General features: G+C 47.9%; 51 protein-coding genes, 1 tRNA gene and 3 CRISPR repeat arrays (1 of these 55 running past the window's edge). Of the genes, 41 read left to right on the forward strand and 11 right to left on the reverse strand.

The features are described 5' to 3' along the window. The first annotated feature begins 270 nt into the window (after positions 1 to 270). The 12 genes from PEPTYR26121_RS04360 (at position 271) to PEPTYR26121_RS04415 (ending at position 15,282) form a co-directional block, all read left to right on the forward strand. Positions 271 to 1,026, forward strand: a complete 756-nt coding sequence (locus PEPTYR26121_RS04360) for an MgtC/SapB family protein (protein WP_180499623.1) — start codon at positions 271 to 273, stop codon at positions 1,024 to 1,026. Positions 1,027 to 1,119: 93 nt separating this feature from the next. Further along, on the forward strand, positions 1,120 to 2,973 hold the full coding sequence (locus tag PEPTYR26121_RS04365) for an LTA synthase family protein (protein WP_180499625.1): 1,854 nt from the start codon (positions 1,120 to 1,122) through the stop codon (positions 2,971 to 2,973). Positions 2,974 to 3,017: 44 nt separating this feature from the next. Continuing rightward, positions 3,018 to 3,527 carry a macro domain-containing protein gene (locus PEPTYR26121_RS04370; RefSeq protein ID WP_180499627.1) on the forward strand — a complete coding sequence of 170 codons (510 nt, stop codon included), beginning with the start codon at positions 3,018 to 3,020 and terminating at the stop codon, positions 3,525 to 3,527. Between the two features lie 26 nt (positions 3,528 to 3,553). Further along, positions 3,554 to 6,301, forward strand: coding sequence for a CRISPR-associated helicase Cas3' (gene cas3, locus PEPTYR26121_RS04375; protein ID WP_180499629.1), 2,748 nt, complete (start codon positions 3,554 to 3,556; stop codon positions 6,299 to 6,301). Between the two features lie 3 nt (positions 6,302 to 6,304). After that, positions 6,305 to 8,023, forward strand: coding sequence for a type I-E CRISPR-associated protein Cse1/CasA (locus PEPTYR26121_RS04380; RefSeq protein ID WP_180499631.1), 1,719 nt, complete (start codon positions 6,305 to 6,307; stop codon positions 8,021 to 8,023). A 1-nt stretch (position 8,024) separates the two neighbouring features. Next, positions 8,025 to 8,624: a type I-E CRISPR-associated protein Cse2/CasB gene (casB, locus tag PEPTYR26121_RS04385; protein ID WP_180499632.1), complete on the forward strand. Its 600-nt coding sequence runs from the start codon at positions 8,025 to 8,027 to the stop codon at positions 8,622 to 8,624. Further along, positions 8,617 to 9,693: a type I-E CRISPR-associated protein Cas7/Cse4/CasC gene (gene cas7e, locus PEPTYR26121_RS04390; protein WP_180499634.1), complete on the forward strand. Its 1,077-nt coding sequence runs from the start codon at positions 8,617 to 8,619 to the stop codon at positions 9,691 to 9,693. The genes casB and cas7e overlap by 8 nt, the downstream gene beginning before the upstream one ends. 10 nt (positions 9,694 to 9,703) lie before the next feature. Then, complete coding sequence (cas5e, locus tag PEPTYR26121_RS04395) at positions 9,704 to 10,384, forward strand: type I-E CRISPR-associated protein Cas5/CasD (RefSeq protein WP_246285895.1); 681 nt, start codon at positions 9,704 to 9,706, stop codon at positions 10,382 to 10,384. 9 nt (positions 10,385 to 10,393) lie between these two features. Then, positions 10,394 to 11,038 carry a type I-E CRISPR-associated protein Cas6/Cse3/CasE gene (gene cas6e / locus PEPTYR26121_RS04400; RefSeq protein WP_180499636.1) on the forward strand — a complete coding sequence of 215 codons (645 nt, stop codon included), beginning with the start codon at positions 10,394 to 10,396 and terminating at the stop codon, positions 11,036 to 11,038. After that, a complete protein-coding gene (cas1e, locus tag PEPTYR26121_RS04405) occupies positions 11,035 to 11,988 on the forward strand; it encodes a type I-E CRISPR-associated endonuclease Cas1e (RefSeq protein ID WP_343045214.1) in 954 nt (317 codons plus the stop codon). Before cas6e ends, cas1e begins: the two co-directional genes overlap by 4 nt. 7 nt (positions 11,989 to 11,995) lie before the next feature. After that, positions 11,996 to 12,904 carry a type I-E CRISPR-associated endoribonuclease Cas2e gene (gene cas2e / locus PEPTYR26121_RS04410; RefSeq protein ID WP_281359984.1) on the forward strand — a complete coding sequence of 303 codons (909 nt, stop codon included), beginning with the start codon at positions 11,996 to 11,998 and terminating at the stop codon, positions 12,902 to 12,904. Between the two features lie 13 nt (positions 12,905 to 12,917). Then, a CRISPR array of direct repeats spans positions 12,918 to 13,191; the repeat unit is 29 nt; unit sequence AACCTACCCGCACACGCGGGGGTGATCCT. A gap of 91 nt (positions 13,192 to 13,282) precedes the next feature. Next, positions 13,283 to 14,046: a CRISPR direct-repeat array (repeat unit 29 nt; unit sequence AACCTACCCGCACACGCGGGGGTGATCCT). A 91-nt stretch (positions 14,047 to 14,137) separates the two neighbouring features. After that, positions 14,138 to 14,960: direct repeats of the CRISPR family, unit length 29 nt; unit sequence AACCTACCCGCACACGCGGGGGTGATCCT. Positions 14,961 to 15,033: 73 nt separating this feature from the next. Beyond that, on the forward strand, positions 15,034 to 15,282 hold the full coding sequence (locus tag PEPTYR26121_RS04415) for a hypothetical protein (RefSeq protein ID WP_180499640.1): 249 nt from the start codon (positions 15,034 to 15,036) through the stop codon (positions 15,280 to 15,282). A 101-nt stretch (positions 15,283 to 15,383) separates the two neighbouring features. Here PEPTYR26121_RS04415 and PEPTYR26121_RS04420 read toward each other — a convergent pair whose 3' ends face one another. Beyond that, on the reverse strand, positions 15,384 to 16,235 hold the full coding sequence (locus tag PEPTYR26121_RS04420) for a pirin family protein (protein ID WP_180499642.1): 852 nt from the start codon (positions 16,233 to 16,235) through the stop codon (positions 15,384 to 15,386). Positions 16,236 to 16,382: 147 nt separating this feature from the next. Here PEPTYR26121_RS04420 and PEPTYR26121_RS04425 point away from each other — a divergent pair, with 147 nt between their 5' ends. The 7 genes from PEPTYR26121_RS04425 to PEPTYR26121_RS04455 all read left to right on the forward strand — a co-directional run bounded on the left by PEPTYR26121_RS04425 (position 16,383) and on the right by PEPTYR26121_RS04455 (position 27,753). Further along, entirely contained in the window at positions 16,383 to 16,823 is a 441-nt protein-coding gene (locus PEPTYR26121_RS04425; protein ID WP_180499645.1) for a universal stress protein, read from the forward strand. An 82-nt stretch (positions 16,824 to 16,905) separates the two neighbouring features. Further along, positions 16,906 to 17,901, forward strand: a complete 996-nt coding sequence (locus PEPTYR26121_RS04430; protein WP_180499647.1) for an ornithine cyclodeaminase family protein — start codon at positions 16,906 to 16,908, stop codon at positions 17,899 to 17,901. Positions 17,902 to 18,013: 112 nt separating this feature from the next. Next, complete coding sequence (cysK, locus tag PEPTYR26121_RS04435) at positions 18,014 to 18,934, forward strand: cysteine synthase A (RefSeq protein ID WP_281359983.1); 921 nt, start codon at positions 18,014 to 18,016, stop codon at positions 18,932 to 18,934. A 2-nt stretch (positions 18,935 to 18,936) separates the two neighbouring features. Beyond that, the gene (gene cysE, locus PEPTYR26121_RS04440; RefSeq protein ID WP_180499649.1) at positions 18,937 to 19,455 is read left to right on the forward strand and encodes a serine O-acetyltransferase; all 519 of its coding nucleotides are present in this window, start codon (positions 18,937 to 18,939) and stop codon (positions 19,453 to 19,455) included. 114 nt (positions 19,456 to 19,569) lie between these two features. Beyond that, entirely contained in the window at positions 19,570 to 21,018 is a 1,449-nt protein-coding gene (locus PEPTYR26121_RS04445) for a carbon starvation CstA family protein (RefSeq protein ID WP_180499651.1), read from the forward strand. 145 nt (positions 21,019 to 21,163) lie between these two features. Beyond that, positions 21,164 to 22,195, forward strand: coding sequence for a zinc-ribbon domain-containing protein (locus tag PEPTYR26121_RS04450; RefSeq protein ID WP_180499653.1), 1,032 nt, complete (start codon positions 21,164 to 21,166; stop codon positions 22,193 to 22,195). Between the two features lie 164 nt (positions 22,196 to 22,359). Next, the gene (locus tag PEPTYR26121_RS04455; protein ID WP_180499655.1) at positions 22,360 to 27,753 is read left to right on the forward strand and encodes a hypothetical protein; all 5,394 of its coding nucleotides are present in this window, start codon (positions 22,360 to 22,362) and stop codon (positions 27,751 to 27,753) included. A gap of 233 nt (positions 27,754 to 27,986) precedes the next feature. Here the strand turns inward: PEPTYR26121_RS04455 and PEPTYR26121_RS04460 are convergent, their stop codons facing one another. The 4 genes from PEPTYR26121_RS04460 to PEPTYR26121_RS04475 all read right to left on the reverse strand — a co-directional run bounded on the left by PEPTYR26121_RS04460 (position 27,987) and on the right by PEPTYR26121_RS04475 (position 33,350). Next, positions 27,987 to 29,060, reverse strand: a complete 1,074-nt coding sequence (locus PEPTYR26121_RS04460) for an iron-containing alcohol dehydrogenase family protein (RefSeq protein ID WP_180499657.1) — start codon at positions 29,058 to 29,060, stop codon at positions 27,987 to 27,989. Positions 29,061 to 29,184: 124 nt separating this feature from the next. Further along, positions 29,185 to 31,023 (reverse strand): acyltransferase family protein, encoded by a 1,839-nt coding sequence (locus tag PEPTYR26121_RS04465; protein WP_180499659.1) that lies wholly within the window; start codon positions 31,021 to 31,023, stop codon positions 29,185 to 29,187. A gap of 96 nt (positions 31,024 to 31,119) precedes the next feature. Beyond that, a complete protein-coding gene (locus tag PEPTYR26121_RS04470) occupies positions 31,120 to 32,298 on the reverse strand; it encodes a YkvI family membrane protein (protein WP_180499662.1) in 1,179 nt (392 codons plus the stop codon). A 101-nt stretch (positions 32,299 to 32,399) separates the two neighbouring features. Beyond that, a complete protein-coding gene (locus PEPTYR26121_RS04475) occupies positions 32,400 to 33,350 on the reverse strand; it encodes a magnesium transporter CorA family protein (protein ID WP_180499664.1) in 951 nt (316 codons plus the stop codon). A gap of 116 nt (positions 33,351 to 33,466) precedes the next feature. On the opposite strand from PEPTYR26121_RS04475, the gene PEPTYR26121_RS04480 reads away from it, so the two are divergent. Further along, a complete protein-coding gene (locus PEPTYR26121_RS04480; RefSeq protein ID WP_180499666.1) occupies positions 33,467 to 34,708 on the forward strand; it encodes a dicarboxylate/amino acid:cation symporter in 1,242 nt (413 codons plus the stop codon). A gap of 73 nt (positions 34,709 to 34,781) precedes the next feature. Here PEPTYR26121_RS04480 and rbr read toward each other — a convergent pair whose 3' ends face one another. After that, a complete protein-coding gene (rbr, locus tag PEPTYR26121_RS04485) occupies positions 34,782 to 35,363 on the reverse strand; it encodes a rubrerythrin (protein WP_180499668.1) in 582 nt (193 codons plus the stop codon). A gap of 148 nt (positions 35,364 to 35,511) precedes the next feature. Between rbr and PEPTYR26121_RS04490 the strand changes: the two genes are divergently transcribed. From PEPTYR26121_RS04490 to PEPTYR26121_RS04535, 10 genes are all read left to right on the forward strand, one after another. Then, complete coding sequence (locus PEPTYR26121_RS04490; RefSeq protein ID WP_180499670.1) at positions 35,512 to 36,627, forward strand: pyridoxal-phosphate-dependent aminotransferase family protein; 1,116 nt, start codon at positions 35,512 to 35,514, stop codon at positions 36,625 to 36,627. A 49-nt stretch (positions 36,628 to 36,676) separates the two neighbouring features. Beyond that, positions 36,677 to 37,297, forward strand: a complete 621-nt coding sequence (gene tmk / locus PEPTYR26121_RS04495; protein ID WP_180499672.1) for a dTMP kinase — start codon at positions 36,677 to 36,679, stop codon at positions 37,295 to 37,297. Next, positions 37,294 to 37,596, forward strand: coding sequence for a cyclic-di-AMP receptor (locus PEPTYR26121_RS04500; RefSeq protein WP_180499674.1), 303 nt, complete (start codon positions 37,294 to 37,296; stop codon positions 37,594 to 37,596). The genes tmk and PEPTYR26121_RS04500 overlap by 4 nt, the downstream gene beginning before the upstream one ends. Positions 37,597 to 37,606: 10 nt before the next feature. Next, the gene (locus PEPTYR26121_RS04505) at positions 37,607 to 37,894 is read left to right on the forward strand and encodes a cyclic-di-AMP receptor (protein WP_180499676.1); all 288 of its coding nucleotides are present in this window, start codon (positions 37,607 to 37,609) and stop codon (positions 37,892 to 37,894) included. Further along, a complete protein-coding gene (locus tag PEPTYR26121_RS04510; protein WP_180499678.1) occupies positions 37,891 to 38,748 on the forward strand; it encodes a DNA polymerase III subunit in 858 nt (285 codons plus the stop codon). The genes PEPTYR26121_RS04505 and PEPTYR26121_RS04510 overlap by 4 nt, the downstream gene beginning before the upstream one ends. Next, positions 38,735 to 39,607, forward strand: coding sequence for a PSP1 domain-containing protein (locus tag PEPTYR26121_RS04515; protein WP_246285898.1), 873 nt, complete (start codon positions 38,735 to 38,737; stop codon positions 39,605 to 39,607). The genes PEPTYR26121_RS04510 and PEPTYR26121_RS04515 overlap by 14 nt, the downstream gene beginning before the upstream one ends. Further along, a complete protein-coding gene (locus PEPTYR26121_RS04520) occupies positions 39,576 to 41,528 on the forward strand; it encodes an alpha/beta hydrolase (RefSeq protein ID WP_180499680.1) in 1,953 nt (650 codons plus the stop codon). The genes PEPTYR26121_RS04515 and PEPTYR26121_RS04520 overlap by 32 nt, the downstream gene beginning before the upstream one ends. Before the next feature lie 57 nt (positions 41,529 to 41,585). Then, positions 41,586 to 41,849, forward strand: coding sequence for a hypothetical protein (locus tag PEPTYR26121_RS04525; protein ID WP_180499682.1), 264 nt, complete (start codon positions 41,586 to 41,588; stop codon positions 41,847 to 41,849). Between the two features lie 23 nt (positions 41,850 to 41,872). Then, positions 41,873 to 42,349 (forward strand): ferritin, encoded by a 477-nt coding sequence (locus PEPTYR26121_RS04530; protein ID WP_180499684.1) that lies wholly within the window; start codon positions 41,873 to 41,875, stop codon positions 42,347 to 42,349. A gap of 136 nt (positions 42,350 to 42,485) precedes the next feature. Beyond that, positions 42,486 to 43,667: an L-lactate MFS transporter gene (locus PEPTYR26121_RS04535; protein ID WP_180499686.1), complete on the forward strand. Its 1,182-nt coding sequence runs from the start codon at positions 42,486 to 42,488 to the stop codon at positions 43,665 to 43,667. Between the two features lie 32 nt (positions 43,668 to 43,699). Here PEPTYR26121_RS04535 and PEPTYR26121_RS04540 read toward each other — a convergent pair whose 3' ends face one another. Continuing rightward, the gene (locus tag PEPTYR26121_RS04540) at positions 43,700 to 45,625 is read right to left on the reverse strand and encodes a fructose-bisphosphatase class III (RefSeq protein WP_180499688.1); all 1,926 of its coding nucleotides are present in this window, start codon (positions 45,623 to 45,625) and stop codon (positions 43,700 to 43,702) included. A gap of 67 nt (positions 45,626 to 45,692) precedes the next feature. Here PEPTYR26121_RS04540 and PEPTYR26121_RS04545 point away from each other — a divergent pair, with 67 nt between their 5' ends. Further along, positions 45,693 to 46,208, forward strand: a complete 516-nt coding sequence (locus tag PEPTYR26121_RS04545) for an adenine phosphoribosyltransferase (RefSeq protein WP_180499690.1) — start codon at positions 45,693 to 45,695, stop codon at positions 46,206 to 46,208. 23 nt (positions 46,209 to 46,231) lie between these two features. On the opposite strand, the gene PEPTYR26121_RS04550 is transcribed toward PEPTYR26121_RS04545, so the two are convergent. Beyond that, positions 46,232 to 46,305: transfer RNA gene (locus tag PEPTYR26121_RS04550), tRNA-Gly, on the reverse strand. A 232-nt stretch (positions 46,306 to 46,537) separates the two neighbouring features. On the opposite strand from PEPTYR26121_RS04550, the gene PEPTYR26121_RS04555 reads away from it, so the two are divergent. The 4 genes from PEPTYR26121_RS04555 to PEPTYR26121_RS04570 all read left to right on the forward strand — a co-directional run bounded on the left by PEPTYR26121_RS04555 (position 46,538) and on the right by PEPTYR26121_RS04570 (position 50,079). Then, positions 46,538 to 47,719 carry an acetyl-CoA C-acetyltransferase gene (locus tag PEPTYR26121_RS04555; RefSeq protein ID WP_180499692.1) on the forward strand — a complete coding sequence of 394 codons (1,182 nt, stop codon included), beginning with the start codon at positions 46,538 to 46,540 and terminating at the stop codon, positions 47,717 to 47,719. A 20-nt stretch (positions 47,720 to 47,739) separates the two neighbouring features. After that, complete coding sequence (locus tag PEPTYR26121_RS04560) at positions 47,740 to 48,519, forward strand: enoyl-CoA hydratase-related protein (protein WP_180499694.1); 780 nt, start codon at positions 47,740 to 47,742, stop codon at positions 48,517 to 48,519. Positions 48,520 to 48,543: 24 nt separating this feature from the next. Further along, positions 48,544 to 49,386 (forward strand): 3-hydroxybutyryl-CoA dehydrogenase, encoded by an 843-nt coding sequence (locus PEPTYR26121_RS04565; protein WP_180499696.1) that lies wholly within the window; start codon positions 48,544 to 48,546, stop codon positions 49,384 to 49,386. Positions 49,387 to 49,491: 105 nt separating this feature from the next. Next, positions 49,492 to 50,079: a xanthine phosphoribosyltransferase gene (locus PEPTYR26121_RS04570; protein WP_180499698.1), complete on the forward strand. Its 588-nt coding sequence runs from the start codon at positions 49,492 to 49,494 to the stop codon at positions 50,077 to 50,079. Positions 50,080 to 50,111: 32 nt separating this feature from the next. Here PEPTYR26121_RS04570 and PEPTYR26121_RS04575 read toward each other — a convergent pair whose 3' ends face one another. Next, positions 50,112 to 50,636: a nitroreductase family protein gene (locus PEPTYR26121_RS04575; RefSeq protein WP_180499700.1), complete on the reverse strand. Its 525-nt coding sequence runs from the start codon at positions 50,634 to 50,636 to the stop codon at positions 50,112 to 50,114. Positions 50,637 to 50,800: 164 nt separating this feature from the next. Between PEPTYR26121_RS04575 and PEPTYR26121_RS04580 the strand changes: the two genes are divergently transcribed. Next, a complete protein-coding gene (locus PEPTYR26121_RS04580) occupies positions 50,801 to 51,997 on the forward strand; it encodes a S1C family serine protease (RefSeq protein WP_180499702.1) in 1,197 nt (398 codons plus the stop codon). A gap of 29 nt (positions 51,998 to 52,026) precedes the next feature. On the opposite strand, the gene PEPTYR26121_RS04585 is transcribed toward PEPTYR26121_RS04580, so the two are convergent. After that, on the reverse strand, positions 52,027 to 52,398 hold the full coding sequence (locus tag PEPTYR26121_RS04585) for a VOC family protein (protein ID WP_180499704.1): 372 nt from the start codon (positions 52,396 to 52,398) through the stop codon (positions 52,027 to 52,029). 99 nt (positions 52,399 to 52,497) lie between these two features. On the opposite strand from PEPTYR26121_RS04585, the gene tsaE reads away from it, so the two are divergent. From tsaE to tsaD, 4 genes are read left to right on the forward strand one after another with little or no spacing between them, the layout of a single operon-like run. Continuing rightward, positions 52,498 to 52,962 (forward strand): tRNA (adenosine(37)-N6)-threonylcarbamoyltransferase complex ATPase subunit type 1 TsaE, encoded by a 465-nt coding sequence (tsaE, locus tag PEPTYR26121_RS04590; RefSeq protein WP_180499706.1) that lies wholly within the window; start codon positions 52,498 to 52,500, stop codon positions 52,960 to 52,962. Next, positions 52,943 to 53,644 (forward strand): tRNA (adenosine(37)-N6)-threonylcarbamoyltransferase complex dimerization subunit type 1 TsaB, encoded by a 702-nt coding sequence (gene tsaB, locus PEPTYR26121_RS04595; protein WP_180499708.1) that lies wholly within the window; start codon positions 52,943 to 52,945, stop codon positions 53,642 to 53,644. Before tsaE ends, tsaB begins: the two co-directional genes overlap by 20 nt. After that, positions 53,622 to 54,065: a ribosomal protein S18-alanine N-acetyltransferase gene (gene rimI / locus PEPTYR26121_RS04600; RefSeq protein WP_180499710.1), complete on the forward strand. Its 444-nt coding sequence runs from the start codon at positions 53,622 to 53,624 to the stop codon at positions 54,063 to 54,065. The genes tsaB and rimI overlap by 23 nt, the downstream gene beginning before the upstream one ends. A gap of 1 nt (position 54,066) precedes the next feature. After that, entirely contained in the window at positions 54,067 to 55,062 is a 996-nt protein-coding gene (gene tsaD, locus PEPTYR26121_RS04605) for a tRNA (adenosine(37)-N6)-threonylcarbamoyltransferase complex transferase subunit TsaD (protein WP_180499712.1), read from the forward strand. A 479-nt stretch (positions 55,063 to 55,541) separates the two neighbouring features. On the opposite strand, the gene PEPTYR26121_RS04610 is transcribed toward tsaD, so the two are convergent. After that, positions 55,542 to 57,443: an ABC-F family ATP-binding cassette domain-containing protein gene (locus PEPTYR26121_RS04610; RefSeq protein WP_180499714.1), complete on the reverse strand. Its 1,902-nt coding sequence runs from the start codon at positions 57,441 to 57,443 to the stop codon at positions 55,542 to 55,544. A gap of 179 nt (positions 57,444 to 57,622) precedes the next feature. Here PEPTYR26121_RS04610 and PEPTYR26121_RS04615 point away from each other — a divergent pair, with 179 nt between their 5' ends. Continuing rightward, positions 57,623 to 57,671, forward strand: the 5' end (the start) of a protein-coding gene (locus tag PEPTYR26121_RS04615) for a redox-sensing transcriptional repressor Rex (protein ID WP_180499716.1). Its footprint extends 593 nt past the window's final position; the window shows 49 of its 642 coding nt (coding positions 1–49); it begins with the start codon at positions 57,623 to 57,625; its stop codon lies off the right edge, out of view.

A 57,671-nucleotide genomic window follows, 5' to 3' on the forward strand; every position in this document is an offset into this window, starting at 1 on the left:
TCGCTATACCGGCCCTGCGATCGCCATCGTGACCTTCGGAGGGGTGATCGACGATCTTTCCCTCGTACCTGAAAGCTTATAAATTTATAATTCATGAAAAGGGCCGGCGGACGTCGGCTTTTTTATTGGGGAAGATGTCGCCGAAAATGAAGGCGAAAGATGAGAGGGAAGCAGTGCCCGAGTGGTTGACAAATTTAAGACGATCAGGTAATGTAAAATCCATATTACAAATGTAAAATCTATATTACATAAGAAAGGTACGTCGTTACTATGTTATCTACATTTGAAGTTTTCTTACGTCTTTTCGCCGCCACAGTGGCAGGTGGGGTTATCGGCATCGAGCGGGAGCGCCACAGTCAGCCGGCGGGCTTTCGCACCCATATTCTCGTTACCCTGGGTGCGGCGCTTATTATGATTATTTCCACTACAAAATATGCGCCGGGAACCGTTCGAAACGATCCCATGCGGTTGGCAAGTCAGGTGGTCAGCGGTATCGGTTTTCTGGGCGCAGGCACCATTTTAAAAGAGGGCCCCACCATTCGCGGCCTTACATCGGCGACGGGGCTATGGGTTTGCGCCGCCATCGGCTTGGCCTTCGGCGCGGGAATGTATCGAGAAGGGGTGCTCACGGCGGGCTTCGCCTTTTTAACCCTGACGGTCTTAATTCGTTGGGAGCGCAAGCTTTTTAAAGAAAAGTTCAAAAAACAAGATCTCATTAAAGTGGGTACGGCATCGGAAGAAAGTTATTTGGAACTTTACATTGTGCGAGATCTTTCCAAGGGACTTGTGGAAGACATTGAAGATGCCCTTCGAGATCACCAAATGCTCGTCGCTCGCGTTCATATTAATCGCGGTACGCCGCCGAAAGAAGTAGACATAGGCGATCGAGGGATTTTAGAATTTACTATCCTTCCCGAAGCCTATCAGGCCCGTGAACGAATGGATGGTTGCCTCCGAAAGCTCCAATCCCTTCCCGGTGTGGAATCGGTAGGCGTCAGCGTCGCCGATTTAAGGGGAAATGTATAAGGTCCGAAAGGGCCTTTTTTATATTTTCGGGAGAGTGCAAATTTATTAAGCTATGGTAAAATACTAGTAATATAGAAAGAGGGGCGACGGACCGTGGCAAAACAAAAAAAGAATAAGGCAATGCCATTTGTTATTTTATTCATACTCAGCGCGATCATTATGATCATGACCTTTATCTTCGGATCGGGGGAAGGGGAATTACAGAGCGCGCTATTGAGCAGCTATTTCCGCGATCCTCTGCTCCTCGCTATGAACCTGATCCCTATTGTCGTCGTATTCTTACTTATTTATAGCTTGAGCGGCAGATTGTATCTGGGATTTTTTATTACATCGGTTATCTTTTTCGCCATTTCCATCGTGCAGAAATTCAAGATGATCTATCGAGACGAGCCCTTTATGATTCCCGAAATCGTCCTCTTCAGGGAATCGGTCATGATGAAGGGAAATTACAATATTTCCATCTTTACGTCAAACCCGGCGGCGGTGGTCTCTCTTTTGTCCATTCTCGCCATCAGCTTTATTCTCTTTAAGCTCTATCCCAAACCCTGGTGCGGAAAAACTCGTCGAAGAACTCTTATTGCCACAGTGGCAGGAGCGGTAGTACTGTTCCAAGGTTTTACCGGCCCCTACTTTAATCCTGAAGTTTATACGAAGGTCGGAGACGACGAGATCATCAATATTTATAACGGCGGAGAAGTGTATCAATCCAAGGGCTTAGCCTATCCCTTTTTATTTACTGGGCGTATGCTCCTCGGCAATCGGCCGCCGGATTACGATAAAAAACTGGCCGCTATGCTTTGGGAAGAATACAACGATCCCGCCATACCGGAAGATAAAAAAGTGCACGTCGTATCGGTAATGTTGGAATCTTTCGCCGATTTCAGTATTTACGACGGAGCGCCCATCGCCCCCGATGTCTACGAAAACTTTCATCGCATTCAGAAAGAAGGTCTTAGCGGCCGCCTTGTAGACGATATTTTCGGCGGCGGCACAGTGAATACGGAGCGGGGCTTTTTAACCGGCTACTCCGGAGCCAATCATTACGGATCGGTTCATTACTTAAAAGACACCCACTCCCATGTCCGTCATATGAAAAACAACGGCTATATAACAGAAGCCCTCCACCCGATAAAAGGTTGGTTTTACAGCCGTTCCAACATTAATCCCCGCCTGGGATTCGACGATTACCTCTGCTACGAAAATTACTTTAAACCCATCGAAGAGGAATTCGATCGGGATTACGGCTATACGCGAGACGATCACTTCTTCCCCGAAGTGGAAAAAAGATTGAACAAAGCGGCGGAAGAGGGGAATTACTACTTCAGCTACGCCCTGACCTATCAAGGTCACGGTCCTTACGCCGATTACGGAGAGAGCGACAGAGATTATATCGAGCCCTTAAACGGCGAGCGAGGAAAAGACTGGAGCATTATCAACCATTACCTTTCGGATATTGCCGCCACAGATAAAGCCCTGGGTGCCTTTGTAGAAAGCCTGCGAAACAATCCCGAGCCCATCGTCCTCGTCTTTTTCGGCGATCATAAACCCTGGCTCGGAGAGGGGGAAAGCGGCTACCATACCCTTGGAATCAATATCGATCAATCCACCCTCGAAGGCATGCTGAACTATTACACAACCCCCTATGTTATCTGGGCGAACCCGGCGGCCAAGGCGAAACTCGGAAAAGAATTTGAAGGACAAGGACCAGACCTCAGTCCCTTCCTCTTAATGAATTATCTCTATACCACCATGGGCTGGCCGAAAGACGCCATGATGCAAATGCAAGACCATTACCTGAAAGGCGTTACCGTCTATCACGATCCCTTCGTAAGGCGAGACGGAGCCTATTTGAACCTGAACGACGATGGGAAACTAATGGAAAACATTCGAGACTATCGCGCCATGGAATATTACCGGGCGAGCAAACGAATCAAAGACAAAAACTAAGCCCTTACATATGTAAGGGCTTTCTTTAAAGAAAGGAGAAGATTATGGGAACGATCAAAACAGTAAAAGGCGACATCACCACTCAAAGAGTGGACGCCATCGTCAACGCCGCCAATGAAAGGCTGATGCGAGGGGGCGGCGTTTGCGGCGCCATCTTCGCCGCGGCAGGAGCTGCAAAACTGCAAAAAGCCTGCGACGCCATCGGTTATTGTGCCACGGGAGATGCGGTGATCACCGAAGGCTTCGATCTCCCCGCAAGCTATATCATCCACACCGCCGGCCCCGTGTGGCACGGCGGAGAGGCGGGAGAAGAAGCAAAACTCGCCTCCTGCTACACGCACTCCCTGGAAGTGGCGGAAACGAAAGGCTTAAAAACCGTGGCCTTCCCCTCCATTTCCACGGGCATCTTCGGATATCCCACAGAAAAAGCCGCCAAAACCGCTGTCAAGGCAGTGAAGGACTATGTAAAAGATAAAGACATGGAGGTCCTCTGGGTGCTCTTCGATGAGGAAACGAAAAAAGTGTACGACGAGGTGTTGGGAGAAGAGGAATAGATAAAAAAGTCGGATAGGAGAGGTAAATGGAAGCAAGAGAAGCCTTGTGGGCAAAAAAAGATGAGGTTTCCGGTGAACTTAAGTGGTTGCCATTAATGCAGCATTTGGAAGATACGGTAGGCATCGCTATCCAACTTTGGAATCATTGGCTTTCGGAGGGCACTAGGCAAACTATTTGCAATGGAGCCTCTATAAGTGATGATCAGGCAGTCAACCTGGTAGCGTTTTTAGCCGCAAGTCACGATATCGGGAAAGCGACACCTGTTTTCCAGACGATGAAAAGCTATCAAAACTCGACGAGTCTCGATGATATATTAATAGAGCGGCTTGAAAAGGTTGGCTTTATGGATCTATCAAATTTAGTGCTGGCGACCAAGTCGGCAGTGCACCATACGGTAGCAGGTGAAAAAATCTTACGTGATTTCGGCGTCGCTCCGGGCATCGCCTCTATTGTTGGTGGACACCATGGAAAACCCTTAGACAATAGTGTGATCCTGGATGAGCAGATAGCCTATGAAGCGTATTATTATCAAAAGAGTGATCCGTCGAGCGAAAGTCATTTATTATGGAAAAAAGTTCAGCGCGAAATTTTCGAATACGCAATGGATGAGGGGAGGTACCGATCGGTAGAAGAGATTCCCATCGTCCCTCAGGCTTATCTTGTTTTACTGTCCGGTTTGATCATTATGGCTGACTGGATTGCAAGCAATGCATATTACTTTCCGCTCATCGGTATTGAAGAGGAAAAAGTGGAAGATGCAGAGAAACGGAAAGAAAGAGGATGGGATTTTTGGGAACAAAGCGATCTGTGGCAGCCCGAGTTAAATGTAGAGATTGACGAACTTTACTTTAATCGCTTCGATTTTTATCCGAGAGTGGAGCAGGAAATCTTTTCTGAAGTGATTTCAGAAGCGGATGAACCGGGCCTCTTTATATTTGAAGCCCCTATGGGAAAGGGAAAGACAGAAGCGGCCCTTATCGGAGCGGAGCAGCTGGCAGCAAAAACAGGAAGGAGCGGATTGTTTTTCGGACTCCCCACTCAAGCCACATCGAATAGTATGTTTACGAGAATTGAAGATTGGTTGGAGCGTACAGTGCAAGGCACGGCTTCAATACAACTAGCCCACGGAAAAGCATCATTAAACAATGCGTACTCGAAATTAGAGGGGAAGGGTCGATCCATCGATGTGGATAGCGATGAAAACGGAGCGGTTATCGCCAATGCGTGGTTTCGTGGTAAAAAAACAACGGCATTGGATGATTTTGTCGTCGGAACGGTGGACCAGTTTTTGCTGGCTTCATTAAAGCAAAAGCACCTTGCATTGCGCCATTTGGGATTCAGCAAAAAAGTAGTAGTAATCGATGAAGTTCACGCCTACGATGCGTATATGAGCGAATACTTACTCGAGTCTATTGCCTGGATGGGAGCCTACGATGTGCCCGTGATTATTCTTTCGGCGACATTGCCGGCCAAAAAGCGGGAGGCTATGGTGAAGGCTTACCTAAAAGGAAAAGGCTTTAAATGGAGAGAGGACAAACTTCCGGAAGGAGGATTAAAAGGAGAAGAATATCCTTTGATTACCTATACTGACGGAAAAGATATATGTCAATTTAGAGATTTTCCCGCTTCGGAGAATAGGAGGATTTCCCTAACTCCCCTGAAAGAAGAAGAAATTTACAATGTAATCGACGAATTGGTCGCACCCGGTGGTGTATTGGGCATTGTCGTCAATACTGTCGGTCGGGCGCAAAAAATCGGTAGGGAACTGATAGAACGTTATGGCGAGGAGGCTGTAAGCATACTGCATTCGTCTTTTACGGCTGCGGATCGGGTAAAAAAAGAAAATGAGCTGATTGAAAGCATAGGAAAAGAAGGTACTAAACAAGGCGTGCGGCCGCGGCAAAAAATCATTGTCGGTACTCAGGTCATCGAGCAGTCTTTGGATATCGATTTCGATGCTATGATCTCCGATTTGGCACCTATGGACCTATTAATTCAAAGAATGGGGAGATTACATCGCCATCAAGAGACGGTTCGTCCCGAGCATATCTGCGACGCGAAGCTATATATTATGGGCATGTCGGAAGATGACTATGAACCGGGATCGAAATACATTTACGGGGAGTACTTGCTTAGAGAAACAAAAAGCAATTTACCCGATGTATTCATGCTCCCCGAGGATATTTCGCCTCTTGTACAAAAAGTGTATGGAGGGCTCGAGAACGTGTCGGAATTAGAGACCGATGATCTTAAGCTGCAATTTCTTCATGAAATAAATCAAAAGAAGGACAATGCCGGTGTATTTAGACTCTCGTCGCCGAAGCGAATAATCAGAAGGAAAAGAGACGGAACGCTGACAGGGTGGTTGAAAAATGACTTAAAAGGTGCTACGGAGGAGGGCGCATATGGTCGCGTGCGGGATATCGACGAGTCTTTGGAAGTGATACTTTTAAAGAAGAAGGAAAACGATTACGGTTTTTTTGAAGACGATCGAGATGTATCGAATGCAGTGGGAGATCCCGCCGTCGCCATGGCCGTCGCTTCTCATACTATTCAACTGCCAAAAAAAGTTGTCGGATACGGTGGAAAGGCCATGGATAAGACCATTGACTTTTTGGAGAAACATACCCTACAATATTTTATAGATTGGCAAGAGGACCCTTGGTTAAAAGGATCTCTGGCTATCCTTTTCAATGAAGACAAAACGTTTTCACTCAATGGATATCTTTTGCGCTACGATACGCTTTACGGGCTGACCTATGAAGGGATGTGAGGAATGGCACGATTTAATTTAATCGATGAACCTTGGATTCGTGTTGTTACGGATTTAAATGGAGAAACGGAAGAAGTTTCACTAAGAGAACTATTTCAAAATGCGCATCTTTATGTCGGATTAGCCGGGGACATGAAGACTCAAGACTTTGCCCTACTACGCTTATTGTTAGCGATTCTTCATACGGTGTTTTCTCGCGTCGATGCATGGGGCGAAGTTTATGAATGGATTAAACTTGATAATAACTTTCGCCAATTGAATGAAGTCAATGAAGATTATATGGAAGGTTATGCCGGTGCACTTTACAAATCGTGGAACGATCTTTGGAATATCGGGCAATTTCCAAAGGTGGTCGTAGATTATTTGGAGGCCTGGTACGATCGCTTTTACTTATTTGATGAAGAGTATCCATTTTATCAAGTAAACATAAAAGTTCTTTCTGAGAATAAACTTAATCAAAAATCTCCCACCTTAATTGACGGGAAAAATATTAATCGAAGAATCTCGGAAAGCGGAAATAAAAAAGTATTATTTTCTCCGAAAAATCGTTACGAAGAATATAGTGATCTGCTTTCGGAGCCTGAACTTGCGAGATGGCTCATAGCATATCAAAACTACTCTAATAAATCTGATAAAGCTGTTTTTGGGAAAGGATATGATGTAGGAGTTTCCAAAGGGTGGGCTTTTGAACTAGGAGGAATATATCTTAAGGGAGATAATTTATTTGAATCTCTTCTGCTCAATTTAACTCTCGTTAGACAAGATCAAGAAGAAAGCCTCTATTCTCAAAAGCCATGTTGGGAATTTGATCCCGAGAATCTCATTGAAAGATACCTTCGAGGGAGTTCGGATCCCCGAGCTGTTGACAATTTGGCAGAACTTTACACTGTATGGAGTCGCGCGATCTACATTAACCCGTCAATAGATATGAGTAAAAAATTTCAATTTGAAGTTGTAAAGCTTCCGAATATTCAGATCATGGATTATTTTATTGAACCGATGACCTTATGGAAACTAAATAAGACGGGGACTGATCGCGGTCACACAACACCATATGTTCACAAAGAGGAAAGGTCTCTTTGGCGATCTTTCGGCTTGCTCAGCGGAGATAATGATGAGAGAACGCCCGGTATTATACAATGGGTGAGGAATGAGGAGATCAAGGATGCGCTTGACTTAAAACAAGTATGTGTAGTAGCTGTAAGCATGATTTGGGGCGGAAACCCAACTTCTCAAATTCCCGTAAATGAAGTGGTGGATACTTTGTTGCTACACGAAAGATTACTTACAGATCTATCGGAAAATGGATGGGAACAACGCATTAGAGATGTTGTCGACCTTACCAATCAAATTGTTCACAGTACTTATGGTCATTTTCTTTACGATATAGAAGATATTCGAAATTTAAAAAACAGCGGATTCGCCTCTAAAGAACTGGCGCGGTTCTATTATGCCATCGATCATCCTTTTAGAGAGTGGATTGCCTCCATTGAACCTGATGAAGATCGGGAAGTACAGTTGAACGAGTGGAAAAAGAGACTTAAGAGGTTGGTTAAGCGCGAGGCCGATCGTCTCGTCGCGCAGATGGGTCCAAGGGATTTTACAGGACGAATGTGTGAAGGAGGTGGCGCAGAAAGCGAAGGTCATTATAAAAACATCGCCATTTCATACAACACGTTTATCTATTTTTTAAAGAAACAGTTAGATATTAAGGAGGGGTGATATGGGATCAAAAATAAACAAAGGAATGCAGGTTCAAATGGTCGTAGATAATATGATTGCCGTGTTGGAACAATCTCTGGGCACATCTGCAGGACGCGCCAATCTGGCGAATCTTCGAAATTCGATCGGTAAACCGTTGTCGCAGTCCGTTGAGGTTTGGCCTTTAGTTTACGGCTTTATGCCGGATCATTTTTTGGGAGACGGAACAAAAATTACCTTTCAGGAGCGGGCCGTTTTTACGAGCTTAGGGTTATATGCCCTCCATCAGCAAGGAAAGAGTCAAACAGTTGCATTACGAGAAGAAAACAGGCGAAGTATCGGACAATCTTTTAAACAGATGCGTACAGAAGAAGACTCCAAAGCTGTGGATCGGCGCTTCAATGCCCTGGTTACGTCCCAAACTTATGAAGAATTGGTTCATTATTTACGTCAAATGATCGGTCTTTTAAAGGCAAAGACGGAAACTCAAATAGATTACGGTAGATTGGCACAGGATCTCTATTGGTTCCAAAGAGGATATGGGGAGAAATTGCGCCTTTCCTGGGCGAGAGCTTATTATTGTGTAGAAGGAAATAAAAAAGGAGCTGAAGACGATGAATAACCAACGATTATTTGTAGATGTGCACGCCATTCAAACGGTGCCCCCTTCCAATATGAACCGCGATGATACGGGGAGTCCGAAGACCGCCCTTTATGGAGGAGTACGTCGTGCGCGAGTAAGTTCTCAAGCGTGGAAAAGAGCTATTCGGCAATATTTTAATGAACAAGGTGAGAGTTCCAATGTAGGGGTTCGTACAAAACAAGTAGTCGATTACGTCGCCAAGAAAAGGATAGACTTAGATCCTGAAAAAAGTGAGGAAGAAGCAGTCGAGTTAGCGGCAAAAACCTTTGAGAGGTTGGATATAAAAACAAGCCTAGTTGATGAAAGAATGAAAACACAGGTTCTTATTTTTCTAGGAGATGCACAGGCAGAAGCTCTGGCAGAAGCAGCTCTCTCAGGGGTGAAAGATAAAAAGCAATTGCAGGCTATTTTCAAGAAAAATCCCGCTGTGGACATTGCCCTTTTTGGTCGAATGGTAGCCAAAGCTCCCTCTTTAAAGGAAGAAGCATCATGCCAGATAGCCCATGCCATCTCTACTCACGGTGTCCAAACGGAATTCGATTTTTTTACAGCCGTCGACGATATGGCGTCGGAGGATAATGCAGGGGCGGGCATGCTCGGTACAGTGGAGTACAACTCCTCTACCCTTTACCGATATGGAAACATAGCGGCCCATGAGCTCCTCAAAAAACTCGGCGATAAAGAGCAGACGATCCGGTCGATTTGCCTTTTTATAGAATCTTTCGTCAATGCCATGCCTACGGGGAAAATCAATACATTTGCCAATCAAACCCTGCCGCAAGCCCTCGTCGTTGCTCTGAGAAAAGATCGTCCGGTGAATCTTGTAAGTGCATATGAAGAGCCCGTGCGCTCCTCTTCCGGTTATGCTAAACACTCAATCGATAAGCTTTTCGACGAAATGAACAAAGCGGAAACTTTTGTGCAGCCCGCCGGAGAAGTACTTTATTTGAATACTCTTAGTAATCAAGGACCGGAAACGGGAAAGAAAGACAATCTGCATGATCTTCTAGAAAGTTTAGCGACGAGCTTGGAACAGGCGATAGATTAGAGGTGAAAAAGTGAAGACGATCCTGCTAAAATTAGCCGGGCCGATGCAATCCTACGGCACGTCGTCGCATTTTGAAACGAGAGAAACCGATCCCCATCCATCGAAAAGTGCGATTATCGGCATGGTAGCAGCAGCCCTAGGTTACCGGCGTAGCGAAACCGAAAAGATTCGGGCATTAAATCGACTGAAATTTGCTGTACGGGTCGACCGAGTAGGTGAACTCTTAAAAGACTATCACATTGTTGAAAGATATAAACCAACTGGGAAGATAGACACAACACATGTGACGTATCGTTACTATCTCGAAGATGCAATCTTCGTTGTGGCTCTGGGCAGTGACGACGGGGCACTGATCGAGCAGATCGAACGAGCGATCGAATCCCCCTATTTTCAGATTTATTTAGGAAGACGAAGCTTGCCGCCGACTTACGATTTTTATCTGGAGACGGTTAAAAGCGATCCTATCGAAGCTCTTAGAAACTATCCGCTACAAGACCGCCGCTCTAAAAATAAAGAAGAAACCGTCACCCTTTACGGTGACCTCGATCTGATGCCGTCTCGAGCGTCGAGATTGAGAAATGATCATGTCCTATCCTTTGATCCGAGAGGGAGAACATTCGGTTTTCGTGGAGAGGGATCGATGGAAATAAAGCTTAACACTAAAGAGCACGACGCATTTGGCGCAGTATAGGAGGATGTCATGTATTTGACGAGAGTCATGCTCGATGTTGAAAACGGAAGAAAAATGAAACATGCATCCCATATTGGAGCTATTCACAGTATTATTGAAAATAGTTTTCCCGACGAAAAACAAAGAGAAATCCGTACAAGGAAATTATGGCGCATCGATCATTTGAATGGTAAGCGCTATATCCTGATTGCAAGTGAGAAAGCGCCTAATCCCGAAGCCTTAGAAGCCATAGGAGTAGCGGGAAGCATTCAAACAAAAGACTATGAACCATTTTTAAACAGCCTGGAAAATGGAATGAAAGCGCGCTTTCGAGTAAAGCTTAACCCCGTCTGGTCGTCCAGAGAGGGAAAAGCCACAGGAGAGCGGGGGCGAGTGGTTCCCGTTCCCGACGGCGAGCAAAAACAATACCTATACGACCGAGCCGAAAAAAACGGCTTTTCCCTAGAAGAGACAGACTACGAGATCGTAGAGCGCGGCGTCGAACTTTATCGAAAAAAAGGGCAGCGAGATATTTATCTTAAAAAAGCTATTTATGAAGGCACACTGACCATTACCGATAAAAAGAAAATAGAGCGAGTGCTACGGGAGGGCATAGGCAAGAAAAAAGCATACGGCTTCGGGCTGATGACCCTTATCCCCATGGACAGATCATGATTGAAAAAACCTTCGGCGCACAAAAGGCCGAACTTAAAGAATTGCCGAGAATAGGCGATAGAGTAAGCTTTCTTTATATTGAGCATGCTGTCATTAATCGAAAAGACAGCGCCCTTTCAGTGACCGATCGCCGAGGCATTGTCTACGTACCTGTCGCTATGATCGGCGTACTGTTACTGGGGCCGGGTACCGACATTACTCATCGTGCCATGGAGATACTCGGCGATGTAGGCACGAGCGTATTGTGGGTGGGCGAACGAGGCGTGAGACAATACGCTCACGGCCGTGCCCTTGCTCGTTCAACACGGATGCTGGAAAAACAGGCAGCCCTTGTTACCAATCGCAGAAAAAGATTGGAGGTTGCGCGTAAAATGTATCAAATGCGCTTTTCCGGAGAAGAGACCGATGACCTTACCATGCAGCAACTAAGAGGACGAGAAGGGGCGAGAGTGCGAAGTACCTACCGCAAGTATTCAAAGAAATATGATGTCGCCTGGGATAAGAGAACCTATGATCCTGACAACTTCCACGACGGAAATGCGGTAAATCAGGCCCTTTCTTCTGCCAATGTAGCCCTTTACGGGATCGTCCACAGTGTGGTGGCGGCCCTTGGAATGTCACCCGGGCTGGGCTTTGTGCACACGGGTCACGACCTTTCCTTTGTATATGACATTGCAGATCTATATAAAGCGGATCTTACTATACCCCTGGCCTTTAAAATCGCTTCGGAGCATGACGAAGAGGACGATATCGGCGCCATTGCCCGAAGGGCGGTGCGCGATGCCGTAAACGATGGGAAGCTTATGGAGAAAATCGTAAAGGATCTGCAAAAACTCATGGAGGTCGACACGGAAGACCGGTGGGATGCCGAAACCATCAGCTTATGGGATGATAAAGAGCATTTAGTAGCCTATGGCGTGAGCTACAAAGAACACGATAAGGACATGTAGTATGCCGATGACAGTCATTACACTAACTAAAGTGTCTCCGTCGCTTCGAGGAGATCTGACTAAATGGATGCAGGAAATCGCTACAGGTGTTTACGTAGGAAACTTTAACTCGGCTATTCGTGAAAAACTTTGGCAGCGAGTGAAGGACAATTTAAAGACGGGAGAAGCTACCCTAAGTTATAGTTGCCGCAACGAAATAGGATACGATTTCGAGATCGGGCATAGCGGTCGAGAGCGAATCGACTACGACGGAATACCGTTGGTTTTTATAAAGAAAGAGACCTGCGAACCTTCAAAATCCGAAACAAAAAAGAGCTTTAGCCGGGCTGCCAACTTCAGAAAAGCCAAACGCTACGCTGCAGCGGGTAATGTAGAACAATCGAACCATTTTCCCTACATTGTCCTGGACCTGGAGACTGATGGGTTGGATGAAAAAAAGAATAAAATTATAGAAATAGGGATGATAAAAGTAAAGAGCGACGAGAAAGAAACCTTTCATGCTCTTATCGAAAGAGAAGTTACGCTACCGAGAGAAATCATCGGCCTTACGGGTATATCAGATGAACTTCTGAGCAGAGAAGGCATTCCGTTAGAAGAAGCGCTCAGAACCGGGCTCGAGTTTATAGGAGATTATCCCATAGTGGGATATAATGTGGCATTTGATATAGGCTTTATTAATCGAGCCCTTATTGAGATAGGGGAAGATACACTGAAAAATAAGACAATCGACTTAAAACAACTCGTTAAAAAAGAAAAAAGATTTCTTAGGAACTATCAATTGCAAACAGTCATAAAAGACTATAATATGGATCAGAAAGTACCGCATCGCGCCTTGGAAGATGCCGAACTGATAGCGGAGCTTGCCACGAAAGTGAATGAATTTTCAAAAATTCAAAAAGGAGATGGCTTAAAATAAGGGATCCTTAACTAACCTACCCGCACACGCGGGGGTGATCCTGCTACAATTACACGCTAAGAAAGTAACATTCCAACCTACCCGCACACGCGGGGGTGATCCTTTTTCGCCGTTCCTCGACGCTCGCACCGTTTGAACCTACCCGCACACGCGGGGGTGATCCTAAGGAAAGGCGAAAGCCGAGAAACAAAAAGGAAACCTACCCGCACACGCGGGGGTGATCCTCATAATTTACGCCTTTATAAAATAGATTTTATAACCTACCCGCACACGCGGGGGTGATCCTACGGACTGGTTGGCTGGCTTGGCGATAAAGAAAACCTACCCGCACACGCGGGGTGATCCTATAACGGAGTTGAGGCACGATAGGGACCGCTTAACCTACCCGCACACGCGGGGGTGATCCTAATAATTGCCGCGATCTTTCGCCGTTCCCGATAACCTACCCGCACACGCGGGGGTGATCCTTGATATGAAACGGCGGGTAATTTTCCCCTTCTAACCTACCCGCACACGCGGGGGTGATCCCACAAAGGAGACATGATATGAAAACATTAGGAGAACCTACCCGCACACGCGGGGGTGATCCTTGCCTCGCTAGAGGGTATGCAGTTTACTCGCTAACCTACCCGCACACGCGGGGGTGATCCTTATAGATTTCATCTATCATATTAATCGTTGCAAACCTACCCGCACACGCGGGGGTGATCCCTCGGGGTGTATCAACTTCAATACGATCGACAAAAACCTACCCGCACACGCGGGGGTGATCCTTACGATAGTCAGCTTGGCCAAATAGAGGGATAAACCTACCCGCACACGCGGGGGTGATCCTTTGGGACCGGAAAAAGAATTAGAGCTGGTTATTAACCTACCCGCACACGCGGGGGTGATCCTAAAAGCCGTCGCCCATTTTGCGATAGTGTCAAAACCTACCCGCACACGCGGGGGTGATCCTATTTTAACAACAAAAAAGGCGGAAGCCTGAAAAACCTACCCGCACACGCGGGGGTGATCCTAAATATATGGACTATAAGTTACTGATTTGAATAACCTACCCGCACACGCGGGGGTGATCCTGAATTTGGTAGTATTAGGCGGCAATGTTTGCGAACCTACCCGCACACGCGGGGGTGATCCCAATACCCCTCTTTTTTAGTTAGCGAAAAAATAAACCTACCCGCACACGCGGGGTGATCCTATAACGGAGTTGAGGCACGATAGGGACCGCTTAACCTACCCGCACACGCGGGGGTGATCCTCGGACCTACCCGCAATTAAACGGCAAGATTTTAACCTACCCGCACACGCGGGGGTGATCCTAATTTACTAGACGACTTCCCCGAGGGCGTGCAAACCTACCCGCACACGCGGGGGTGATCCTAGTCTTCTATCGCTCTAAATTGAGCGTCAATGAACCTACCCGCACACGCGGGGGTGATCCTGCCTAAAATATCTTGCTTTGTAAGCGGTTTATTAACCTACCCGCACACGCGGGGGTGATCCTCAACTCTCCAATTGCCGCTTCCTTCTCTTTGAGACCTACCCGCACACGCGGGGGTGATCCCTGGGCGTATCCAAAGAGCATCTCGTCGACTTTAACCTACCCGCACACGCGGGGGTGATCCTATGTTCCAGCGATTTCTGCCGGTCCTCGATGGAACCTACCCGCACACGCGGGGGTGATCCCGGTTTATGGATCAATTATCGGAGCTCATCGAGAACCTACCCGCACACGCGGGGGTGATCCTCGGACCTACCCGCAATTAAACGGCAAGATTTTAACCTACCCGCACACGCGGGGGTGATCCTATCGTCGGCTTGTCGAGAGTGTTGGGGATCTCAACCTACCCGCACACGCGGGGATGATCCTAATAAGCTTTTACTCTGCTCCGCGATCAAGGGAACCTACCCGCACAAGCGGGGATGATCCTGCCATTGTACTGACAAGCGCGACACTCGGTTTAACCTACCTGCACACGCGGGGGTGATCCTACTAAATAGTGAGTGATGTTATTTCAATAAGAAACCTACCCGCACACGCGGAGGAAAGTCTAGCATGGGTATCATAGGTCAAAGAATATAAACGGACATCAGAGATTTCTACTAGGAGGATATACGGTGGACAAATGCTAAATATGAAAAATGTAAGGAAAGAAAGTAATTACATTTTTACAGATTATTATCCTGAGGACTGGGGAGAGTTTGGAACAGTATCTGTTAATTGTAATGACTTAGATGATTATGAAATCAGCCTTAGTCCGAAGGATAATAGGGAGTATAGTGGCTATCCTTATGCGGTTAACGCACTGAATGCTCTTAGGGATATGGCTAAAGGGGGAAGAGAAATTGAAGATTGCCTCGTTATGTGGTATTAGTTCAATTTTTAAGTTTTATTCCACTTAATCTATCGACACAATAAAAGACCCCGAGGGTTCGATTTTATATCCAACGCTTGGGGTCTTTGTATTATTCGAATTTATTTATTCATATGAATGGCATCTTTTATAAAGGTGCCTTTTTTTATTTCATCGTATGCCCGGTCCAGTTCTTCTTCCGTGTTCATGACGATGGGGCCGGGACGCCAGGCGATCGGTTCTTTAATCGGATCCGATATAAAGACGAGGACGGCGATTTCTTCCCCGGTCTTGTTGTCGATGGCAAGGGTGTCGCCCGAGTTTAAGATGGCGGCGCGGAAGTTTTCGATTCTCTCTCCCTCCACTTCCGCTTCGCCGATAAGGGTGAAGAGGGTAATGGAGCGGTCTTCATCTACTGCCATTTCAAATTTTTTACCGGGATCAATGTGCACATCGTAATAATCTACGGGTTGGTATTTTGAAATATAGCCTTTGTTGTCTTCGTAGCGGCCGGCGAGGAGGCGGAGTGTGCCGCCGTCGAAGGGGATTTCTTTAATCTCTTCGGAGCGGATAGGCGTGTAGGCGGGTTCCGCCATTTTGTCTTCCGCCTTCATATTGAGCCAAAGCTGTACGCCGAAAAGACGCTCCACCGGCGGAAGTTTTTCTTCGTGGAGTATACCGCTTCCCGAGGTCATCCATTGGACGCCGCCGTCTGAAATGGCGTCTTCGTTTCCGAGGGAGTCTCTGTGGACCATGGTGCCTTTATAAACATAGGAAATGGTCTCGATTCCTCTGTGGGGGTGCATGGGAAAGCCCGCCGTGTATTTCTCAGGATCGGTAGCATCGAAGGCATCGAGGAGCAGAAGGGGATCGCTGTCGTGCATAGTGTGGCGACTTAAAACATGAGTTAAGTGGACGCCGGCGCCGTCGACGCCGGGTTCGCCTGCCACGATTCGTTTCACAGTTCTGTTCATTCTATATTCCTTTCTTTTTGTTTTACATCTTATATAAGATATATACTCCGGGGCTTAGAATTTAAACATGGGGAAATAACGGCTCTTCTTCAAATTATCGTTTTATCTTACTAAATTCGTGGTATACTACATACAAGGAGGGGTAGTATGTATAATAAAATTTTAGTACCTATTGACGGATCGAGAGATTCCTATTGTGCATTAAAGGAAGCTGAACTTTTAGCGCAAGCTTTTAATTCGAAACTTATCATCCTCACAGTTTTAACTGATACCAATATTATCGAGCATTATCCCGGCGATTTCCTTACCACGGACTTTAAAAAGGCGCAAGCGGTTCGCGGGGAAAATATTTTAGAAAAAGCGAAAGAACAGATTCAATACGATGGCGACGTGGAAACCTGCTACCGCGTAGGGCGCGCATCGGAAGAGATTATCGCCTGTGCGGAAGAAAACGAGGTGAATTTAATCGTAATGGGCAGTCGCGGTTTAGGCGGTTTTTCCAGAACCCTTCTGGGCTCTGTATCCGACAGGGTTTTAAATGCCGCCAAGGTGCCGGTATTGATCAATAAAGAAACTTGCCGTATTTAACAGAGGCCCCGCTTCCACGTGGGGCTTTTGTTTTGCGGCTTTTTTTGATTATAATAAATTAGTTTATTTTTGGAGGTGACCTGTGAAGGTTTTAGTATTGACGGCAGAAGAAGTTTCCCGATCCATGTCGGTGAGGGATGTTATTGAAGCGGATAAATCCGCCATGGGCTATTATTCGTCGAAGAAGACGTATATTCCCCTGCGCACGAATTTAGATGTAAAAAAATCCGAAGGTCAGGCGCTTTTTATGCCCGGTTTAATCGAAGGGGAAGATGCCTTGGGCGTGAAGATCATCGCCGTGTACCCGAAGAATGCGGAAAAGGACATGCCCTCCGTACCGGCGACCATGGTTATGATGGATGCTGAAACGGGCTTTGTAAAGGCAATTATGGACGGAACGGAGCTTACCCGCATGCGCACCGGCGGGCTGAGCGGCGCGGCTACCGATCTCCTCGCGAGAGAGGATGCGGAGGTTTTCGTCTTAATCGGCACCGGTGGCCAAGCCAAGAGCCAACTGGAATCGGTTCTCGCCGTGCGCCCCATTAAAAAGGCCTATGTTTTCAATCGCAAGCAAGAAAAAGCGGAGGCTTTCGTGGAATCGGTAAAAGAAGACATGAAGGCATACGGCGCGGAACTTATCGGCATTTCCGATCTCGCGCCGGTGATTCCGGAGGCGGATATTATTACGGCGGTCACTACGGCTACCTCTCCCGTTTTCGACGGCGAACTCGTGAAGCCCGGTTGCCATATTAACGGCGTCGGCGCCTACACTCCCGAGATGGTCGAGTTGCCACCTGAAATCGTCGCCCGGGCGGACAAGGTGTATTTAGATACTATCGACGGCGTCATGCACGAGGCGGGAGATTTAATGAAGCCTGTGGAAGACGGGCTCGTCTCACGGGAAAAGGTGGAACACGAAATCGGCGAAGTGGTCCTCGGCAATTTGAAGGGCCGTGAAAGTGACGATGAGATCACCCTCTTTAAATCTACGGGATCCGCCGTCTTCGATATTGTCGTCGGCGAAAAAGTTTACCAAATGGCGAAGGAAAAGGGCATCGGCCGGGAGATCCAATTATAATAAAAGCGCTTCGGCGCTTTTTTTATGCTTCATATTGTAAAAATGGCGTATTTTGTAATTGAATTATGTATAAAAAGTGTCGTTACGGTTTACAGCCTGAAGGATAAGCGTTATGATGATTAGGCAATTCGAAGTAGAAAGGTTGGATATGATCATGAATATAATCGAAACTATCGGAAACACTCCTCTCGTACAACTTAAAATGGGTGACGGACGCATTTACGCCAAGCTTGAAAAGAACAATCCGGCGGCGAGTATTAAAGACCGCATCGCCTACGCCATGGTAAAAGATGCCATCGATCGCGGCGAATTGAAGCCCGGCATGAAGATCGTCGAGCCCACGAGCGGCAACACGGGTATCGCTCTTTCTTTGATCGGAAAGCAATTAGGCTATGATGTGACCATCGTCATGCCCGCTTCCATGAGCGACGAGCGCAAGGCGTTGATTCGTTCCTTCGGCGCAGAGCTTCTCTTGGTGGAAGAAGGGGGTATGCAGGCAGCGGTAGACAAGGCGAAGGAACTGGCCGCTACGGGAGAATATTACATGCCCGATCAATTCTCCAATCCCTCCAATCCTAAAATGCATGAAGAAACAACGGGCCCGGAAATTTTAAAAGCCTTGGATTCCGTGGACGTATTTGTAGCGGGTATCGGCACCGGCGGCACGGTCACCGGCGTGGGACGGGCGCTGAAGGCGAAGAATAAAGATACTTTCGTCGTAGGCATCGAGCCGGCGGAAAGCCCTCTTCTGACGGAAGGTAAGGCGGGTGGCCACAAAATTCAAGGGATCGGCGCCAACTTTATTCCCGGAAACTACGATCCCGAAGTGGTCGATGAGGTCATGACCGTCACGGGCGAAGAGGCTCTCGACATGGCACGCCGTTTAAGCGCGGAAGAAGGTTTGAGCGTGGGCATTTCCGCAGGGAGCAATGTGGCGGCCGCCCTTAAACTCGCCGAGCGCTATGAAGGCAACATCGTCACCGTTTTACCCGATGCGGCGGAACGTTATATGTCCACCGATCTTTTTAAATAGACATGCTGTTTAGAAGGCGGAGAAAAATCGCGGAGGTCATCTTACAGAAAGACCCCGCGTGTCGAAACCTCTTCGAGGCTATGTTTCTTTACCCGGTGGTGCCCGCTCTTTTAAGCCACGAGCGGGCCCATCGCCTCTACTTAAAAGGCCACACCACCTTGGCCCGCTGGCTTTCCCATAGAAGCCGCAAAAAAACCGGCATCGAGATTCATCCGGGGGCTCAAATCGGCGAGAGGCTCTTTATCGACCACGGCATGGGTGTGGTGATCGGCGAGACGGCGGTCATCGGCGACGATGTCACCATTTATCACGGTGTCACCTTAGGCGGCCGGGGAAAGAGCAAGACCAAGCGCCACCCTACCATCGGCGATCGAGCGCTCCTCGGGGCGGGATCCACCATACTCGGTCCCATTGTCGTCGGCGACGATGCGAAAGTAGGTGCCGGCGCCGTAGTCTTAGATCCCGTGCCGGCTCACGCTACGGTGGTGGGGATCCCCGGCGAGGTGGCCCGTCAGCGCTAAAAAACCATCCTGTGTTTGATACGATGGTTTTCTTTACGATTTTCGGTTGCTATCGATTTGTTTTTCACATACAATAGATCGAGTAGTCATAAATAACAGTAATTAGGAGGAACTATGTCATTATTTTTAATCGGCCTGGTCATCCTCGCAGTCGGCGGTTTTTTCTACGGACGCTTCGTGGAAAAAATCTTCGGTCCCGACGACCGAAAAACGCCTGCCACGCGTATGGCGGACGGCGTCGACTATGTGGAAATGTCTAAAGGCAGAAATTCGTTAATTGAACTTTTAAACATTGCGGGAACGGGCCCCATTTTAGGCCCGATCCAAGGGATTCTCTTCGGACCGGTGGCCTTTTTAACCATCCCCATCGTCTGCGTTATCGCAGGGGCGGTACACGACTATTTCATCGGCATGATTTCCATTCGAAACAATGGTTATCAAGTACCCCGCCTCATCGATCGCTACATGGGTAAAAAAGTAAACCGCGTCTACATTGTGGTTATCTGCATCTTAATGCTCTTAACCGGCGTCGTCTTTATTTACACCCCCGGAGATTTAATCGTGAACGACCTTCTCGGGATGGACGTCAACGGCAGTGCCATTTGGTTTGCCTATGCAGGTATTTTGGGGTACTACATTATTGCCACTCTTTTCCCCATCGATAAAATCATCGGGAAAGTCTATCCGATCTTCGGCGCGATCTTAATTCTATCCGCCATCGGTATCTTCTTTGGTGTGATCACCACAGGCGGTGCGGACATGCACACCCTTACGGAGGGTGCGCTCATCGCCAAACATCCCATGGGTCAGCGCTTTATTCCCATCTTCTTTATTACCGTCGCATGCGGTATTTTATCGGGCTTCCACGGTTCTCAGGCGACACTGATTTCCCGTACGACGAAATCCGAATTTGAAGGCCGGGGCATTTTCTACAACTCCATGCTCATCGAAGGCTTTATCGCCATGGTATGGGCCGCCGGCGCCATGATCGTCTTTAACCGCGGCGTGGCATTGGATACCAATGCTACGTTGATGGTAGGTAATATTTCCCGTGAATTTATGGGTAAGATCGGCGGACTCTTCGCCGTTGCCGGCGTTATCGTCCTTCCCATTACATCGGGCGACACGGCCTTCCGCTCTCTGCGCCTCATGGTAGCGGAACAAATCAACTTCGATCAGTCCACGGCGAAAAACCGCGTGATCCTATCCTTGATTCTCTTTATTCCCGCGGTTCTGATTTTGTTCTTCGCAAAATCCAATGCCGAGGGCTTCCAAGTTCTCTGGCGCTACTTCGGCTTCACCAATCAATTGGTCGCCGTCTTCGCCTTAGCCCTCATTACAGTTTATTTGCGCATGCATAAAAAACCCTATATCATCACCCTTATTCCGGGCATGTTCTACGCCTTTATCGTCTCCAGCTACATTGCCAGTGCCGATATCGGGCTGCGCCTTCCCATGAACATTGCCTATGTGGTCGGCGTCGTCGTGGCGATTCTCTTCGCCGTCGGCGTATTAAAACTCGCCGATAAACGGGCGCCGGAAGTGATGAAGACAGAACAATAATGAAAACACCCGCAAGGGTGTTTTTTTATTGCTCTTTTATATTGAAGTTTTTTACAAAACACTATACTATAATCTTATACTGTAAACGTTTTACACAAATCCGTTACATAGTTTCGGTTTTATAAAAGATTTAAAGGAGGCCCTTATGAACTGCTCCCATTGCGGTATGGAAAATGCAGCCGATGCGAAATTTTGTAAATCCTGCGGAACGCCTTTGGCGCCGTCTGAAGAGGAAAAGACGCAGACCATGCCGGCGGTAGATGCCGTGGAGGCTGCCGATTCCATTGCGAGAGAAAACATTGCTCCCGAAGAAGAAGCCTTCGACGACGAGGGCCGGCCGAAAGAAAACAAAAAGAAGATTATCATCGGCGTGGTGGCTGTCTTGGCCGCCATCGCCTTGATCGCCCTCTGTGTCGTGGCCTTTAAATCCACCCAGCGCACCCGGATTCGCAAAGCCGCTGAAAGCGCCATGGAAGATGAAAACTACGATAAGGCTTACGAAGAATATCGCAAGCTTTACGACATCACCCAGAAAGAAAGCGATAAAGAAGACGCCGCCGCAGCCAAGCAATTGGCAAAAGACAAAGCCTCTTTAGAAGCGGCGGACGATGCCTTAAACGACCTCGCCCTCGCCGATGCTTTAGAGCGCTATGTGGCCGTTAAAAAGCACGACAATGAACTGAAGGAAAAGGCGGAAGATGGGATCAGCGCCGTGGTAACGGCGGCGGAAGGTAAGATACGCGCTTTAAACGGAGCCGATGAATTCGACAAAGCATCGGAACTTTTATCCGGCCTACTCGCCGTGGCGCCGGAAAACGGGCGCCTCGTGGCCCTGAAAGAAGAGACGGGTCTCGGAAAGGATAAAAAAGAAGCGGAAGAGACGGCTAAAAAAGTACAGGCCGCCAATGCCGAGGCCAGCGCCTCCAAGGCGAAGGCCAACGCCGCCAAATCGGAAAAACGCGCCTCCGAAGCGAGCCGCATCCTCTACACCACTCAGCGGGTAACGGCGGCTCACGCCAATGTGCGCTCGGGCCCGGGGAAAGGCTATCCCACACTCTATGTACTGGACCGAGGGGCGTCCGTCTACGTTATCGACACCCAGTCCGATTCCGTAAGGACCTGGTGTAATATCGGCGACGGTTGGATTTCCTACCGTACTCTTAATGGCGAATTTTGATAAAGGCACCCGAAGGGGTGCTTTTTTAGTGAAAAGCAATAGTAGTCAGTTTATTTAAACTGAAAAATACAAAGCAGACAGAAAGATTTACAAGAAGGAGAAATTAATGTAAAATGTACTTGTTTTATCTTATATAAATTAGAGTTGAAAGGTGTTGGACAAGAATGAAAAACGATGTAGCAAAATATCTCTTGGTACCGGGGGCTTTGGGCTTAGCTCTCGCATGTCCTACGCAAGGGATTTTTGCGCAAGAAGCTCAAGATCTAAAAGGTCCGGTGTCTAATATAATGGTTTCTCAGCCTCATGAAGAACCTAAATTAGAGGTTAGACTCTCATCCGAAAATCCGGCTCCCGAGCCTGTTCAAAAGGAAGACACCACGGCAGAGAATGATTCTGCAACTGGCGAAAAGATTACATTAACGGTGGGGGAAGACCATGTACCGGCGGATGGTAGTGCACTTACCTTTGATGAACTCATGGGAGATAAAGATAAGGGCGAGAAAACGCCCAACACTACCGGTTCAATAGAGAATAAAAAATCTGAAGAGCAAGATGATAAGGAGATGGAAGAAGAGGATAAATTAAAAAATGATCGATATCCTCATTCCATCGATCACAAATATGAAGATTCTAACTATAATAAAAACTTTCAAGATCATTCCATAGAAGCGGAAAATGATGGTACTTATAAGTTCAAAAAAGGTGAAGAACTCACAGAAGAAGAAATTAAAAAAGAATTTGAAAAATATAGAAAAAATGCCTCTTCTTTTGTAAAAGTTCAAGAATGGCTACCAAAGCTTAAAAAGATGGATCTCCTGGGCTTAGCAGAGAATGAAACGTCTCAATTTTATAAAGTGACTCTTAAAGATGGACGATCTATTTATTCAGCCAAGGGTTTTAAATCTTATATAGACAAATATGGAAATGCCTATGTACACGATCTGACTGATGATAAAGTCTATAAATTAGACGATGGATACCAATACTCTGCAAATGGATTTTATGCTCCGGAGGTTAAAAATATTTATGGAGCATCATCGGATGATATTAAAAACACATGGGATGATATAGATAATCCTCTATATCCTAAAATAGGATACAATTCCAAGGTATATAAAACAAATCAGAGTAATGGCGCCTACGTTAAAGCACTTGTAGATAAAAATGGCAAGACTTATTATGAGTTCTATGAAGGATTTCAAGACCAATCCGCAGCCGAACAAGCCCAAAATGCAGATATAGAAAAAATTAAAGAAATCATGAAAGAGACCCCAAGTGAGTTGATGAACCAGTGGGGAAAAAACCATGAGAAGGAAATCTTAGATAGAGCCTATAAAGCTGCTCTTGTTAACTCCTACCTTGTAGAGCATGAACCGACCATGTCCGAAGAGCTTCGAAAGGATATTATAGATTACGTTTACCGTTTTGGATTAAATTTTGAATCCGATGAATCCATGGTCTCTAAATCTGAAGATAATGGCTATGTGAATGTATCGCCACTTGGCTATGCAACTAAAAATCCGGACGGCTCTTATAAGTACCGCTATCAGGTATCTTTTAACTCCGTCACATCCAACGACAAATATTCTTCCACAAAACTCGATGTCTATGCCCCGACAATGGCGAATAATATTAAATTTATTTTAAATGGAATTCAAGAATATATAGAAAACTCAAACGGAACTTACTCTTATAAAAATAAAGACGTCAATGTTGAATTGGGTATTGTAAAGACTAATGATAATGCGATTAAAAAGTTATTGGAAACAGATAAAAAGAAAGTAGAATCTCAAAAAGAATCCGAATGGAATAATGAAAACCACAAACATGAAGAAAACACTTTCTCTATCCCATACTACAATGATCTAGGAAATAGAACAAAATTGGACAATAAAGTGGTTGAGTTTGATCGCCAGGTCATTTTTAATGGTGATGAGGCTCTGATTGGTCCTGCCGAGGGTGAGGATGAGATACAATATGATTCTAACTATCAAGTAGTGAGACCTGAAACTCACTATAGACACTTTAGATTGGTTAACCCCCAACAAGGTGGCCCGGTGAGCTTTATCGTCGAATTTGATATTGATGCGGACCAAGTCGAAAAATCACCAAATATCGGTCTAGGTGCAAGAATTTTAGGAAATCTCCATTTCAGTGATCCAACGGCCTTTCACTTTAATAGTAGGGGTGATCAATTTGATCACTCCTCGGGTAGACCGCAAGTGGATAACACCGGATTTAATGACGCCAACACCGATAATCAGAAGGTAAACCAACTGATTAATAAGACGATCTTAGACAAGAGGTCTGAACTATTGGCCACTATATACAATCATCCGGAACTTATAAAACCGGGCACCTTTGATATAAATGGTTTCTATGGCAATCTGGGCGGCGCACCAAGTGAATACACAGGAGATAAATACCGGATTGGTTTAAAAACAGGTAAAAACCTATACAATTATGGTGAATTTATTGAGTCTGGATTAGTAAAATCAATCCATCCTTTTAAATCGGAAGACGGAAAGCTCTTCAACAATACCATTAAAATGAAGATGAGAACTTATGGAGCCTCTTCTTTTGATATTGGTGTACAAATTGCCAACGGCTATGGCCGATATGGCGATTACCGAGTTAATACTCGAATTAATGAAGATAGGTTTATTGAAAACCTGATGAAAGTTACAGATGTAAAGCTCGAGAAGTCAGATAATCTCGTCTCCAAAGATTTAGCCAGCGTATATAGAGAATATAATTATATTGATAATACGGAACGATTTATAAAAAAAGATCCAAATCCTTATAAACCGGGTGTAGACGATCCGGTTCCCGGAAAAGAGGACAACAAAAAAGTCGACATGCGTTATGAAAACCTCACTCGACCGGAGGTGGATTTCTGGGATCCAAAATCTGAACCGGGTAATGGCGCTAAAGACTTATTGTCGGATAATGTTCACTTTGGGCCTGCGGGAATGGGCCTATTCATTCAAGGTATAGCAAATGCGAATAGCCCACGTGGCGGGGTGGATGTAACGCCCATCCGTTGTGCTAAACAAAAAGATGGCACCTGGAAATATGAGTATCAAATCAGCCTTCGTGGCCTACATTCATCAGATCATGGCATGACCGCCGGGGACTATAATATCGTCATGCCAAACTTTGTAAAAAATGTAGAATTTAGTTTAATCGGAAATAATAACGACAATTCAGGCTCTTACGCTTATCATAAAATTGGATATTTATTTGAAGAAGGCAAAGCATATGATTATGACGATTATAAGGATTTCTTAAGTGAATATGAGCAAGAAGTTTTTAAGAATATTTTCAAAAACTTAAAAGAGGCAGGCGTCTCCAGCAAACTCTCTAAAAGAGATATTGAACAAATACTGTTGAGCGTGGAACTCAATATTATCTATCATAAAAATGAAAAATTAGGCATCCTTGACTGGAATCCAAATACCGGGAAATATATCAGCGGATTTGAGGAATTAAAGACACAATATGAGAAGGACTTGGCATTTTTAAGGAGTATCGGCCACGATAACTTCACCAGATTTGGCAAAAGTTTATTTGGTGCTGAATGGGAGCTTGAGCAAGCGTATGAGAATGCACGTAAAAACATCCAAAAACAAGTGGATGAGGGAAAAAAATTCTTAACTGAAGAAGAGAAAGCACAGTTTATCTCTCCGGAAGATGTGAAAAAATTTAGAGAAAAATACGTCTATAGTGAATACAAAGGATATGACTTTAATAAGACATTTGGAGATTATGGAAAATATACTGATTCTAAGGGAATTAGGAATTTTGTAGACTGGAAATACAAAGACAAAGACAAAACAGATCCGGCTTATAAGAAAGAGTTAAAAGAGCAGTTGCTCAATGGATATACAAATTCAATAAAAATGAAGCTTTCACTAGATAGCTGGACCGGAAACGGCAATCTTTACCATGAAAGCAATATGGGAGACTATAAAGATGTCGCCGGCAATCCATTGAATTTGATTACAAAACTTGGTTATAACTACGGAAAGCTTGGTATTGAAGACAAAGTCAATTTATCTAAAGTCGATATCTATAACTTCAATTCCAGAGGTAGTAGCGGGGTCGTGGGCCTACGTGTGACCTTTGATGTAGACGAAGATCAAGTTGTGAAAACCCCCTATATCCCTGTCGATGTTCGGAATGCCTGGAAAGCTCCCAGAGAAGATGGTGGACCGGCAGTATTTTGGAATGAATTCTCTGAAGATATTTTGCATCACAATAATATGGCCGACCGCATCGTCCATAAAGAAACGGGCAAAGAAATCTCTCAAGCTGAATATAAGGCACTATCAGATGGAGAAAAAGCAAATTACTATGAAACCAATTATTATTATGTAGAGCACCCTGAATATATTACGCGAGAGATGTTTGACATTCATGGGCTCCATACCGAACCGAGTGTGGATGTAACCACCTACACAGGTAAGTGGCAAAATATCGGGGAGGATATTTCTCCTTGGGAAGATAATTTGCGCAAAAAAACCTTTGATTATGCTGAAGCCTATAAACTTAGAGAAAATCACTCGGTAACCTATAGCTTAGCTATGAACGAAGACTTCCGTGACATTGCCGTTGTAGGACCATGTGCCACTAGAGAGAAAAAAGAAATTATTATTAAGAAAGAATGGCTCAACTTTGATAAAAATAAGGAAGTCCCAGAAGAAATCACCGTGGTTCTCTCCAATGGAAAGGATGAGCAAAGGGTTAAGCTGAATAAGAAAAACGGCTATAAGCTAGTCTTAGATGTAGATGACCCTCTCTATGACTATAGGGTAAAAGAACTTGAAGTTCCCGGTTATAAAAACAAAAAGACTGATGTCAACTACCGCTTTGTTTTTAAAGATCGTAAGGCAGGAAACATCGCCGATGTTATCTATCAATTTAAAGATAAGAGCCTTGATAGAGCGAAGATACCTAGTTTTGAAGACTTGGTGAAAGCCAGCAAGGAAATAGCAAAAGAGGACGGAGAAAAGATTCGTGTAGGCGAAAGTTATGTTGAAGAAAATGCGGTACTAGGCAAGACCATAGGAGATCTTATTAAGAATGGCTACAAGCTTGGCCTTCCATTAAAAGCAGATGAAAATAATGTAGTTGTCATAGAAAATGGCTATATCCGTGTACCTCGAAACTTAGCATTGACGACCATCATGGATGTCGAGCTCACCAATGAAAGCATACCGGAAACACCACCGGAAGAGCCTGAAACTCCTCCGGAAACGCCGCCGGAAGAGCCCGAGACTCCTCCGGAAACACCGCCGGAAGAACCTGAAACACCTCCGGAAACGCCACCGGAAGAACCGGAGACACCGCCGGAAACGCCACCTGAGGAACCGGAAACTCCGCCGGAAGAGCCCGAGACTCCGCCGGAAACCCCACCGGTCACGCCTCCGGAAGTGCCTAAAACTCCGCCGAAAGCGCCGCAGACGGGTGTCGAAGGCATCGGAAGTATGATGGCACTCATGGCAAGTTCCGTGGCAGGTTTGTTTGTATCAAGGAAAAAACGAAAAAATCAATAAAATATTATAATGAAAATAAAAAAGCATCCGATGAACTCCCTTGCGGAAGAGTCCGGATGCTTTTTGTGTTGAAATAAAACGGAAGATCGGATCTCAAAAAGATAGCCGAAATTACGATTATCTTTTTGAGATGAAAGTAGTTTAATTTTAAAACCGATTTGATTTTTGATCACATCTCCTAAAGGATCTTCCGTAAGCTATTTAAAAGTTGCCGTTATAGATCCATGAGATATTTATGAGAGACTTTGTCCAAAACGGTCGGCTTTTAATGCCGCTTCTTTTAAGCGTTTAATGGAAATAACTTGCGGGGAGCGTTTGTATTCGATGGTCTCCGGCACGATGTCCATCATGGCGTCTAAATCTTTTTCCTCGAGACCGATGTCGGCGAGGGTTACGGGAAGGCCAATGGATTTGTTGAATTTGGCGATTTTTTCAAGCTCTTCGTCATTGCCGGTGTAGGCGTGTAATACGAGGACGCCGAAGGAGACCACTTCGCCGTGAAGGTATTCGCCCTCTCTTTGAATGGCGCAGGAGGTGTCGAAGAAGACGTGGGCCAGGGAGGAATTGTAGTAAAAGTCGTCGCGGTTGGTAAGGTTTGAAACATAACCTGTGGAAACGAGGATAGTAAGGGCCACTTCTTCCACGGCACGGCTTACGCGATTATTCTTAACATCCTCGAGCCCTTCCTTTCCGTAGCGAAGGAGAGGTTCCTGACAGGTCTTGGCAATGCCGACGCCCAGGCGAGCCATATGACTTAAGTCTTCGCCTTCAGATGCAAAGAGGACCTCCGGTTGCTTGCTCAAGCCGTCGCCGACGCCCGCCCAGAAATAAACATCCGGCGCTTCGGCGATAATGGAGAGATCGATGAAAATATCCGAGGGTGCGTGGGGGAAGGCGTAGCGGAGGACGCTGCCGTCTTTGTTATATACCACGGCGATGGCGGTCATGGCCGCGCAGTTGGAGCAGATGGTGGGAAGGGAAATGGCGGGCTTATCGATTTCAAGAGCCACGACCTTTGTCGTGTCGAGGGCCTTACCGCCGCCGATTCCGAGAAGCACATCGGCATCCAGCACGTCTTCATCTGTGGCTAGACGCTGAATATTCGCCTCCGTACACTCCACACCGTAGATTTTTTCCCCGGTAATGACGATACCCTCGTCTTTAAGTGCACGTTCCACCTTGGGCGCTGCGGCGTGCAAGGCCCGCTTGCCCCCGATCAAGACTACTTTTTCGTAGCCTTTTTCTTTGAGTACCCGGGCGAGATCGGGATAGCCGTCGTTCGATACGTAATAATTTGGCATTAACATATAATTCCTCCTCTATTGCATATGGATTCCATAGAATGTTCTACCCGTTACTATACTAAAATGAGTTTCTGCGGACAAGGCGTGGAGGGATTTTTTTCAATTTTCTAAAAATAAAAAGCAGGGCTTAACCCTGCTCTTCACCGGCTTGTCGAGGCTCGCCCTTTTTTTGAAAGAGAGCTTTCAGTCCTCGCTTTTTTTCTTCTTGTTTCGGCGCCGGTTTCTTTACTTCTTTTTTCGGCGGAAGCATATGCTTAGCCACGGTTTGAGCGAACAGATCCATGCCCAGTCCCTTCGGGTGGGTGTGGTCTTTTATAAAGAGCTCTTCGTGTTCTTTGGCGATGCTGTACCAATCGATAATGTGAACATTGCTGCGACTTTTCGCCTCTTCTTTAAACTTGTCGTTGACGCTGGCTTCCCAGGGATCGGGAATGGCCGTGGTCATCAGAAAGACCGGGTGATCACCGCAATCGTCCAGGAGCTCGTCTAAAACTTTTTGATTGAAGTCGGAATTAGTGCCCAGCTGGATGACGATGGGGGCATCGGCGGAAAGGCTCGATAAATCGTAAGAATCCAGAAGCTCTTTGGCGTGGACCATTTGGCGGTTTTTCTTGCCGCTGACGGTGAAGTTCGGGAGCAGATTCTCGATATTGACCGCCGTCATTTCCGTAATGCTGTCGCCGATCATAATGCCGTCCCGGTTTTCCAGTGTTTTTAAATCTTTGGCGGTGAGTTTCAGTTCGGGCCATTTTTCGTTGATTTCGCGAATGGGTTCGCTGAGCTCGGCGTTTTTCGCCTCGGCTTTTTGCCTTTCCTCTTCCCTTTTTTGAGCGGCCAGGGCTTCGAGGCGGGCTCGCTCCATTTCATTTTCTTTGGGGGTAGGAATGAGGATACCGCCGATAATTCCCAAGAGGAGGAAGAGGGCGAGGGAGATCCGGGTAATCTGTTTTTTTCGAGGGGTGCCGAAGAGGCGATAGGTTCCCTCTCCCAAGGCGAAGAGCACGGGCATTTGCAAGAGCACCACCAGGTGATAAGAAAGGGCGGCGTGGGAGAAAAGCTGTTGGAACACGAGCATGACAGGATATTGCCAGAGATAGAGCTCGTAACTTCTCGTGCCGAAATAGCGGAGCACGGGGTTATCCAGCGCTTTGGCCGCGCGATTGTCGTCCCGTGCTGTAATGAGGAGAAGAAGGCACATGGCGAGGGTAAAGAGGAGCATGCCGCCGAAGTAGAGGAAGCTTCCCTCTTTAAAGACTAAAAAGCAAAGGAGCATGACGGCGATTAAAAGGGCCGCCAAATTGCTCTTGTTTTTTTGAGGCTTGTTAAAGCTCCCCTTGCAGCCCATCATGCCGGCCAGGGCGCCGACGGCAAAGGAGAAAAAACGCGTGTCCGTGCCGTAATAAATGCGAGTGGCATCGTCCATAAAGGGCTTCATTCCCGTCATAAGGAAGAGGGACAAAATGCCCGTAACGGCCAGGGAAAGGGCGAATTTTTCGCGATGATCGCCGAAGAATTTCCTCAAAATTGCCCAGATGAGATAAAACTGAATTTGAGCGGAAAGTGCCCAGAAATGGGTAAAGGGCAAAAATTTTCCGTGGAGATCGAAATAGGAAAGCCCTCTGAAGATCTGCTGCCAGTTGTTGACGCCGAGAACGGCCGCAATGCCGGAGTAGAGGACGTCGTGGAAATCTTCTCTAAAGAATAGGGCGGCGAAGATGAGGGTAATGGTCACCACGAATAATAAGGGCGGCGTTAATTTTATGTATTGTTTTTTAAACTTTTGAAGAGGGTCGCCTTTTGAGCCTGTCAAATGTTGCACCATTAAAAGGTAGCCGGAGAGCACAAAAAAGATGACTACGCCGAGGTAGCCGCCGCGAATAATATGCGGGTAAAGATGGTATAAGATCACACCCCAAAGGGCCAGGGCGCGAAGGCCGGTAAATGAACGAATTTCTCGCGATTGCATAAGATCAACTCCCAATAAAAAGAATGGTCTTTCGACCATTCTAAGTATAACATATTGTTAATAAAAGCACGTCCCTATAAGTTGTTTCGGTAAAATTTATCGAGCGAGTTGATCCCTTTTGTGGATGTTTTTATATCCTAAGATCCAGAGGGGCAGAATAATAAGTGCCCAGTTGAAAATGCCCAAGTATTTGTACGCATTTTGAACGATCCACATCAGGCCGAGAGTGGAAACCAAATAGCAGACGATCAGGGATACGACGGCGATAATGGCTTTCTTTTTGACGTGATTGGTTTCGTTTTTCATAACGTGAGGTTCGACGCGGGTCACGATGCCGAAGATAAAGCCGACGGCGGTGGTGATCAGTGCGAGGAACAGAAGGATGGGATACAAAACTTGTAAGACGGAGATGTTCAATTGATTGACCACGGCGATGGTGGGAAGGGCGCGAGTAGCTTCATCCAGATAAATATCCGGCATTTGAGAGAAGATCAAGAGGCAAATGCCCACGAGCATGATGATGTTCATGATGCAGCCGATGATCATGGCGCCTTTGGATTCTTCTTTATACTTGCCGCCTCTAAAGGATGCGGTAATGCCGCCGATGGCACTGATTTGGAAACCGGCATAGGTCAGCGCCCATAAGAGGGAGTTGAAAAAATTGCCGTGAACCGTTTCATCGGAAGTGGAGATGCCCCATTTCGTTGCCTTGGGATTCACATAACCTTCTTTGAAGAGACGGGCGATGTCGGGGCCGAATTTAATCAGACCGGCGACGATTACGATAGACATAATAGCTAAGATTAAAATCGTCATAATGGTAGCATTTTTTCTGACGAGCTCTTCACCGAAGATAACGAGTAAGGTGACGATGGCGAGCATAATGACCGATCCCAGGAGAACGGGAATGCCCAGGTATTGATTGGCTAAAAGACCTCCCGATGCGAGGGTGGCGGCGGAGGCGGCGATGGTGGTAATAATAACGCTCACATCCATTGCGGGAGTAAGCACCTTGGAATACTTTCCGTAGGCTTCTTTAGACCATGCGTCGTAGCCCCATTTGTCTGTTTGACGTGCGGTTTCCAAACCGACGTAGTAAGTAATGGCGATCAAAATAAAAGTAAGGATCGGCATCAAGGCACCGAACCAACCGTGGTTGGCGAAGAATTGGAGTTCTTGCGTACCGGAAGCAAAGCCGGCTCCGCAGTGGGTAGAAAACCAAACGGTGGCGACGCCGAAACTGATGGAAGTAATGTACTTATTATCGTTTTTCACGATGAGCCTCCAATCTCGGAACGAACTTTGTATTTAATGTATCACACTAAAGAGCTATTTAAAAGTACCGCATAGAAAATAATTTTTAAATAATAAAAATCCTAGAGATAATCCTTTCTCTTTAAATAAAAATACATCAGGACGATAACCGCCGTGGTCAAACCCAAAAGCCACCAAAAGGCGTAGGGACCTTCGGAAAGGGGAAGGGATGTGTTCATGCCCCAGAAGCCGCCGATAATGGTAGGGACGGTAAGGAGGATGGTAATGGAGGTGAGGGTCTTCATGACGTCGTTTAAATTATTTCCCACGAGGCTCGAATAGAGATCGGAGAGTTTTTCTACCGTTACCGACGCTTCCTTCACCATAACCTGGGCCTGGGTGCTTTCGATCTTTAAATCGTTGAGCAGTTGATTGCGGGCCGGGGAGCTGTTCAAAACCTCCAGGTCGAAGAGGGCGTGGAGGACTGGCTCGTTGTTTTCCGTGGCCATGGAGAAGCGGATCAGGCTTCTGGAAAGACTGATGATTTCGCGAATGGTTTCGCTCTTGGTGGAGCGGGCGATGTCCTTTTCCAAGCGTTCAATGCGGGCGTTAATGCTCTTCGTATGATCGATATAGGATTTACAAATATGGTAGGCTAAATCCACGAGAATTTTTTCCTTGGGAAAGCTTTCGTCTTCGATCAGGCGATGGCCCTTTCCCTTTAAGAAATCGGCAAAGCTTTGATCGTTATAGTATTTTACCGTGATGATCAATTCCTCGGTATTGATCATGGCGATGGGTCGGGTTTCGTAAACTCCCTCCTCCACCTCCACGGGATAGCGCAAAATAAACAAATCATATTCGGAACGGTAGCGGCCCTCGCTTCTCGCCACTTCGCTCGGGTCGGCGACGGAGGAGAGAATGGCCTCGGGAACATTATATTCCCCCGATAAGAAGCGAATCTCCTCTTCCGTGGGATTGATCAGATGAATCCAACGACAATCCTCTTTCTTCGAGGCATGCTCGCCGGATAAATAATATTTTTGGTCGCGATGATGAACATAATATTTCATAGAAATTCCTCCGGAATATAAAGTGACGATGTATTTATGGAATTAGACTCTCTTTTTTAGATCGATTTGGTATAATAGATCCAAGATATTTTACTTTACCCTATTAGGAGGTTATCATGACAAACAAAAAGGCCTTTACCCTCGGTCTGATCCCTAAACTTATTATAGCGATCATCCTGGGTACTGTCGTCGGTTTATATTGCCCTGAAGTGGTGACCAAGATTGCCGTCACCTTCTCCGGTATTTTCGGGAAGTTTTTAAACTTCGTCATCCCCCTTATGATCATCGCCTTTGTCGCCAAAGGTATCGCCGATTTATCGGAAGGGGCGGGAAAACTTCTCCTCGTTACCGTAGGCATTGCCTATGCGTCCACTCTCATCGCGGGGAGCCTTTCCTACGGAATGGCCCATTCCATTTTCCCTCGCTTTATTTCTGCGGACATGGTGCAAAAAATTCAGCAAGCATCTGAAAAAACCCTGGAGCCCTTCTTCGAGCTCCCCTTAAATCCCGCCATCGAAGTAACGGGCGCCCTCGTTCTCGCCTTTATGGTCGGCCTTTGCGTCTCCCTTATGCGCACAAAGAAAAGCGGCGAGTATTTCTACGGCCTGATTAACGAATTTAACGAAATGATCAATATGGTATTGGCAAAAGCTATTATTCCTTTACTTCCCTTCTTTATTTTCGGAAACTTCGCCAATATGGCCTACTCCGGCAGTGTATTTGCCATTTTATCTATTTTCATTCGCATCTTCGGTTGCATTCTCGTCCTGCACATTCTTTACGTCTTTACGATGTTTGTCGTAGCGGGAGGCTTAACCGGTCGCAATCCGGCGAAGACCTTCGTAAAAATGATTCCCGCATACCTTACGGCAGTGGGTACCCAATCCTCTGCGGCCACCATTCCCGTAAACGTGGAATGTAACCGCCAAATGGGCGTTACCCGTCAAATTCGTGAATTCGTCATCCCCTTATCGGCGACGGTTCACTTGCCGGGTTCCATGATTACGCTCACGGCTTGCGTCTACACCCTGCTCTTTATGTACGACATGCCCCATAGCTACGGATTGATTATTCAATTTATCGCTATTTTAGGTATCGCCATGGTAGCTGCACCCGGTGCACCGGGCGGCGCGGTAATGAGTGCTTTGCCCTTCCTACCCGTGGTGGGCGTGGCGTCGGATTCACCCTTGGCTACGATTTTAATTTCCCTCTATCTGACCCAAGACTCCTTCGGTACGGCGGCTAACGTAGCCGGCGACAACGCGGTCTCCATGCTCGTAGAACGCTTCTACTACAAGCGCATCTTAAAACGTCCTAAGACGAAAGAAGATGAAATCGAAGCCATGCAAGACGCTTAGAAAGACATTGCAGTAAAATATCATCACAAAAAAAGCGAGCATGCGCTCGCTTTTTTTATGTGCAGATTTAATTTTAGTAGTTTTCGACGAAAAGTTCGAACCATTTTTGGGGATGGTGGCAAGCCGGGCATTCTTCGGGAGCGGTTTTGCCTTCGTGGATATAACCGCAGTTGTTACATTTCCAAAGAACCACTTCGTCGCGTTCGAAAAGTTTGCCTTTTTCTACATTTTCGAGAAGTTTTAGGTAGCGGTCTCTATGAGCTTCTTCTACTTCGCCGATTTCGATCCAGTCGCTTGCGATGTCTTCGAATCCTTCTTCTTTTGCGATTTTGGCGAAGTCGGGATACATGTTGCTGGCTTCTTCGTTTTCGCCTTCGGCAGCGGCTTTAAGATTGCTCGCGGTGTCGCCTAAGGATACGGGGTAATCCCAGTCGACATTGATTTCCGAATCGTTTACATCTTTTACAAGATGTTTGTAGAAACGTTTTGCGTGTTCTCTTTCATTGCGAGCCGTTTCTTCAAAAATGTTTTTGATTTGAACGGATGCATCCTTGTCTGCTTGCTTTGCGTACATGGTGTAGCGCATGCTGGCTTGGCATTCTCCTGCGAAAGAGATAAGTAAGTTTTTTTCTGTTTTTGTACCTTTTAATGACATACAATGCCTCCTATAATCTACAATTCTGTCTTGACACTATCAATTATACCATTGGGCTCTCCTTTTGAAACGTTTTTAATTATATAACCACGTGATATACTGAATAGTAGGAAATAAACCCAATGATTCATAAAAAAGGAGTATCGCCATGAGAATTTTATGTGCCGGACCTACCACCATCACCCCCGAAGTGGAAAGGGTCATGCAAGGCATCGTTACCAATCCCGATTTAGATCCGGCCTATGAAACTTTTCACCGAAATGTAGAAAAGAGGCTTTCCCGCGTCGTAAAGACCGATCGCCCGACGGTCATCGTCCTCGGCGAGGGTATGATCGTCCTCGAGGGAAGTGTCTGTTCTCTAATGGAAAAAGGAGAGCGGGTCCTCGTCATGACCAATGGCGTCTTCGGCGCGGGCTTTGCCGATTATGTCAACTTCTTCGGCGGCGAAGCCGTGATCTATGAAGGGGATCATCGCCACGGATTCGACATCGACGAGCTGAAAGAGTTTTTGGAAAAAGATTCCGATTTCGCCATCGCCACCATGGTGCACTGCGAAACCCCCTCGGGTCTTACCAATGATGTAAAGAGTATTTGCAATCTCTTAAAGGAATACGGGATTCTCTCCATTGTAGACGCCGTGTCTTCTTTCGGCGGCGAGGCTATCGATTTCGACGCTTACGGCGTGGACCTTATGCTCTCCGGTTCGCAAAAATGTCTCTCCGCTCCCACGGGCCTTTCCATGGTGACTATTTCCGAGGCCGCGGAAGAGAAGATGCGCAATCGGAAGGAGCCCATCCCCAGTTATTATATGAATCTCTTAAATTACATGAGCGGTGCGGAAGATTTCGCCTTCCCCTACACCATGAGTGAGCACTTGACCTACGCTCTCGATAAGGCCCTGGATCTTTGGGAATCCAGGGATTCCGTAAAGCTTCACGCCCGTTACGGGAAGGTCACCCGGGAACTCTTTACGGAGGAAGGCTTCGAGCTCTATCCGAAGGATTCCTTTGCCGACACGGTAACCGCCGTCGTCGTGCCCGAGGGAATGACGGCCACGGATATTTTAAACCGGGCCCGTGAAAAGGGCGTCTTTATTTCAAAAGGCGTAGGTCCCTTACACGATCAGATTATTCGCATCGGCCACATGGGCGCCAATATCGACAGGGAAAATTTCCGCGTGCTCTTTCAGGTTCTCGACGAGGTCTTCCACGACCTGGGCAGGGAAACGGAATTTTCTCGCCGCTTCCAATCGGCGAATTTGTAGGAGAGAGGAGCCCTCAGCTATGATATACTAGGGGAAAGGGGGAGATCTTTTGAAAGGAATCTTTATCGTCATCGAAGGCGCCGACGGAACGGGAAAAACCACGGTAGCCGAAGGACTTTATCATCACTATAAAGACAAAGGTCTCGATATCGTGCACACCCGGGAACCGGGCGGACCCAAGATCAGCGAGGCCATTCGTTCGATTTTGCTTTCCAACGACAATCAGGAGATGCACCCTCGCACGGAGGCTTTGCTCTATGCGGCCGGTCGCGCTCAGCATGTGGAGGAAGTGATTCTCCCGGCACTCAGGGCGGGTAAAATGGTGATCTCGGAGCGCTACGTGTTTTCGAGCCTCGTGTACCAAGGCCTTTCCAGAAAACTGGGCGTGGGGCCTGTGGAAGCCATTAACGACTTTGCCACAGGGGGCCTCGCCCCGGACATTACCCTTTATTTACATCATCCGGAGGGATCCTCATTCGATCGCATTACCGATCGGGAGGCGGATCGCTTGGAATCGGACGAGGCCATTCGCCTCTCCGTTCAGGAAAATTATAGAATATTAGCTAATAATCGTGGCGATGCACTGACTTGGATCGACAGTACGCAAGATAAGGCGTCGGTCCTTCGGGATTGCATCCACGCTATTGAAAAGGAGCGCCATTTGCGATGAAACTTATATTTGCCATTGTTCAAGATCAAGATGCGGGAAATGTAATAGACGCCTTGACGGAGAAGAATTTCCGCGTAACGAAACTTTCCACTTCCGGCGGGTTTTTAAAAGCCGGCAACACCACTTTAATGATGGGTGTAGAAGAAAAGGATATGGACGAACTCTTCGATGTTTTAGAAGAAAATTGCTCGGTACGGGAGGAGGCCACTTCTATGGTGTCCATGCCCTATCCCCTCAATGTACGGATCGGCGGAGCGACGATCTTTATTCTCGAAGTATCGGAATACAATCGTTATTAAGGAGTGCATTATGGAAAAGCTCATGGATAAAATGGTCTTTGCCATTATTGCCGATCGCTTTATTGGCGATTTTATAGATGAACTTCTGGAGGCGGATATTTCCGTAACGGAGATGGCCTCCAGCGGCGGCTTTTTGAAAGAAGGCAATACGACGGTGGTCATCGGCGTAAGCGACGATCAGTACGGCCAGTTAAAAGAAATTCTTCAGCGGGTTATCGGCGATAATACCGATCCGGAAAGTGTGCACTCCGGAGCCCATGTCTTCGCGGTGGACTTGGTGAAGGGGCTCAGCATTTGAGTTTGAGGACAAAGGAGATTCTCCGCTCTTCTCTCCACGGCTTTATCGTGAAGGGAGAAGGGGAGGCGGCCTTAAGCTTTGCGCGAGAATACGGCAAGGGCTTTTTGTGCACCGGCGACGATGCCCCTTGCGGCAGCTGCCCATCCTGTCGGCTCTTTGAAAGCGGAGAGGGGAAGGGTAGCAATCATCCCGATTATATCGAGGTCTTTCCTACGAAAAAGACGTCGAAAGCGTCTATAAAAAAAGAAAGCATTGAAGAGGTCATCGACGAAGCCGCCATGACCTCTTATTTGGAGAACGGAAAACTCTTCGTCTTTCAGGGTTTCGACACGGCGACGCCGGAAGGGCAAAATGCCCTCTTAAAGCTTTTGGAGGAACCGCCGCAAAAGACGGGCTTTCTCCTCTTGACGGAAAAGCCCGAACTGGTTCTCCCTACGATCCGATCTCGAACGGGTTATGTGGATCTGGGAGAAGAGGACAGGCGGGACGAAGAGCTTCGCCACCGAAGCTTTACGCTCATCCAAAAGATCGTGGAGCGACGGGAAGAGGCTTTTTTAGCGCGCCACATGGTGGACGAGGAAAAAGACCGCCTGGAGGATGTACTCCGCTATATGACCGCTTATCTTCGGGATGTGGCCGTATTCCACGCCACCGGGGATATGGAAAGAATCGACAATAAAGATTACGGACCCATGATTTCAGAACACGGGAAGTATATGGGGGATAAGGTCTTTGAACTTTACGAGGCCGTCTTAAAGACAGCTCGCTATTTAGAACGGAATGTGAACAAGGAACTGGCTATGGAATGGCTGTTTCTGAAGTTTGGAGGTTTAAAAGAGAGTGACCGACAGTAAACGAGAAGTTATCGGCGTGCGCTTCAAGCGCCGCGGAAAAGTTTATTACTTTGATCCCGGTGACCATAGGCCCGAAATGGACGAAGCGGTGATCATCGAAACCTCTCGGGGTACGGAGTACGGCTTTACGGCGACGGAGTGCCGAGAGGTAGAGGAAGAGGAGATCGTCGGCGAATTAAAGCCCGTTATCCGCATCGCCACCCGAGAAGACGAAGACCGCTTTATCGCCAATCGCAATCTGGCCCGCCAGGCCCTGATCGTATGCGAGCAGAAAGTTGAAGAACACGGTCTGGATATGCGGCTCGTTTCCTCGGAATACACCTTTGACAATTCCAAACTCCTGTTTTACTTTACATCGGACAATCGCGTAGATTTCCGCCGCCTGGTGCGGGATCTGGCGTCGGTTTTTAAGACGCGGATCGAGCTTCGTCAAATCGGCGTGAGAGACGAGGCGAGAATCGTCGGCGGCCTCGGGCCCTGCGGCCGCGAGTGTTGCTGCGCCTCTTTTTTGACGGAATTCCACCCCGTGAGCATTAATATGGCAAAGGATCAGGGGCTCTCCCTCAATCCGGAATCCATCAGCGGCGTATGCGGCAGACTCCTCTGCTGTTTGCGTTACGAGCAGGATGTCTATGCGGAAAACCTGAAGAAGCTTCCCAAGGTGGGCCACCGAGTCTATACACCGGCGGGAAGGGGCGTGGTCGTGAGCCGCTCCACGATTCAGGCGCTCGTCAAGGTGAAGATCGAAGGGGAAGACGGCGTGGAATTCCACGTATTCTCCACCGATGAATTAGGGCATAAAAAATGCGGAAAAGGAGGCTGTGGCCATGAATGCCACTCCGAGGGCGCTACTACTTGATCCGAAAAAAGCGTACAGACGAAGCGGATGGCTTTTAATTTTCGCGGCCATTTTTCTCATAGACCGCTTCCCCGGCTTTTTCTTCCAAGATAAAATCCCCCATATCGTCGCCATCGGGCTTCTTTGGGGGATTTATTTTTTATGTTTAAAACTTGCCCTTTACCTCATCGATCGCTTTTTAGGGCGGTGGATCTCCCCTTTGGGCGTCGAGCTCGGGATCGTCTTGGCCCTGGCCTATGAAATCGACAGAGTGCAAGCTCAAACGAGCTCTCTCGGTCCCTCGGGAGGATATTGGATCGACGGGATCACGGCGGCGCTGGCGGTTCTCCTCTGGCTCTTCGCCTTTTTCATGGAAGAAGGGCGCCGTCGTCATGTTTTCGTCATTCCCGGCGTCCTCGCTCTGGGCGCGGTTCTCTTCGCCGCCATCTTTCCGGGGGTACCCACTCGGGCGCCCGTAAGCCAGGCAAAGAAGGAAATTTTCCCGAGCTATGAAGTGGAGACGATCCGCTACGGGCCGGGGAAGACCTTCGATTTCGGCGCTGAAAGCTACAGTAGCTATGCCAATGTACCCAAGGGGCAGTCGAAAATGCGGGAAAGATATTTCGGCTATACGCCGGGGCGAGTTCCCTATGAGGGCGAAATTTATTTGCCCAAGGGGAAGATGAAGGCGCCCCTTCTCGTCTTCGTCCACGGCAATCACAATATGCTCGCCGACAATTACGAAGGCTATGAATACCTGGGGCGCTATTTGGCGGCCCGGGGTGTGGGTTTTGTCTCTGTGGAGCAGTCGCACTTCAACGCTTACTTTCAAAAGGGTTTAAGCGGCGAAAATGACGCCAGGGCTCTCGGGCTCATCGATCACGCCTCCGTTATTTTAGAAGACGAGCGTTTGGCGAAGCGATTCGATAAGAATCGATTGTACTTCGGCGGGCACAGTCGCGGCGGCGAAGCGGCTGCCGTGGCGGCGGCTCTTGTAAATCTTACGAAAAATCCCGACACGGGAGAGGCGACGAAAAATCTCCATGCCGCAGGCGTCGTCGCCGTAGCCCCTACGGATGGGCAGTACAAGCCCGGGGAACGACCGGTAGATTTAGATGTGCCCTATCTATTTATACAGGGAACCCACGATCAGGACGTATCCTCTCTCGAGGGAATGGATCAGTATATGCGGGCATCGGCAGAGAAGATGCAGGTGCTCGTAGGATATGCCAATCACAGTAAATTCAACAGCAATTGGGGGGATCTCGACCGGGAAGGTCTCCTGGCCTCTACTCTCCACCGGACGGACATTATGGGGGCGAAAGAACAGGAGCGCTTCCTGGAAGTGTTGGCCTACGGCTTTATAGAAGACGAGGAGATTTTGGAAAACCCGAAAGACTATCTTCCCGACGCCCCTTATTTTGTGGCCCGAGAAAAGCCCGGGCTCGTCATCGCCGATTTCGAAGAAGATGCGGAACTTACGACGGGAACCTTGGAAGGGACCGCCCTTTCCATAGACGGAAGCCACAGGGAAAAGCGCTTCCAACCCTCGGGGAGAGGGGGAAATAATCACGCTGCCTTTATACGGGGAAGCTTTACGGCGGAAATCCCCGCCTCCATAGCGGGGGATTTTGCATGGGATATGGCGCCTACGGGATCGGTGCCGGAGGTAGCCGTTACGCTGAAAGACAAACAGGGCCAAGAGGTAAATCTGACCGTGGATAAGAAAAGCCTGCGGCCGCCTCTTGAGACGGTTCTCCTCAAATGGCAGCAACCGGCGGGAAAGACGGAGAAGAAATCCGCCCTCGTAAGTTATCGTGTAACGGAGGAAATGGCGGCGGCACAAAATCCTTCTTTCCGTATGGAAGATCTTCGCCGCATCACCATTAAGAGTAATGGAGAAATCGCCCTGGATAATTTGCGAATTGAAATGAAAAAATGATTAAAGGTACTCCTTCAGGGTATGAATTAGGCGACAAGAGTTGCGGGGGTAAAATTCATGCACAGTACACTTTTAATCAAAACCATAGAGCCCGACAGCAAGGGCTTGCGAAATGTCTTTTTTCAAATCGGCGACATGCAGACCCATCGGGACCGATTGTTGGATCTTTTAAACGGTCCGGAAAGTCCCTATGCCGGGCGCTGCCTGTTTCGCTTTAATGGCGTGCGCCTTCAACTGGAAGCGCGGGAAATCCCCACCGTACTCGCTTTTTTATTGGAAGAAGGTATGAAAGTGTACAGCGTCTATGAGCCTTATATTTAAGTATTCATCAAGGAGGATACATTATGGACTTAAAAGCAAAATTAAACGAACAATTTAACTTCGAAATCGAATCCGCTTATATTTACATGGCCATGGCCAATTATGTGGAACTTCAAGGTATGCACGGCTTCAGCCACTTCTTTACGACGCAAGCGAAAGAAGAGATGGAGCACGCTTATGAATTCTATAAATTTATGCTCGAAATGGACTTTACCCCCGAGTATGCTGAAATCGCCAAACCGGAAACGGAATACGGCAACTTTACAGATACCTTTAAGGCCGCTTTAGAACACGAAAAAGAAGTAACGAGCCGCATTAAAGCGATCTATAAAGACGCCATCGAAGTAGGCTGCCTCGACACCCAACAATTCTTAAACCAATTCATCGAAGAACAAAGAGAAGAAGAAGATACCTTCCGCGACCTCGTCGAACAATTAGAACGTGTTCACGAAAGCTGGAACGGCCTCTATATCTTGGACTCCAAACTCGGCCAACGCTAAAACTTACACTCGAAGCCTCGCCTCAGGGCGGGGCTTTTTTGTGTGTGAATATAGATTGAAGTATCTATAGAAGTTTGATAAGATATCTACGACTGTATGTTAAAACGTTGATTAATTAATAAGACTAGGAGTACATATGAAAAATCGTAATCGCTGGCTGATTTTAGCGGCGTGTATTATTATCAATCTCTGTCTCGGCGCGGGATACGCCTGGAGCGTGTTCCAAGGTCCTCTGGTGGATCTTTTCGGTTTTCCGGCCTCCAAGGCGACCCTGGCCTTCAGTATTTCGTTCGGCATGGGTCCTGTGGGCATGATCGCCTTCGGGCCCGTACTGGATAAGCGGGGACCCAGACTCGTTACCTTTATAGGCGGTCTTTTATTCGGCCTCGGCTTTATTATGACATCCTTTATGAAGAGCTTGGGCTGGCTCTACTTGAGCTACGGCTTGATCTCCGGATTGGGGATCGGCATGGCCTATGGCGCCACCATCGCCACTACCGTGACCCTCTTCCCGGATAAGCGAGGCCTGGCAAGTGGCCTTAATGCGGCGGGTTTCGGCTCCGGCGCCGTCGTGTTTGCGCCCATCGCCGCCAGTCTTATTCAAAGCCACGGGGTTTTGAGCGCTTTTAGAATTTTAGGCATCGCTATTTTGATCATTATCTGCGGATGCTCCTTAATTCTGGCCGTTCCCAAAAAAGAAGGGGGTGAGCGTGTGATCTCGGAAAGAGACAAGCGCCCCTCGGAAATGCTCCGCACGCCCGCCTTCTGGACCCTCTGGATTATTTACATTATCGGAAGTATCAGCGGCATGATGATTATCGGCCACGCTTCGCCTATCTCTCAAGATCACTTAGGCTTTACGCTGGCCATTGCCACTGCCATCGTGAGCATCGTCTCCCTTTCCAATACTCTCGGGAGAATTTTATGGGGTTTCATCTCCGACCGTTTCGATCGCTACGCCGTCGTGAGCATGATGTTTTGCGTATCCACCGTCGGGCTGCTCATTATGTTTGCCCACATTCACCCCTATCTTTCCGTCGTCGGCGTTATTTTGATCGCCCTTTGCTATGGCGGTTTCCTCGGGATCTTCCCGGGAATTACGGTGGAAAATTTCGGCGAAGCCTTTAACGGCACCAACTACGGCTTTATGTTCAGCGCCTGCGGTATCGCCGCCGCCGTAGGACCCGTTCTCGCCGCATCTGTAAAAGAGGCGAATAACGGCGACTACAGCACGGCCTTTTTAGTGGCGGCAGGCTTGAATATTATCGGCCTGGTCCTGATGATGATGTTTAGAAAAAAAGCAGAGAAAAATGCATAAGAAAAGCCTCCTTTGCGGGAGGCTTTCTTTTTTTACCGTCTTTCGCCGTAGGAATCGGCGAGTTTTTTTAAATCGGCGATTGTATCTATTGCGCGCTCGCCTTCATCCGTATCTTTTACCAATCGGCGGGCGTCATATTTCGTAATAAACTCCAGAGAGGAGGTCATGTCGATATTTTCCCGAATATAGGTATCTTCGTGCTGAATAGGCTCGTGGGTGGCCAGGAGGATGCCGTAGGAATTTGAAATCAGGGTGTAGCCCGCCGTGCCCGTAGTTTTACGGTAGGCGTGGGCGAAGCCGCCGTCGATCACCACGACTTTCCCTCCGGCTTTGACGGGGTTTTCTCCTTTTCGCTTCTTGACCGGTGTGTGGCCGTTAATGATCTTTCCTCGAGAGTCGTCGATGCCGAAAGCCCTTAGGATGCGATCGGCCGCATCCTCTCTTTCCCTCATAAGGTAATAGGGGTTTTTACGCTCTACATGAGTTTCCTCCTCGGCGATAAAATAGCGCTCGAAGGTGGTAATCTGCTCTTTGCCGAAAAGCGGCGAGTGCTTGCCGCACCAAAGATAGAAGAGGAAGTCCACATCGTCTTCTTTCCTATCGTAAAAGGCCCGGCGAACCTTCTCGTCCATTGCATCTAAAAGTTCTCGTCCCTCCATGGGCGTGCCTAAGAGATCCACCGATTCGAAGCTGCCGTCCTCTTCCATGGGAATGCAGCCGTGGAAAAGGAGATTGGAGTTTTGAATTTTATACATACCACCCTTTTCGATCATGGTGCGAATGTGGGATTGGAGTTTTTCGCTCGTAAGGAAACTTTGGCGAATACGCTCCGCCACTTCCGCCTCCTCTTTCGTAAAGGCGTAAGGGTCCCGAGGATCCACTGTGGGAAAATCGCCGTCCAACAGGGAGTATTCCTTTCCTTCTACGGTGACGGTTTCGTTTTTCAAGTCCAGATTTTCCAGATGGAGCATATTGTTCATTTTATAGGCGGGATGGCGGCGAATCAGTTGTCCTTCCGCCTTAAATTGCAAGGTGGCCATGGCCTTGTGGAGTTTGGCGATGGATTCGTTAAGATGCTCGTCGGGACCGGGGCTTTTTGTGTAGAAAGGCTCTTTTGCCGTGTAGTGCTCGGCGTAGCGCAAGAGAGGCAGGAGATTGATGCCGTAGCCGTCCTCGATGGTGGAGAGCACATTGTATCTTAGGGCGATGCGTATGACATTGGCCGCCAAGGCGAAATTCCCGGCGGCGGCGCCGATCCAGGCGATGTCGTGATTGCCCCATTGAATGTCCACCCGATCGTCTCCTGCGATTTGATCCATGATTTTTTCCGCATCTTCCCCGCGGTCGTAAATATCGCCGATAATGTGCACGGTTTCCACTACATAGCGCACGGAAAGATCGGCGAGATCCTTAATGTAATATTCCGCCTCGCCCAAGGCGATCATATTGTCGTAAAGAGAGGCCACGTAGGATTTCTTGTGGCGGGAAGCGGAATCTTCCAAGAGGAGAAGATTTAAAATCTTCTTCCTGGAAGGGGGCAGGGTGCTTTCGATCTGCTCGTGATCGTATTTTGCCGCCACCCGCTTCGCCACGACGATTAAATCGGCTAGGGTCTCTTTTAAAAGTCCCTGATATAATTCCACGGGCATTTTTTCTTTAAGATCGGCGAGTTTTTTTTCGGGATAATATAAAATCGTCGCCAGGAGATTTTTGTCCTCTTCGCTTTTTTCGGGAAAGAGCTCGTCGATGTAGCGGCGAAGAACCCCCGATGCGTTTCTAAGCACGTGGGTAAAGGCGATATACTCCCCGTGAAGATCGCTCACGAAATGTTCCGTAGGCTTGGGAAGCTCCAAGGTGCTCTCGAGAAGGAGGACTTGGGCCAGGGCCTCGTGGCGGCCGGGATAGCGATCTTTTAAGAGAGAAAAGTATTTTTCTTCGAAAGAATTAAAATGGGTCATGACATTCTCCTATGTGGTTGTATATCATAATAGGGTATACATGAGACGATTGGAAAGTGAGGTAACTATGGATTTAAAAGAAACGATCAGAAGTATTAAAGATTATCCCGAAGAGGGCGTCACCTTTCGAGATATTACTACCCTATTAAAAGAGGGCGACGCTTTTAAACAATGTATCGATGAGTTGATCGCCTTGGCGGAGAAAAAAGAAATCGATAAAATCGTGGGTATCGAAGCCCGGGGATTTTTAATCGGCGCGCCCATGGCATACGCTATGGGGAAGGGATTCGTTCCCGTCAGGAAGCCCGGAAAGTTGCCGTCTGAAACGGTGGCCACCCACTATGATTTGGAATACGGGAGTGATTCCGTGGAAATGCATATCGACGGCATCGATAAGGGCGAGCGGGTCCTCATCGTCGACGATCTCTTGGCTACGGGAGGCACGGGAAAGGCCGCCGTAGAGTTATGTAAAGAAGTGGGGGCCGAAGTAGTGGGCTGCCTATTCTTAATCGAACTCGACGGCTTAAACGGACGGGACGATATCGGCGTGGAAGTGGAATCTCTTTTACATTTTCCCGCATAAAGTAAAAAAGACCCGAAGGGTCTTGGAGCGGGTGAAGGGAATCGAACCCTCGCGATCGGCTTGGGAAGCCGAGGCTCTGCCACTGAGCTACACCCGCACAGGTGGTTTTATTTTACGCCCAAGGTTCCATGCTGTCAAGAGAGGGAAATTCTTCGACGATCTGACAATTATTTTTCGATCTCGCGGTGTAGAATCAGCCGGTTCTGGGTACACTATCATTATATGAAATCATTCTCACCGACACCTTGTCGGAATGTTTTCGACACGCGGCAGTGTGAGCTTGTCGCGGTGCCGTTGACGAAAATCACCTTTTAAAGGAGGATTAATTTATGAAAAAAGTTGTTATTGCCAGTGCGGTCAGAACACCTGTCGGTGCTTTCGGCGGTGCTTTTAAAGATGTAAGCGCCGTAGATCTCGGTATTACCGCCACGAAAGAGGCGATTAAGCGGGCGGGCATTAAGCCGGAAGATATTGACGAAGCCGTTATCGGTAATGTTATTCAGGCGGGACTCGGGCAAAATGTGGCGCGTCAAATTGTAATCGGCGCCGGTTGCCCCGTCACCCTTCCCGCCATGACCATCAACAAGGTCTGCGGATCCGGTCTTCGTACGGTTTCCCTCGCCGCTCAAATGATTAAAGCGGGGGATGCGGACGTCGTCCTCGCCGGCGGTACGGAATCTATGTCCCGCGCTCCCTTCCTCGTAAACGAAGCACGTTGGGGCGCACGAATGAACAATAAAGTATTCGTCGACTCCATGATCAACGACGCTCTTTGGGACGCCTTCAACGACTATCACATGGGCATGACCGCCGAAAATGTAGCGGAAGAATATAATGTAAGCCGCGAAGATCAAGACAAACTGGCGGCACGCAGTCAACAACTCGCTTCGAAAGCTCGCAGCGAAGGTCGCTTTAAAGATGAGATCGTCCCCGTAGAAGTTCACGGACGCAAGGGTAAAGTAACCGTTGTAGAAGACGACGAATACATTCGCGACGGCGTAACCGAAGAAAGCATCAGCGGTATGAAGCCCGCCTTTAAGCGCGACGGCGGTACGGTTACCGCGGCCAATGCATCGGGTATTAACGACGGTGCCGCCATGCTCATCGTCATGAGCGAAGAAAAGGCGAAAGAACTGGGCGTCAAACCTTTGGCTACGATCGTAAGCTACGCATCTGCAGGTGTGGATCCGAAGATCATGGGCACAGGCCCGATTCCCTCTTCTCAAAAAGCCATGGAAAAAGCAGGTTGGGATTTCGGCGAACTGGATCTTATTGAAGCCAACGAAGCCTTCGCGGCACAAGCGGGAGCTGTCGTTAAAACGCTTGGCCTCGATATGGATAAAGTCAATGTCAACGGCGGCGCCATTGCCATCGGCCACCCGGTAGGCGCATCGGGAGCGCGGATTCTCGTCACCTTACTCTATGAAATGGCGAAACGGGACGCACAAAAAGGTCTCGCTACTCTCTGTATCGGCGGCGGACAAGGTACGGCTCTCGTCGTAGAACGCTAGTTTGAAATCGAGGAAAGTTTATGGAATTTAAATATCTTATCGTCGAACGAGAAGATGCCATCGCGAAAGTTACGATCAACAAGCCCAAGAGCTTAAACGCATTAAACTCCGAACTTTTAACGGAATTAAATAAGTGCATGTACCAGCTAAGCATCGACGAATCTGTCGATGTTGTGGTTATTACCGGCGAAGGCAAAGCTTTCGTCGCCGGCGCCGATATTTCCGAAATGAAGGATCTTTCCGCTACGGAAGCGCACGCTTTTGCCAAACTCGGAATGGATACGTTTATGTTGATTGAAAAGATGCCGAAGCCGGTCATCGCGGCGGTCAACGGCTTCGCTTTAGGCGGCGGCTGCGAGCTCTCCCTGGCCTGCGATATTCGCATCGCCTCCGAAAAGGCCGTCTTCGGCCAACCGGAAGTGGGCCTCGGCATTACCCCGGGTTTCGGCGGCACTCAAAGGCTTTCTCGTATCGTGGGTCTCGGCATCGCCAAGGAATTGATCTACACGGCCAATAATATTAAGGCGGATCGAGCCTATGAAATCGGTCTCGCCAATCATGTGGTAGCGCCCGAGGAATTAATGGACGCCGCCATGGACATGGCCCGCACTATTGCCTCCAAGGGCAAGCTCGCCGTATCTTACGCAAAAGGCGCCATCGTCGACGGCTCTCAAGCGGATATTCACACGGCCATGGAAATCGAAAAATCGGCTTTCGCTCTCTGCTTTTCCACGGCAGATCAAGAAGAGGGCATGGGTGCCTTTTTAGAAAAACGCAAACCGGAATTTAAAGGAGAATAACTCGTTCAGTAAGGAGGATTGAACATGAAAATTGGTGTTATCGGATCGGGTACTATGGGAAGCGGCATTGCGCAAGTGATGGCCCTCTGTCACGACGTCGTCATTCGCGACATCGCCCCGGAAGCCCTGAAAGCGGCGCACGCAAAAATCGAAAAAGGTTATAATCGCAATGTGGAAAAAGGCCGCATGTCGGAAGAAGACGCAAAGGCCGCCATTGCAAGATTGGAGACCACGGAAGATTTAAACGAATTAAAAGATTGCGACATTATCATCGAAGCCGCTACGGAAAATCCCACCATTAAAAAAGGTATCTTTACCGAACTTGCCGAATTATGTGACGAAAAGACGATTCTCGCCTCCAATACATCGTCCCTATCCATTACCGACATCGCGGCGGCTACCAATCGCCCGGAAAAGGTCATCGGCATGCACTTCTTTAACCCGGTTCCCGTTATGAAACTCGTCGAAGTTATTTGCGGACTCAACACATCGGATGAGACGAAACAATTCGTCGTGGATCTCGCTAATGAAATCGGCAAGACCCCGGTTGAGGTTGAAGAAGCTCCGGGCTTCGTCGTCAACCGCATCCTGATCCCCATGATTAACGAAGCCGTAGGTATTTATGCCGACGGCGTTGCCAGCGTGGAAGACATCGACAATGCCATGAAACTGGGCGCCAACCACCCCATGGGCCCCTTGGCTCTCGGCGATCTGGTAGGTCTCGACGTGGTCCTCGCCATTATGGGTGTTATGTACAACGACTACCACGACAGTAAATACCGCGCCCATGTTCTTCTTCGGAAGATGGTTCGCGGCGGCAAGCTGGGCAGAAAAACCGGAGAAGGTTTCTATAAATACGACAAATAAATTCAGAACAAAAGCCGGCTCGAAAGGGCCGGTTTTTTACGTGGACTTCAGCAACTCCCGAATTTCGTGATAAAATAAAATAAATTGAGAAACAAAGGAGCAAACATGTCTTATTTAAAAGAGCGTATTTTGAAAGACGGCGTTATTTATCCGGGAAATGTGCTGAAAATCGATTCCTTTTTAAATCACCAAATCGACCCGGCGGTAATGAAGGAAATCGAGAGGGAGTTTTATGATTACTTCTCGGACCGTAAAATTACGAAGGTCATGACGGTGGAAGCGTCGGGTATCGCGCCGGCCATTATGGTGGCGGCCCATTTCGATGTGCCCATGCTTTTCGCAAAAAAGAAAAAGCCCTCCACTTTAAAGGACGAGGACGTCTATTCGGCGGATGTCTATTCCTACACGAAGAAAACCACGTCAACGGTCATGGTATCGGGAGCTTATTTAAACGAAGAGGATTCCGTGCTTATTATCGACGACTTCCTGGCAAACGGAGAGGCCTCCATGGGCCTTGTCAAGATCGTGCGAGATGCGGGAGCTGAAGTGGCGGGAATCGGCATCTGTGTGGAAAAGAGCTTTCAACCGGGAAGAGAAAGGCTGGAAAAAGAAGGCCTCGATGTCTATTCCATCGTTCGAATCGAATCCATCGATTCGGAAAATCAGAAAATTATTTTTAAAGAAGGGCATTAAAAAAGCCGGCGCCAAGCGTCGGCTTTCATCATTTAAAATCCTTCTCTGTGTACTTTCGAGGAGATGTCGAAATATTTTCTGCTCGGGATGCGTTCGTCGGCGACGCCGAAGGGAATGAGGCAGAGGACCGCATAATCATCGGGAATATTGCAAACTTCCCTTACGATTTCTTCCGCCGCACGGCCGTCGTCTGCTTTTTCGCCGCGAATATTGATCCAGCTGGATTGGTAACCGGCATCGGCGAGAAGAAGTCCTAAATAGCTGGCGGTAATCGTGGCCTCTTCGATCCAGGTGACTTCGCTCGGATTATTGCCGAGAACGGCAATAATTTGAGGAGCCTCTCCTAAGTATTTCGTGCCGAAGCGTTTAATAGTGGCCAGTTGTTTTTTCTTTTCTTCGTCCTCTACTACGAGAAATTCCACCGGGTGGGTATTGCCCTTGCTCGGACCCATGGAAGCGTAGGTGAGGATATCGAGTAATTCTTCCTCGCCCATTTTTTCACCCTGTTTGTATTTACGGGTGGAGCGTCTCTTCTTAATTAATTCTTTAAAATCCATTTCAGTCTCCTTCATAATTATTTCGCGAAAGTCGTCACGAATTTTTCACTTTATTCTATCTTTTCAACATATACCCATCTTAAATCTTTGTAAAGGTTTCACAAGAAGTTCAAGCTTTGATTTTATACTATAATTACAGTAAAGATCGAAAGGAGTTTTTATAGATGAATCGAGATGAAAGGGAATATAGCTACACCTACGCCCCCGCGAAAAAGAAAAGACCGAGCCTCTTTATTTTGTGGGCCTTGATCTTTTCCTTAATCGGCGGCGCGGTGGGAAGCGCTATAACATATAAAATGATGCCCGCCTCATCCCCCGTAGGAGTGGCGAGCACGCAAACAAAAGAAGCGCCCAAGGTTCGCAAACATGAAACCGGGGTCGTGGAAAATGTGGCGGAAAAAGCCATGCCTTCGGTGGTAGGGATCACCACTTCCACGACGAAGCAAACGCCTATGGGTCCCATGGCCGTACAGGGAAGCGGCAGCGGCTTTATTATCTCTGAAGACGGCTACATTCTCTCCAATGCCCACGTGGTGGGAAAGGCGGGAAATAAAGTAAAGACACTTTTAAACGACGGTACCGAGGCCGAAGGAAAGGTCGTCTGGTCCGACGAAACATTGGATTTGGGCCTCGTGAAGATCGATAAAAAAGGTCTGCAAGCTCTTCCCCTGGGAGACAGCGACGCCATTAATATCGGGGAAACCGCCGTAGCCATCGGCAACCCCCTGGGTCTGGATTTCCAACGCTCCGTAACGGCGGGCATTATTTCCGGCCTCAACCGAAACATCGGCGAAGTACAGGGCAATTATATGGACGGCCTGATTCAAACCGACGCCTCTATTAACCAAGGCAATTCCGGCGGCCCCCTCTTAAATAGTGAAGGGGAGGTCGTGGGGATCAACTCCGTCAAAATTTCCACGGCGGAAGGTCTGGGCTTTTCCATTCCCATTAACACGGCGAAGCCTATTATCGAGCAGGTTATCGAAACGGGAGATTATAATTCCGTGGCCCTCGGCATGAGCGGCTATACTGTAAGCGCCATCGAACGAAGCGGCTACGATCTCGGCACAGGTGGCAAGGGCGTCATCGTCGGCAGCGTGGAAGCCAATTCCCCGGCGGCCGCAGCGGGCCTTCAACCGAACGACATTATTCTAAAAATGGGGGATAAAGCCATCGATTCCATGAGCCAATTGCGGAGAGAACTTTACAAATATAAATCAGGAGACTCGGTGGATGTAGTCGTCGTAAGGGGTAGGAAAAAAGAAACTTTGAAACTCACCTTTACGGATTATCAAGTGCCGAAATTTGCTCCTCAAGGACAGGTACAGGAAAAGCGGCAATCTATTTTTCCCGCAAATTAAAAGAGACCTCGCTTCGGCGAGGCCTTTTTTTATTCTATAGTAGCGGTCAGCGCCCATTTAAATCCGAAGGGATCCAAGAAGAGGGCAGTCTTTAATTTTCCGTCGCCGGAAAGGCAGGGATCCAACAGAGGAAGGGCGTCTCGCTCCAGAGCGTCGTCGTAGAGCTCTTCAAGTTTGTCTGCATCCATTTCTACAGTAAAGGTAAGCCCGCTGTTGTCGGCGAGGGGGCCCCGGGGATCGCGAACGAGCTCAAAGGGCATTTGAAAAATCGTGAGGCGGGCGGAAAGTATTTCGCCCTCTTTTTCCTGCCGATCTTTCATTTTCACGGGAAAGAGATCGCCGTAAAAATAAAGGGCCGATTGAACGTCTTCCACGCCGAGGGTGATAGTAAGCGGTGTCATAAAAGCCTCCTTAAAATTTATCTGAGTCTATTTTACGTCGATCGGAAAAACTTTTCCAACGATCTTTTTTTGTTATAATAGAGGTTTAGGAGGGATAGGATGATACTCAAGGGTGTAAATGCAACGCAAAAACTTGGTCGTTTTTTAGGCAGCAAGCTCGAAGCTTACGATGTCCTCGCCTTAAACGGCGATTTGGGCACGGGGAAAACGACATTTGTAAAGGCGCTGGCCGAAGGCATGGGGCTTGATTCGGACGTTACCAGCGCTACCTTTACCATCGTGAATATTTATGAAGGGGATCCGTCCCTTTACCATTTCGACGTCTATCGTTTAAAAGACGAAGAGGAATTTTTTGAAATGGGCGGGGAAGAACTCTTAGACGACGGTTCCGTCTGCGCTATCGAATGGGCGGATCGCATCGCGGAAAGTTTGCCCGAGGAGTATCTGATCCTGAATTTCGAACGGATCGACGAAACCACCCGGCGCATCGCCGTAAAAGGCGTGGGCCCTCGGGGAGAAGCATTGGAAAAAGAGGTAATGACCTATGAAAATTCTCTCATTTGACACGGCGACTATGGAGACGACTTGCGCCGTGGTGGAAGACCACAAGGTGCTCGCCGCCTCCTCCATTAACAGCCGGCTCTCCCATTCGGAGACGCTCATCGCCATGACCGAGGAGATGCTCGCTTCTCTGGATTTGAAAATGAATGATTTAGATATGATCGCTGTGGGCGTGGGCCCGGGATCCTTTACCGGCCTTCGCATTTCCGTGGTTCTCGCCAAGATCTTCGCAAAGACCTTAGATATTCCCGTGGTGGGCGTCTCCACATTGTCGGCCCTGGCCCGCCAAGTGGCGGAAAGCGGCGTCGTGGTACCCGTCTTCGACGCCAGAAGAAAGCGGGTTTACACCGCGCAGTTTAATAAGGAAGGGGACGTGCTCACCCGTCTTACAAAAGACGACGCCGTCGCCGTGGAAGAGCTGATCGATTCTCTTCCCGAAGGGGCGATTATCATTGGCGAAGGGCTTTCCGCTTACGGCGAACGCTTTAAGGAGTCGGACAAAAACTTTTTCTGTTACCCCCTGAGTTTGTCCCAGGTGCGGGCGGCGTTTATCGCCGAGGAGGCCCTGGTGCAATACGAGAGGGAGGGCGCGAGCAACCCCTACGAACTGGAGCCCAATTATTTGCGGCCCTCTCAGGCTATGCGAGAATACAGGAGGAAACATGGACAATCTCACGACGCGTGAAGCCCGTGTAGACGATTTAGAGGACATGATGCGCATCGAGGAGGAAAGCTTTACCGCCCCCTGGTCTTACGACAGTTGGAAGCGGGAGCTTGAAAATCCCCTGACCTATTACGAGGTGCTCCTCTACCACGATGTCCTTATCGGCTATGTAGGAGCCTGGCTCTTGGGAGATCAGGCCCATATCGGCAATGTAGCCATCGACGGAGATTTCCGGGGCAATGGCTACGGACGCTATATGATGAATCATTATTTATTCGCCGTCTACGAAAAAAACATTCGCGCCGCCACCCTGGAGGTGCGGGAAGATAATGTGCCCGCCATCGCCCTTTACGAATCCCTGGGTTTCGAGCTGGAGGGCGTGCGGAAAAATTATTACGCCCACATCAAGCGGGACGGCTTAATTTATTGGAAGAGGTGGTAATGTGATAACGCTGGGAATCGAATCGTCCTGCGACGAAACCTCGGTAGCCGTGGTAAAAGACGGCCGGGAGATTCTTTCAAATATAATTTCATCTCAAATCGAAATTCACCGCTTATTTGGCGGTGTAGTACCTGAGATCGCTTCGAGAAAACACGTATCCGCCATTCTCCCGGTCATCGACCTGGCCCTTGAAGAGGCGAAGATCACTTTAGACGATGTGGATATTATCGCCGCTACGAGGGGCCCGGGGCTTATCGGCGCCCTTCTCGTGGGCCTTACGGCGGGAAGAGGGCTCGCCCTCGCCACGGGGAAACCTTTCGTCGGCGTGAACCATATTCGCGGCCACGTCTGCGCCAACTACCTGACCCATCCGAATCTGGAGCCGCCTTTTGTCGGGCTTATCGTTTCCGGCGGTCACAGTTATTTAATTCACGTGGAAGATTATATCGATTTTACACTTTACGGCAAGACGCGAGACGACGCCGCCGGCGAAGCTTTCGATAAAGTGGCTCGGGCCATGGAGATCGGCTATCCCGGCGGGCCCGTTATCGACAAGCTCGCCAAAGAAGGGGAGGAAACTTACGATCTGCCCCGGGTTATGTTGGAGCGGGACAGCTACGATTTCAGTTTTTCGGGGCTGAAAACCGCCGTCTTAAACGAACTCAATAATGCCAAGCAAAAAGGCGAGGAGATTCGCGTGGCGGATATGGCAACGAGCTTTCAAAACGCCGTGGTGGACGTGCTCACGGAAAAGACCTATCGCCTGGCCCATGAACTCGGAGAAAAGAAAATCGTCCTCGCCGGCGGCGTCAGCGCCAATTCCGGCTTGCGGGCCGCCATGGAAAAGCGAGGAGCCGAAGAGGGAATTGAGGTCTATTATCCCGATCCCGTTCTCTGCACCGACAACGGCGCCATGATCGCCTCGGTAGGCTATTACAGTTACATGAAAGGGGAAGACGAAAGCGTCTTCGCCGATCCCAATTTGGGACTCGATTAAACCGCACATGTTGCGGTTTTTTTATTTGGAAGAACGAAAGTGATATTGAGAATCGGGAAATAATGTGAACATAGTGCAAGATGGAAATGAAAATGTAAAAAACTCGTAAAATCAAGGGATTCAGCGAGTGTCTTTGGAGAGTGGAAAAAACCGAGGAAAACGTGTATAAGTCTGTGGATAAAGTGGATAAGTTTGTGGAAAGCCCCGTTAATCGACTCTACAATGTGTATAAGTCTGTGTGTAATGTGGAGAAGATGTGGAAAAAATGTGGAAAGGCAAATTGTATTTTACGAGTTTTTCATCGAAAGAATGAGAATGAGCAAATAAAGTGAAAAAAGGGAAATAAATCAAAATTATCTAAGCTTTCTTTTGTCAGGACGTAATCTTAAGTAATATCCATATGGATAGACTGAAATTCTTTCGACAAAAAAGGCAATCACGAAATGGTGATTGCCTGTAATGATGATGCCTTTTTAAGTTTAGTCGTCGGAAAGTTCGAACCACTTGTCGTAAAGAGCGTCCAGATTTTCCTGAAGGGCGTCTCGTTTTTCCGAAAGTTCCAAAGCCACCGTATGGTCCTCGTAGGTTTTCGGGTCGGCGAGCATTTCGTCCACTTTTTGGATTTCCTCTTCCAGTTCGTGGATTTCCCCTTCCAGAGCTTTCAGCTCTTTTTTCTGTGCCCGGGCTCGTTTCTGTTCTTCCCGCGTCTTCTTTTTTTCCTTGACGATCTGCGTCTTCGTAATATCTTCTTCTTCCTCTTCCTCCTCGGCGTGGGCGGCTTCCCATTTTTCCAGGAAGTAATTGTAATCTCCCTCCACCATAAAGACCCCTTCTTCCGTGAGGCAGACGATCTTTGTCGCCACGCTGTTTAAGAAGTAGCGGTCGTGGCTGATGGTTAAAATGGTGCCGGTATAATCTCTAAGGGCCGACTCTAAAGATTCCTTGCTCTCGATATCCAGGTGATTGGTGGGTTCGTCCAGGAGCAGGAAATTGGCGCCGCTCAACATAATGATCAAAAGGGAGAGCCGGCCCTTCTCCCCTCCGGAAAGATCGCCGATGCGCTTTTTCAAATCGTCGCCTGTAAAGAGGAAGCGGGCGAGATAGGCGTAAATATGATAGCGATCCAGCTTCGGGTAGCGATCCCAAAGTTCCTCTTCCACGGTCTTCATGTCGTCGAGAGATTCCATTCCCTGATCGAAATAGGCGACGGTGACGCCGGTGCCTTCCGTAATCTCCCCTTCGCTTATGGATTCTTCTCCCATAATCATTTTAAAGAGGGTACTCTTCCCGATGCCGTTGGGGCCGATGAGGCCCACCCGCTCCCCTTTATAAATGGGGAAAGTAATATTTTCGAAGAGAGGCTTTCCCAGGAATTCTTTCTTTACATTTTCTACGCGGAGCACGTCCCGGCCGCTTTCTTTTTCCGGCTCGAAATGAAGGATCATCTGCTTATCGTTTTGCACATCCTCGATGCGCTCCATTTTGTCCAATTGTTTTTGCTTGCTGCGGGCGGTCTTCAGGCTCTTTTCCCGATTCCAACTGCTGAGCCGATCGATCATGGCCTCCTGCCGCTTGATCTCCCGCTGCTGCATAATATAGGCGTGGCGTTGCTGTTCGAGATTTTCCCGTCTGCGACGCACGAAGTTTGTGTAATTGCCTTTGTAGCTGGAAAGGCTGCCTCTATGGAGAAAGAAGATGCGGTCCACGATGTTATCTAAAAAGTAGCGGTCGTGGCTGATGACCACGACGGCGCCCTTAAAGGCCTTGAGGAATTTTTCGAGCCAGGCGATGGAATCCATGTCCAAGTGGTTGGTAGGCTCGTCCAAGAGCAGTAGATCCGGTTCGTGAAGGAGTAATTTGGCGAGAGCGAGGCGGGATTTCTGTCCGCCGGAGAGATTGTCCGCCGGCATGGCCATTTCCTCTTCGGAAAAGCCTAGGCCCCGGAGAGCACCCGTTACGGCGCTTTCTCTGCTGTAACCGCCGCTTTTCTCGTAATGATCCACCAGGTTTTGGTAGCGATTGATTAAAAGCTCGAGTTCCTCCCCTTGTACGTGGGCCATTTCCTCTTCCATGCGGCGAATGTCTCTTTCCATATCGATGACCGATTGAAAAGAGGCCATACATTCCTCGTAAATACTGGCCCCTTCGGTAATGGAGACGTGTTGTTCCAGGTAGCCGATGTGGAGATCCTTCGTCGTGGTAATGTCCCCGGTGTCCGGGGAAAGGTCCCCTGCGAGCATTTCCATTAAGGTGGTTTTGCCGCTGCCGTTGGAGCCGATGAGCCCGATTTTTTCTCCCGGTTCGATTAAAAATCCGATATCCGTAAAAATAGGCTCGATATAAAATGTCTTAGATAAATTTTGTGCCGATAAGATTGCCAACTCTTTCTCCTCCTCATCACTACATAATAACAGATATAGAGAGGTAGAAAAAGTCGCTAAACTTTCAAATAGCTCTTCCCAAGATTTGAAATTTTCTGTATACTATGAAGGTAATAGATAGATTCCTATCAATTAATAATAAATTTAATTCTATAGTGCACGTTTGAAAGGTGATATAAGTGGCAAATAACAAAAACAAAGTATCGGAAACCGTCATCAGACGACTCC

Origin of the sequence: Aedoeadaptatus nemausensis (assembly GCF_903819165.1) — a bacterium.
Classification (GTDB): Bacteria; Bacillota; Clostridia; order Tissierellales; family Peptoniphilaceae; genus Aedoeadaptatus; species Aedoeadaptatus nemausensis.

Excerpts from the sequence above, each read along its gene's own strand:
- PEPTYR26121_RS04360 (WP_180499623.1), top strand. The coding sequence starts at position 271 with ATGTTATCTACATTTGAAGTTTTCTTACGTCTTTTCGCCGCCACAGTG.
- PEPTYR26121_RS04370 (WP_180499627.1), top strand. The coding sequence starts at position 3,018 with ATGGGAACGATCAAAACAGTAAAAGGCGACATCACCACTCAAAGAGTG.
- cas3 (WP_180499629.1), top strand. The coding sequence starts at position 3,554 with ATGGAAGCAAGAGAAGCCTTGTGGGCAAAAAAAGATGAGGTTTCCGGT.
- PEPTYR26121_RS04380 (WP_180499631.1), top strand. The coding sequence starts at position 6,305 with ATGGCACGATTTAATTTAATCGATGAACCTTGGATTCGTGTTGTTACG.
- casB (WP_180499632.1), top strand. The coding sequence starts at position 8,025 with ATGGGATCAAAAATAAACAAAGGAATGCAGGTTCAAATGGTCGTAGAT.
- cas7e (WP_180499634.1), top strand. The coding sequence starts at position 8,617 with ATGAATAACCAACGATTATTTGTAGATGTGCACGCCATTCAAACGGTG.
- cas6e (WP_180499636.1), top strand. The coding sequence starts at position 10,394 with ATGTATTTGACGAGAGTCATGCTCGATGTTGAAAACGGAAGAAAAATG.
- cas1e (WP_343045214.1), top strand. The coding sequence starts at position 11,035 with ATGATTGAAAAAACCTTCGGCGCACAAAAGGCCGAACTTAAAGAATTG.
- cas2e (WP_281359984.1), top strand. The coding sequence starts at position 11,996 with ATGACAGTCATTACACTAACTAAAGTGTCTCCGTCGCTTCGAGGAGAT.
- PEPTYR26121_RS04415 (WP_180499640.1), top strand. The coding sequence starts at position 15,034 with ATGCTAAATATGAAAAATGTAAGGAAAGAAAGTAATTACATTTTTACA.
- PEPTYR26121_RS04420 (WP_180499642.1), bottom strand. The coding sequence starts at position 16,235 with ATGAACAGAACTGTGAAACGAATCGTGGCAGGCGAACCCGGCGTCGAC.
- PEPTYR26121_RS04425 (WP_180499645.1), top strand. The coding sequence starts at position 16,383 with ATGTATAATAAAATTTTAGTACCTATTGACGGATCGAGAGATTCCTAT.
- cysK (WP_281359983.1), top strand. The coding sequence starts at position 18,014 with ATGATGATTAGGCAATTCGAAGTAGAAAGGTTGGATATGATCATGAAT.
- cysE (WP_180499649.1), top strand. The coding sequence starts at position 18,937 with ATGCTGTTTAGAAGGCGGAGAAAAATCGCGGAGGTCATCTTACAGAAA.
- PEPTYR26121_RS04445 (WP_180499651.1), top strand. The coding sequence starts at position 19,570 with ATGTCATTATTTTTAATCGGCCTGGTCATCCTCGCAGTCGGCGGTTTT.
- PEPTYR26121_RS04450 (WP_180499653.1), top strand. The coding sequence starts at position 21,164 with ATGAACTGCTCCCATTGCGGTATGGAAAATGCAGCCGATGCGAAATTT.
- PEPTYR26121_RS04455 (WP_180499655.1), top strand. The coding sequence starts at position 22,360 with ATGAAAAACGATGTAGCAAAATATCTCTTGGTACCGGGGGCTTTGGGC.
- PEPTYR26121_RS04460 (WP_180499657.1), bottom strand. The coding sequence starts at position 29,060 with ATGTTAATGCCAAATTATTACGTATCGAACGACGGCTATCCCGATCTC.
- PEPTYR26121_RS04465 (WP_180499659.1), bottom strand. The coding sequence starts at position 31,023 with ATGCAATCGCGAGAAATTCGTTCATTTACCGGCCTTCGCGCCCTGGCC.
- PEPTYR26121_RS04475 (WP_180499664.1), bottom strand. The coding sequence starts at position 33,350 with ATGAAATATTATGTTCATCATCGCGACCAAAAATATTATTTATCCGGC.
- PEPTYR26121_RS04480 (WP_180499666.1), top strand. The coding sequence starts at position 33,467 with ATGACAAACAAAAAGGCCTTTACCCTCGGTCTGATCCCTAAACTTATT.
- rbr (WP_180499668.1), bottom strand. The coding sequence starts at position 35,363 with ATGTCATTAAAAGGTACAAAAACAGAAAAAAACTTACTTATCTCTTTC.
- PEPTYR26121_RS04490 (WP_180499670.1), top strand. The coding sequence starts at position 35,512 with ATGAGAATTTTATGTGCCGGACCTACCACCATCACCCCCGAAGTGGAA.
- PEPTYR26121_RS04500 (WP_180499674.1), top strand. The coding sequence starts at position 37,294 with ATGAAACTTATATTTGCCATTGTTCAAGATCAAGATGCGGGAAATGTA.
- PEPTYR26121_RS04505 (WP_180499676.1), top strand. The coding sequence starts at position 37,607 with ATGGAAAAGCTCATGGATAAAATGGTCTTTGCCATTATTGCCGATCGC.
- PEPTYR26121_RS04520 (WP_180499680.1), top strand. The coding sequence starts at position 39,576 with ATGAATGCCACTCCGAGGGCGCTACTACTTGATCCGAAAAAAGCGTAC.
- PEPTYR26121_RS04525 (WP_180499682.1), top strand. The coding sequence starts at position 41,586 with ATGCACAGTACACTTTTAATCAAAACCATAGAGCCCGACAGCAAGGGC.
- PEPTYR26121_RS04530 (WP_180499684.1), top strand. The coding sequence starts at position 41,873 with ATGGACTTAAAAGCAAAATTAAACGAACAATTTAACTTCGAAATCGAA.
- PEPTYR26121_RS04535 (WP_180499686.1), top strand. The coding sequence starts at position 42,486 with ATGAAAAATCGTAATCGCTGGCTGATTTTAGCGGCGTGTATTATTATC.
- PEPTYR26121_RS04540 (WP_180499688.1), bottom strand. The coding sequence starts at position 45,625 with ATGACCCATTTTAATTCTTTCGAAGAAAAATACTTTTCTCTCTTAAAA.
- PEPTYR26121_RS04545 (WP_180499690.1), top strand. The coding sequence starts at position 45,693 with ATGGATTTAAAAGAAACGATCAGAAGTATTAAAGATTATCCCGAAGAG.
- PEPTYR26121_RS04555 (WP_180499692.1), top strand. The coding sequence starts at position 46,538 with ATGAAAAAAGTTGTTATTGCCAGTGCGGTCAGAACACCTGTCGGTGCT.
- PEPTYR26121_RS04560 (WP_180499694.1), top strand. The coding sequence starts at position 47,740 with ATGGAATTTAAATATCTTATCGTCGAACGAGAAGATGCCATCGCGAAA.
- PEPTYR26121_RS04565 (WP_180499696.1), top strand. The coding sequence starts at position 48,544 with ATGAAAATTGGTGTTATCGGATCGGGTACTATGGGAAGCGGCATTGCG.
- PEPTYR26121_RS04570 (WP_180499698.1), top strand. The coding sequence starts at position 49,492 with ATGTCTTATTTAAAAGAGCGTATTTTGAAAGACGGCGTTATTTATCCG.
- PEPTYR26121_RS04575 (WP_180499700.1), bottom strand. The coding sequence starts at position 50,636 with ATGGATTTTAAAGAATTAATTAAGAAGAGACGCTCCACCCGTAAATAC.
- PEPTYR26121_RS04580 (WP_180499702.1), top strand. The coding sequence starts at position 50,801 with ATGAATCGAGATGAAAGGGAATATAGCTACACCTACGCCCCCGCGAAA.
- PEPTYR26121_RS04585 (WP_180499704.1), bottom strand. The coding sequence starts at position 52,398 with ATGACACCGCTTACTATCACCCTCGGCGTGGAAGACGTTCAATCGGCC.
- tsaE (WP_180499706.1), top strand. The coding sequence starts at position 52,498 with ATGATACTCAAGGGTGTAAATGCAACGCAAAAACTTGGTCGTTTTTTA.
- tsaB (WP_180499708.1), top strand. The coding sequence starts at position 52,943 with ATGAAAATTCTCTCATTTGACACGGCGACTATGGAGACGACTTGCGCC.
- rimI (WP_180499710.1), top strand. The coding sequence starts at position 53,622 with ATGGACAATCTCACGACGCGTGAAGCCCGTGTAGACGATTTAGAGGAC.